Source organism: Neorhizobium galegae, from assembly GCF_021391675.1.
Classification (GTDB): Bacteria; Pseudomonadota; Alphaproteobacteria; order Rhizobiales; family Rhizobiaceae; genus Neorhizobium; species Neorhizobium galegae_B.
This window is the reverse complement of sequence record NZ_CP090095.1, coordinates 3,314,340-3,371,721: the sequence shown is the minus strand read 5'-3', so window position 1 is coordinate 3,371,721 and position 57,382 is coordinate 3,314,340. Positions and strand designations below refer to the sequence as shown.

Sequence of the window (57,382 nt, the reverse complement as noted above, 5' to 3'; positions counted from 1 at the left end):
CCCGAGAGCGTCAAGCGGCTCACCGGACTTGGCTTGTCCGTCCTGGTTGAGAGCGGAGCAGGCCTTTCCTCCGGTGTTCCCGATGCGGATTTCGAAGCCACGGGCGCCCGCATTGCCGATGCCGGGGAGGTCGGCTCGGCCGATATCATTCTAAGGGTCAACCGTCCGACGGCGGCGGAGATGGCGTCCTACAAGGCGGGCGCCGTGGTGTTCGCGGTCATGGACCCCTACGGCAACGAGGCCGCACTTGCCGGGATGGCGAAAGCCGGGCTCACCACGTTTGCCATGGAACTGATGCCGCGCATCACCCGCGCCCAGTCGATGGACGTGCTGTCCTCCCAGGCGAACCTTGCCGGATATCGCGCCGTCATCGACGCATCGCATGAATACGGCCGCGCCATGCCGATGATGATGACTGCCGCCGGCACCGTTCCCGCCGCAAAGGTCTTCGTCATGGGCGCCGGTGTTGCCGGCCTGCAGGCGATCGCTACGGCCCGGCGTCTCGGCGCCGTGGTATCGGCGACCGACGTGCGCCCTGCCGCCAAGGAACAGGTCGCCTCGCTCGGTGCGAAATTCATCGCGGTCGAGGACGAGGAATTCAAGGCCGCCGAAACCGCTGCTGGTTACGCCAAGCCGATGTCGGAAGCCTATCAGGCGAAACAGGCGGCGCTGGTCGCGGAGCATATCGCCAAGCAGGACATCGTCATCACCACAGCTCTCATTCCCGGCCGACCGGCCCCGAAGCTGGTGACGCGCGCGATGCTGGCGTCGATGAAGCCCGGTTCGGTGGCGGTCGATCTCGCCGTCGAACGCGGCGGCAATATCGAAGGTTCGGAAAAGGGCAAGGTCGCTGATGTCGAGGGTGTCACCGTGATCGGCTACGCCAATGTCGCGGGCCGCATCGCCGCCTCCGCTTCGGCGCTTTATGCCCGCAACCTGTTCGCCTTCATCGAGACCATGGTCGACAAAGGCACCAAGGAATTTGCAGTCAATCTTGAGGACGAGCTCGTCAAGGCGACCATGCTGACCCATGGCGGCCAGGTCGTGCATCCGAATTTTGCGGGTGCCGCGGCTGCGCTTGCCGGCGGCGAGACGCCGGTTGCTGCCCCAGTCGCGACGTCCGCTCCAGCCGTAACCACCATAGAGGAGCCGGCGGCTGCAAAACCGGTGCGCGCCCGCAAAAAGCCGGTAGCAGATGAAGCCGCGAGCAAGGGAGATCTGTGATGGCCGGTGAAGCAATGGACAAGGCGCTGGAGCAGCTCGACCAGGCCGTCAGCGCCGTGATGACCGCCGCCGCGCAGGCACCGGAAGCGGCGAGCGCCGCAACCGGTGGGGCGATCGACCCCTTCGTGTTCCGGCTGGCGATCTTCGTGCTGTCGATTTTCGTCGGCTATTACGTCGTCTGGTCGGTGACGCCGGCGCTGCATACGCCGTTGATGGCGGTTACCAACGCGATCTCCTCGGTCATCGTCGTCGGCGCGCTGCTTGCGGTCGGCGTATCGGCGAGCGGGTTTGCGACCGGCTTCGGTTTCGTCGCGCTGGTGCTCGTCTCGGTGAACATTTTTGGCGGCTTCCTGGTGACCAGCCGGATGCTCGCCATGTACAAGAAAAAAGATCGCTGAGGGTTCGGATACCATGTCGCAGAGCCTCGCAGCCTTCCTTTACCTCGTCTCCGGCGTGCTGTTCATCATGGCGCTCCGGGGTCTTTCCCACCCGACGACCAGCCGCAAGGGCAATGTCTACGGCATGGTCGGCATGGGTATCGCCATCGTCACCACCCTGCTGCTCGCCACCCCCACCTTCGGCGGCTTCATCCTGATCGTTCTGGCGCTCAGCCTCGGCGGCGGGGCAGGCGCCTATATCGCCCGCACCATTCCGATGACGGCGATGCCGCAGCTCGTCGCCGGCTTTCATTCGCTGGTCGGCTTTGCCGCGGTGATGGTGGCGGCGGCCGCACTTTATGCGCCCGATTCCTTCGGCATCGGCGCGGTCGGCCACATCCACGGCCAGGCGCTTATCGAACTGGCGCTCGGCGCGGCGATCGGCGCGATCACCTTTACCGGCTCGGTCATCGCCTTCCTGAAGCTCGACGGGCGGATGTCCGGCAAGCCGATCATGCTGCCCTACCGGCACTTCATCAATATCGGCCTGCTGGTGCTGGTCGTCGTCTTCATTTTCGGCCTGGTGCAGACCGAAAGCCATTTCGACTTCTGGCTGGTCGTGGTGCTGGCGCTGGCCCTCGGCGTGCTCCTGATCGTGCCGATCGGTGGCGCCGACATGCCGGTCGTGGTGTCGATGCTGAACTCCTATTCCGGCTGGGCGGCCGCCGGCATCGGGTTTACGCTCGGTAATCTGGCGCTGATCATCACCGGCGCGCTGGTCGGCTCTTCGGGCGCGATCCTCTCCTACATCATGTGCAAGGGGATGAACCGGTCCTTCATCTCGGTCATATTGGGCGGCTTCGGCGGCGAGACGGCGTCTGCCGCCGGCGACGACGGCGTGCAGCGGACGGTGAAGCAGGGCTCGGCGGACGACGCGGCCTTCCTGATGCAGAACGCCGAGAAGGTGATCATCGTGCCGGGTTACGGCATGGCCGTCGCCCAGGCTCAGCATGCGCTGCGAGAGCTCGCCGATACGCTGAAAAGCCACGGCGTCGAGGTGAAATACGCGATTCATCCGGTTGCCGGCCGCATGCCGGGCCATATGAACGTGCTGCTCGCCGAAGCCAACGTGCCCTATGACGAGGTCTTCGAGCTGGAAGACATCAATGCGGAGTTCGCGCAAGCCGACGTCGCCTATGTCATCGGCGCCAACGACGTCACCAACCCGGCGGCCCGCGACGACAAGACCTCGCCGATCTACGGCATGCCGATCCTCGACGTCGACAAGGCCAAGACCTGCCTGTTCGTCAAGCGCTCGCTCGGTTCTGGCTATGCCGGCATCGACAACACTCTGTTCTACAAGGACGGCACGATGATGCTGCTCGGCGACGCCAAGAAGATGACCGAGGACATCGTCAAGGCGATGAAGCACTGAGCGCGAACGGAATATTGTGATTGGAAAGCCCGGCAGTGCCGGGCTTTTTTGTGGCGGCGGTTCGTGCGAGATTAAGCGCGAAACAGGAGGCCACGATGGCAAATATAACTGTATCCCTTCCAGACTCGACAAAGGAATGGATTGAAGTGCAGGTTCGCGACGGCGGTTATGCCAGCGTCGGGGATTACGTGAACGACCTCGTGATGCGTGAGCGCATTCGGCAAGGTGAAGAACTGTCGTTGGAAGAGTTGCGCCAACTTGTGGCAACGTCACGCGAAAGTGGGATCAGTCCGCGTAAGGTGGACGAGATTTTTGCGGAGGCCGAGAAGATCGTAGCGCTTCGGAAGGCCAAGCGTGTCTGAATTCCGGCTGACACGTCAAGCGGACAAGGACATGCTCGACATATTCGTCTTTGGCCTCGATGTATTCGGTCAGTTTCAAGCCCGGAAATATGCCGGCGACCTCCAGCATTGCTTTGGGCTTCTGGCAGACAATCCGCGAATGGGGCGGGTTGCTGCCGCGCTTGGCCCGGAAGTTCGTCGACACGAACATCAAAGTCATGTCATTCTTTACGAGATAGCAGAGTTTGGTGTTCTCATACTGGGGATCGTTCACAAGCGAAACGCGCGTCGATTGACGCCACACTGATGAAACCGACTCCGCGAAACATCTGATGACCATCCCCACCAAGCACCCTTACGATTTCGATCCCACCTATGGCATGGGGCTGAGGCAGCTTCAGGCCGTGGTGCCGCCGCAGGCGCCGGACGGATTCGATGGGTTCTGGAAGGACCGCTACCGGCGGGCGATGACCGTCGATCCGGAGCCGGGCCTGCGCAAGAGCGGGCTCGACCATCCGAAATGGCATGTCTTCGACATCGCCTATATGTCGACCGGCCGGTTTCCGATAGGCGGCTGGCTTCTTTTGCCGCGGCAGGGAAACATCAGGCGCGGGCTCGTCGTCGGCCATGGATATGGCGGACGCGACGCGCCGGATCTCGACATCCCGGTCGAGGAGACCGCTGTCCTTTTTCCCTGCTTCCGCGGCATGTCGCGCAGCACCCGCCCGCCGATTTCGCCGGACTCCCACTGGCATGTTCTGCACGATATCGACAAGCCGGACCGCTACATCATTGGAGGCTGCGTCGATGACCTGTGGGTCGCGGTGAGCATGCTGATCGCCCTCTATCCCTGGCTATCCGGCCATATCGGCTATAGCGGCATCAGCTTCGGCGGCGGCATCGGCGGGCTGGCCATCCCCTTCGACAACCGGATCGACCGTGGGCATCTGTCGCTGCCGACCTTCGGGCACCAGGAGTTGCGGCTGAAGCTGAAAAGCATCGGCAGCGCTGCCTCCGTCCAGGCCTATCAGGCGAAATACGGCAATGCGTTGAAGACGCTGCGCCTGCATGATTCGGCGGTGGCAGCGAGTCGCATCACGGTGCCGATGTTGACGAGCGTCGCGCTGTTCGATCCGGCGGTTGCGCCGCCCTGCCAGTTCGCCGTCGCCAACGCAATTCCGAAATCAAAATTTAATGAAATCTTCATCCTGGACGCCGGACATTTCGATTATCCTGGTAGCATGTTGCAAGAGGCGGCCCTTCGCGAGAGGGTTGGACAGTTTTTCAAGGTGTCATGAACCGCGAATATCTGCGCTGGTACAGCCAGCGGCTCCATCGAGACATGGAACTCCTGGTGTTCGGTCATGCCGGCGCCAAGGTGCTGATGTTCCCGACCCGCGAGGGGCGTTTCTGGGAATATGAAGAGCTTGGCATCGTCGGAAGCCTCGCCGACAAGGTCCGCGCCGGACAACTGCAGCTCTATTGCGTCGACGGACTGGCGGCCGAGACGTTTTACGACGCACACCAGCATCCCTCGGTGCGGATCCGCAGGCATGCGGCATTCGAGGACTATATCCTCAACGAGGTCCTGCCGCTGATGGCTACCCGGAACGGGCATGACTGCACGATCGTGCAGGGCTGCAGCCTCGGTGCCTTCCAGGCGGCCAGCATCGCCTTTCGTCATCCGCATCTGTTCCGCAAGCTTGTCGCATTTTCGGGCCGGTACGACCTGACGCTGAAGGTCGAAGCGTTCGGCGACCTGCTGGACGGCTATTACGACGATACCGTCTATTTCCACACCCCGTCGCATTTCCTGCCCGGCATCAGCAGCGGGTGGCAGCTCGAAAGGCTGCGGCAGGTGGAGATCGTGCTGACGATCGGCGATGCCGACCCGTTCCTCGACAACAACCAGCATCTCAGCCAGGTTCTGTCCGAAAAGGGTGTCGGGCATCGCATGCATGTCTGGGACGGCCGCGCTCACCGGGCCGGTGCCTGGCGCAAGATGGCGGCGCTTTATATCTGAGGGCAGGGCGGAAATCAGCTTAGCCGACAGCGGGGATATCAGGTGCTGGCGCGGGTGCGGGTCGCGCCGTCCTGGGCCGGCTTGTAGTTCGGGTCGAGGCGCATGGCGTGCGAATAGGACTTGTAGGCACGCGCCTTGTCGCCGCGGCGCTCATAGACGAGTGCCTGGTTCGCCCAGGATTCGGCGAGCTTGTCGTTGAGCTCGATCGCGCGGTTGAAGTCCGCAAACGCGTTGTCGTCGTCGTTCAAGGCGACATAGGAAATGCCGCGGCCGTTATAGGGCTCTGGCGAATTCGCCGACAGCGAGATGGCTTTGGAGAAATCGTCGATCGCCTGGGCGTGCTGGCCGCGCCCCTGGTAGATCAGGCCGCGATTATGCCAGGCGCGGCCGTCGGTGGTTTCCAGCTGGATCGCCTTGTTGAAGTCGTTGAAGGCTTCGTTGGTACGGCCAGCCTGGCGATAGATATTGCCGCGGCCGATATAGGCGACGTCGTAGTTCGGGTTGATCTGCAGCGAGCGGTTGTAGTCGTTGGCCGCTTCGACGGGCTTGCCCATGTTGCGGTAGACCAGGGCGCGGTTGGCATAGGCCTGGTAGAACTGCGGATTGAGCTGGATGGCGCGGTTGAAATCCTCCAGCGCCTTCGAAAACTCCCCGGCGCGCCCATAGGCCGTACCACGGACGTTATAGGCTTCCGGATCCTGCGGGCTGGAACTGATGACGGAGGAGAGCGAGGCGATGTTCTCCTGGGACCCCTGGGCGCGATCGACGGTGATCATGTCGGTCGAGGTCGTGGTCGAGCAGCCGGCGAGCGCCAGAAGGGCGATCAGCGCGGCAGGCAAAGCTGTTTTGCGACGGACGGGAGAAACATGGTTCAAGAGGCCGGAAATTTCGGTTCCACGAAAGAGAACGGGATTTTTGGCGGCCATCAGGCGCATTTCCTCATGTCGGGGCAAAGGCATTGGAAGTCTCGGACCAAATCAAAAGAGCGGCGGCGCCCATGTCGCCACCGCCCTGAAAGCACATGAAAACGTCCAAAAAACGGCCGATCAACGAGCCGGGCGTGCTGGAACCGTACGAGCCGGAGCTGCAATCAGGCCTTCGCGCTGCATGCGCTTGCGGGCCAGCTTGCGAACGCGACGAACAGCCTCTGCCTTTTCACGGGCGCGCTTTTCAGACGGCTTCTCGTAATAATCGCGCATCTTCATTTCACGGAAAATGCCTTCGCGCTGCATTTTCTTCTTGAGAGCGCGGAGCGCCTGGTCGACGTTGTTGTCGCGGACTAGTACCTGCACGTGAATCCCGTTCCTTTGGTTTGTTGCTCGCCTGGATCGGTACGATTCGAGGCGAAAGAATAACGTCCGCTCGGCCTGGAGCCGTGCGATTGATGACGGCAGATAGCAGAAGAGATGTGCGAAGTCCAGACGCATTAAGGTCGATTGCGCCAATTCGGCGGCCTTTTGCGGGGTGGCATGAATGGGAAGAGCCTGTCGCGGCACATGATCCGAATGCGGCCCTGGCCGGAAGCGATCGATCCGATGGTTATCTGGGCCGGTTTCGCAAGATTTCGGCCGGGCGCTGCAGCGCCTAGCACCTCGGTCGGATGTCGTCCGATCGGCGGACGATCTTGCTCGTGTCGATGGAGAAGGCGAATGCGTCGCAATAGAGCCATTGCGACGCATATTGATTTGCGATGGGTATGGCACTACCCAAATGCCAGCCCTGCGATGAGGGCTGACGATCCGAGGAGTTCGAGGCGAGATGCGCAGATATTCGGTTTTCGCCGTGGCCCGCGAGGCGATGCGTGCCCACAAGGGCTGGGAAGCGCAGTGGACCTCGCCGGAGCCGCGCAGCGCATACGACGTGATTATCGTCGGCGCCGGGGGGCATGGCCTGGGCGCTGCCTACTACCTGGCCAAGGAACACGGCATCACCAATGTCGCGGTGATCGAAAAGGGCTGGCTCGGCGGCGGCAATACCGGCCGCAACACGACGATCATCCGCTCCAACTATCTCTATGAAGAGAGCATGGACATCTACGAGCATTCGCTGAAGCTCTGGGAGGGGCTGAGCCAGGATCTCAACTACAATGTCATGTATTCGCCGCGCGGCGTGATGATGCTCTCGCACAACACCCACGACATGCAGAGCTTCAAGCGGCATATCAACGCCAACCGGCTCTACGGCATCGACAACGAATGGCTGACGCCGGAACAGGCCAAGGCCTTCGTGCCGCCGCTCGATATTGCCAAGACGGCCCGTTACCCGATCAACGGCGCTGCCCTGCAGCGGCGCGGCGGCACGGCCCGCCACGATGCGGTCGCCTGGGGTTATGCGCGCGCCGCCTCCGACCGGGGCGTCCACATCATCCAGAATTGCGAAGTGACCGGCATCCGTCGCGGCCCGAACGGCGAGGTCCTGGGCGTCGAGACGAGCAAGGGCTTCATCGGGGCGAAGAAGATCGGCGTCTCGGCCGCCGGGCATTCCTCCGTCGTGATGGAGATGGCGGGCGTCCGAGTCCCTCTCCACAGCACCCCTCTGCAGGCGCTCGTGTCCGAGCCGCTGAAGCCGATCTTCCCCTGCGTCGTCATGTCGAACACGGTGCATGCCTATATCTCGCAGTCGGACAAGGGTGAGCTCGTCATCGGCGCCGGCACCGACCAGTACAATTCCTATTCCCAGACCGGCGGGCTGCAGATCATCACCCACACGCTCGACGCCATCTGCGAGCTCTTTCCGATGTTCCGCCGCGTCAAGATGATGCGCCAGTGGGGCGGCATTACCGACAATACGCCGGACCGTTCGCCGATCCAGGGCGTCACGCCGGTGCCGGGCCTGTTCGTCAATTGCGGCTGGGGAACCGGCGGCTTCAAGGCGACGCCGGGTTCGGCCAATCTGTTCGCACACCTGATCGCCAAGGGCGAGCCGCACCGGCTGGCGGCAGGGCTGACGCTCGACCGGTTCCGGACGGGACGGCTGATTGATGAAGCGGCTGCGGCTGCGGTGGCGCATTGATGTTGGCGGCTTTCGACATTTTTGCGGGCGCAGGATGGGGTCCTTCTTCTCCCCAGCGGGGAGAAGGTGGCGGCAGCCGGATGAGGGGGGCGTCAAGGCAAGCTCGTCCTTCGCTTGTCGCTCGGACGCTCGCTCCTTTCGTCGCTCGCCCCCTCATCCGCCCTTCGGGCACCTTCTCCCCGCTGGGGAGAAGAGGGAGCGCGAGGCTGGCTTTTACACCGACCCTATGTGCCGGGAGATTTTCATGCTGCTGATCCATTGCCCCTATTGCGAAGAAGATCGCTCCGAGCTGGAATTCCGCTGGGCCGGCGAGGCGCATATTGCGCGGCCGGAGAATATCGCGGCGATTTCGGACGAGGAATTCGCGGAGTTCTTCTTCCTGCGCAACAACGAAAAAGGCCTCACCTATGAACGCTGGCGGCATATCCACGGCTGCGGCCGGTTCTTCAACGCGGCGCGCGACACGGTGAGCGACAGGTTCCTGATGACCTACAAGGCGGGAATGCCGAAGCAGCCGCTCCCGGAAACCGGGGCTTCCGAAAAGACCGTCGAGACCTATGAAGCGACTGAAGGAGACGCACGATGAGCGCTTCCTCCAATTCAGGCACCTTCCGCATCAAGGGTGTGGGCCGGTTGACGCCCGCCCGCACGGCGCGCTTCACCTTCGACGGCAAAAGTTATACGGCGCTGGAAGGCGATACGGTCGCCTCGGCGCTGCTGGCGCATGGCGTGCATCTGCTTGGCCGCTCGTTCAAATATCACCGGCCGCGCGGCATCTTGTCTGCCGGTCCGGAAGAGCCGAACGCGCTGATCGACGTGTCGCGCGATGCGGCGCGGCGTCAGCCGAACGTGCGGGCGACGGTGCAGGAAGTGTTCGACGGGGCGAAGATCGCCTCGCAGAACCGCTGGCCGTCGCTGAAATTCGATGTCGGAGCGGTCAACAATCTGTTCTCGCCGTTCTTTGCGGCCGGCTTCTACTACAAGACCTTCATGTGGCCGCGCGAGGCCTGGGTGAAGATCTACGAACCCTTCATCCGCCGGGCGGCCGGCCTCGGCGTCGCGCCGACGGAAGAGGATCCGGATCACTATGCCAACCGCTACGCCCATTGCGACGTGCTGATCGCCGGCGCCGGCGTGGCTGGCCTGACGGCGGCGCTTTCGGCGGCCGCGACGGGGCAAAGTGTTTTCCTCGTCGACGAACAGCCGGAAGTCGGCGGCGCGCTGCATTACGACGCGGCGACCACGATCGACGGGCAGAACGGTTATGACTGGGCGCAGGCGACGGCTTTGAGGCTGAAGGCGATGCCGAACGTGACGGTGCTGACCCGCACGACGGTGTTCGGTTATTACAACCACGGTTTCCTCGGCCTCGTGGAGCGCGTGACCGACCATGTCGCCAAGCCCGGCAAAAGCCTTCCTCGCGAACGGTTGTGGCAGGTGCGGGCGAAAAAGGTGGTGCTGGCGACCGGTTCGATCGAGCGGCACATGGTATTCGCCAATAACGACCGGCCGGGCATCATGCTGGCGTCTGCGGCACGCACCTTCCTCAACCATCACGGCGTCGCGGTCGGCAGACAGGTCGGCGTCTATACGGCGCATGATTCGGCCTACGAAGCCGCCTTCGACCTGAAACGGGCGGGCGTCTCGATCGCGGCGATCGTCGATTGCCGTGCCGATCCCGGCGAGGCGCTGCTGGCGGAAGCCCGCGGGCTCGGCATCTCCGTACTGAGCGGCCATTCGGTGACCGATACCGGCGGCCGGCTGAGAATTTCCTCGATGACCGTGGCGCGCAACGGTGGCGGCGATGCCCGCAAGATTGCCGTCGACGCGCTGATCGTCTCGGCCGGCTGGACGCCTTCGGTGCATCTGTTTTCGCAGTCGCGCGGAAAACTGCGGTTCGATGACGTCAACCAGCGTTTCCTGCCGGATATCTATGCGCAGGATTGTGTCTCCATCGGCGGCTGCAACGGCACGGACGATCTGGCCGAGCTGATCGACGAAGCGATTGCGGCGGGCGGCGGTTCGGTGGCGCTTGCGGGCGAAAACCGGTTCGAATGGACCGGCGGCATGATCGGGGCTGCGGAAGGGGCGGGGCCGGATACGACGGTAAAAGCCTTCGTCGATTTCCAGCATGACGTCACCGCCAAGGACATCCGCCTTGCGGTGCGCGAGGGCATGCACTCGATCGAGCATATCAAGCGCTTCACCACCAACGGCATGGCGTCGGACCAGGGCAAGCTTTCCAACATGCACGGCCTCGCCATCGCCGCCGAAATGCTCGACCGGCCGATCCCGCAGGTGGGGCTGACGACGTTCCGAGCGCCCTATACGCCGGTCACCTACGGCACGCTGGTCGGCCATTCGCGCGGAGAACTGTTCGATCCGGCGCGCAAGACGCCGATGCACGCGCTCGAAACGGCCGAAGGCGCCGAGTTCGAGGATGTCGGCAACTGGAAGCGCGCCTGGTATTACCCGAAGCGCGGCGAGGACATGCTGGCTGCCGTCAACCGCGAATGCCGGACGGTGCGCGAAGTGGCGGGCGTGTTCAACGGTTCGACGCTCGGCAAGGTCGAGGTGGTAGGTCCCGATGCGGCGCAGTTCCTCAACCTCATCTATACGAATGCCTGGGACAGCCTGAAGCCCGGCAAGAGCCGCTACGGGATCATGACCCGCGAGGACGGTTTCGTGTATGACGACGGCGTCGTCGGCCGGCTTGCCGAGGACCGCTTCCATGTGACGACCACGACCGGCGGGGCGCCGCGCGTGCTGCACCACATGGAAGACTATCTGCAGACGGAGTTCCCGCATCTCAAGGTCTGGCTCACCTCGACCACCGAGCAATGGGCGGTCATCGCCGTGCAGGGGCCGAAGGCGCGCGAGATTATCCAGCCGTTCGTCGAAGGCGTCGATATTTCCAACGAGGCCTTTCCGCATATGAGCGTGGCGGAATGCAGCGTGATGGGCGTGCCGGCGCGGCTGTTCCGCGTCTCATTTACCGGCGAACTCGGTTACGAAATCAACGTGCCGGCCGACTACGGTCCGGCCGTCTGGAAGGCGATCTGGGAGCGGGCTGAGCCGATGGGCGCCTGCCTCTACGGCACCGAGACCATGCACGTGCTGCGCGCCGAAAAGGGCTATATCATCGTCGGCCAGGATACGGACGGCACGGTGACGCCGCACGATGCGGGGCTCGGCTGGGCGGTCTCCTCCAAGAAGCCGGATTTCGTCGGCATTCGCGGGCTGAAGCGCCCGGACCTGGTGCGCGAAAACCGCAAGCAGCTTGTCGGGCTGTTGACCAAGGACCCGGCACTGGTGTTGGAGGAGGGCGGGCAGATCGTCGCCGATCCCAACCAGGCCAAGCCGATGACCATGCTCGGCCATGTGACCTCCGCCTACTGGTCGGAGAATTGCGGCCGCTCGATCGCGCTGGCGCTGGTCGCCGGCGGAAGGTCGCGGATCGGTGAGACGCTCTATGTGCCGCTGAAGGACAGGACGATCGAAGTGGAAGTGACCGACATGGTGTTCTTCGACAAGGATGGAGGCCGCATCCATGGCTGATTCTGGGGCTGATCTGGCAAACCGCACTTCGCCTCTTTCCGGTTTCCACGGCGGTTCGTCGACCGTCCGTCTCGAAGCCGCACCGCCCGCCGAGCGCATTTCGCTGCGCGCCAGGGCCGAGGATGTCGCGGCGCTTTCCTCAGCGTTCGGCGTCGATCTGCCGGTCAGACCGAAAACCTCGGCTTCCGCCCATGGCCGCTCGGCGCTGTGGCTCGGGCCGGACGAATGGCTGGTGATCGCGGACGGGAACGGCGGGCTGATGCAGGCCGCGAAGAATTCCGGCGCGCTGCATTCGGCGACGGATGTTTCCCACCGCAGTACGGCGATCCTGGTGTCTGGCCCCGGCGCTGCGGCGGCCATCAATGCCGGCTGCCCGCAGGATCTGTCGCTGAAGGTCTTCCCGGTCGGCGCCTGCTCGCGGACCGTTTTCGGCAAGGTGGAAATCGTGCTTCTGCGAACCGGCGACGATGCCTTCCGGATGGAGGTCTGGCGGTCGTTTTCAGACTACGCCTTCGGCCTGCTGGCGGAAGGCGCTCAGGGCGCGGCCGTCTAAGACAATCGCCTGGCTTGACTTCATCTTACAGAACCTCACTCTCCTCATGAGAATGGGGAGGATGTCATGGGACAATTCACACTGATGGCAATTGCCGTCGTTGCGGCGGTGATCGGCGGGGCGATTGCCGCAAAGCTTGCCGGAATCGAGATCTGGAAGGGTGCGCTGATCGGCGCCTGCGCGTCGGTCGCCGGGGCGATCGCCTTCTTCGCGCCGGGAATCGACCGGAGCCTCTCGATCCCGATAGCCGGATTGATCGGGGCCGGCATTTCCGGCGCGGCCGTCGGCCTGACGCCGACCCGCACCGCCCACCTCGCGATCGGCGCGGCGCTGCTGCCGCTCATCGGTTTCGTGCTGATGGAAATGGGGGCTTAGGTAGCGCGGATCACTCGCCGGGCTGGCGGGGTTTGTGCTTGCGGTCGAGATCCCACTCGTGCAGGCGATACGCCGTATAGGCGACGATCCCGATAATGGCAGGCATTCCGAATGAGACGAAAAGCCATTCTGCCGTCATGCCAGTCTCCTCAGGGTTAGCCTCGCCAGGTAATGTAGGAATACCGCGATCATAAGCCAACCCACAAAGTATCCTACCACGGCGAAACCGAACTGGGTACCTACATTGCCAATGCCATAGAGCATCGCCGCCACCGGCGTAACGACGCCGACCGTGATGCACGCCGTGGACGCTCGATCGAAGGCATTCGCCAGAAGTTTCGTCTGCTCGATCTCGGCAGGATTCAGGTCGCTCAAGCTTGCCAACCCTTCCACCTTACCCAGCGACCATGGGGATCGATGCGGCCGAGTTCCCGGGTCTCGCCGGTCGGCCAGATCTGCAGGCTGAGCGCTGCGCCGGCCGGATCGTCGTCCATTTCCATCTGCAGGCGGGCAAGCGGCGCGTCTTCGGTGGCGCGGCTGCCGGCCTCGGCGATGATTGCCTCGCCCGCAGCGCGGGCTTCCGGCGGCAGGTATTGCCAGGCGATCGAATGGTAGACGACATGGACGGTGCCGGGCACGAGCATCTTCAGCCGCGTGTCGCGCAGCCAGGCAAGCGCATCGCCCTTTTCGACCAGAGCCGGGTGCTCCCTGGCGATCTGCAGCGCCGCTCGCGTGCGTTCCATTCGGTCCATCTGGTCGGCCCAGATATAGGATAGTAGCCGCAGGCTGTCTTGCGGCGAGTTCGGGTCGAGCGGGTTGAGGTCGCAGCCGGCGCGGTCCGTAACGGTGATCTCGACATCAGGCGGGGGCGGACCCTGCCAATCGGGCTTCAGCCGAACCAGCGAGGACGGATCGCCCCAGAGGAAACCGCCGAGATCGTAATGGTAGCGGTCCCAATTGAGATTGAGGCCCATGCTGGCGCCGAATTCCGACAGGATCAGCGGCCTGCGGAACAGATCGGCGACGGTGAGGAAGCCCGCGAGCAGGCCGCTCGACCGGCGCACCTCGTTGGTCTGCGGGGCGAAATTCAGGCGCTCGAGAATGAAGGCTTCATGTGTTTCGAAGGCTGTGGCGATCGCCGTCCAAAGCACGTCGTCGTTCACATCGTTCGGCGGATAGGCTGCCTTCAGGCGATCGTCCTTGCCATCGATGACCAGCGCATGCAGGGCGCCGGCGAGGCGCGTCGGCACCAGGTCGCCGCGTGTGGCAGGATCTCGTTCCCAGCTCAAAATTCGCCTGCCCACTTCGGTCGAACGGTCGAGATGTTCGAGCATCAACTTGCCGAGGCGTGCGGTAAAGGGTGACCCCAGGATTTGGCCGCCGACGATCTGTTCACGGAACGCCTGCCTGATCTCCTCTTCGGACGCCATGGCGGTTACACTCCTTCGGGCCGGTCCTTCGGATCGAACTGGATGATGGTGATCCAGATGGCCGTCAGCGCCGGTTTCCTCTCGTTCTCGATCTCGATCGAGATATCGTAGGTGGTCATCAGCATGCCCGCGCCGCGGAAGCGGGTTTCGGCCAGCGTGAAATGTCCGCGGATGCGGCTCCCGCTTTTGACTGGCGACATGAAGCGGATGCGGTCGAAACCGTAGTTGATGCCCATCATCTGTTCGCGGATCCTCGGCACACAGTCGAAGTTCATGGCGGACAGCAGCGACAGCGTCAGGAAGCCGTGGGCGATGGTGCCGCCGAAGGGGCTTTCGGCAGCTGCGCGCTCCGGATCGACATGGATGAACTGGTGGTCGTGGGTGGCCTTGGCGAAGAGGTCGATCATCGGCTGATCCACCGTGAGCCAATCCGATACGCCGACTTCCGTGCCAACCAGACCCGCGACCTCGGTTAGCGAAATTTCACGCATGCGACCTCACTGATTTCTTCCAGAAAGCTGGCGCAATTCCCGACGGAATACCGCTTGATACTTTCCCGGAACTGCTTTGATGGCTGGCGGACTTTACAGGGTTTGCCTTGGTTGGCGAGCGATTTTTGCGGCGCGTCAATCCTCGATGCAGAAACGTACCGAACGGGCGGGAAGCACCTGATTCCACAGTTCGCGGGAGGCGAAATGTTTCCATCCCCAGCCGGGAAGCGCGAAGCTTACCTGCTCGTGGCCGCGGTTGAAGAGGATGGCGATGCGGGCGTCTTTGTCGGTCTGCCGGTCGAGCGTCTTCAGCACCATGCCGAGCACCGGGTTGCCGGGATTTTCCCAGTCGCCGACCTCCATGGGCTTGCCGGAGGCGGACAGCCATTCGATATCGCCGTTGCCGGTGAAGAAGGAGGTTTCCGAAAAGACCGCGAAGCGCTTTCGAAGCGCGGCGAGCATGGCGGTGTGTTCGATCAGCGTCTTGTCGATCTTGCTCCAGTCGAACCAGGTGATCGCATTGTCCTGGCAATAGGCGTTGTTGTTGCCGCGCTGGCTGCGTCCGGCTTCGTCGCCCATGGTCAGCATGACCGTGCCGCGGCTGGCAAACAGGGTGGAGATGAGGGCCGCGGCATCGCGGCGGCGGTTCTCGAGGATAGTCACATCGTCGGTTTCACCTTCGACGCCGTTGTTCCAGGAGAAATTCTCGCCATGGCCGTCGCGGTTCTGTTCGCCGTTCGCCTCGTTGTGCTTATGCTCGTTGGAGACGAGGTCCATCAGGGTGAAGCCGTCATGGGCGGCGAGGAAGTTGACGGTGCGGCTGCGGCCGGACTTTTCGAAGATATCCGATGAGCCGGAGAGCCTTGTCGCAAGCGCGCCGGTCGTCCACTGGTCGCCGCGCCAGTAGCGGCGCATGTCGTCGCGGGCGCGGTCGTTCCATTCGAGGAAGGGTTCTGGGAAATTGCCGAGCTGGTAACCGCCGGGGCCGATATCCCAGGGCTCGGCGATCAGGATACGGTCCTTCAGCGCCTCGTCGGAGATCATCGCCTTCAGCGTCTCGCCCTTGGCCTCGAAACCGCTTTCCGTGCGGCCGATGATCGGGGCGAGGTCGAAGCGGAAACCGTCTATGCCGGCATGGACGACGAAATGGCGGAGCGTGTCGATGATCAGCCGGCGGACGTAAGGGTGGTCGCAGGCGACCGTGTTGCCGGTGCCGGTATCGTTGACCAGATGGCCGGGTTCGCCGTGGACATGGCGGTAATAGGAGCGGTTGTCGAGGCCGCGCATGGAGAGCGTCGCGCCAAAGCGGTCGCTCTCGCCGGTATGGTTGAAAACGAGATCGAGGATTGTGCCGATGCCGGCCTGGTGCAGCGTTGCGACCGTCTCGCGCAGTTCCCGGATGCCGCCGGGGCAGAGGCGCGGATCGAGCGCCATGAAGGCGACCGGATTGTAGCCCCAGCCGTTGGTGAGACCGAGCGGGGGCAGATGCCGTTCATCGATCCAGGCGGTGATCGGCATCAGTTCGATGGCATCGACGCCGATCTTCTTGAGGTGCGCGATGATCGAAGGATGGGCAAGGGCTGCGACCGTGCCGCGCTGTTTTTCCGGGATCGCCGGATGAAGCATGGTGAAGGGTTTTACCGCGACCTCGTAGACGAAGCCGCCCGGCGGCAGGATCGGCCGGCCGATCTTGGCGAGCGGATCGCGGGTGACGACCGCCTTCGGCACCAGATCGGCGGTATCGACGCCGAACATCGTGAGCCGGGCATCGTGCCGGAAGGGACGATCGAGTTCGCGGGCATAGGGGTCGACCAGCAGTTTCGACGAATCGAACCAGGAGCCGTTGTCGGGATCGTAGGCGCCCCAGGCGCGGTAGCCGTAACGGGCGCCGGCACCGAGCGCCGGCACCGAGATGCGGTGGATATCGTCGCGGCCACGCACCAGCCGGTGGCGGGCGGTTTCCTTCTTTCCCTCGGCGTCGAAGAGGCAGAGTTCGATGCGCTCGGCATGGTGCGACCAGACGGCGAAATCCGCGCCGTCTGCCGTCAAAGTCACGCCGCCCTGGATCGCCGTTTTTGCCATAGGCTCAGGTAATCACGGTCGGCTTGTCGCGGCCTGTCCTCTTGCGCAGATCGGAAATCTGGTCGGCAACAGTGATGAGGTCGGCGAGCGCCTCCTGGGTGTCGATCGCGTGGCGCGACGGTTCGGGCTCGTAGCGCTCGACATAGACGCGGATCGTCGCGCCCGAAGTGCCGGTGCCGGAGAGGCGGAAGACAACGCGGGAGCCGCCTTCGAAGAGGATGCGGATGCCCTGGTTCTTGGAGACGGAACCGTCGATCGGGTCGTGATAGGCGAAGTCGTCGGCGGTAGCGACCTTCAGCGCGCCGAAAGACTGGCCGGGCAGCGACGCCAGCTTGTCGCGCAGGGCGGTGATCAGCAGGTTGGCGGCTTCAGAATCGACTTCTTCGTAGTCGTGGCGGGAATAGTAGTTGCGGCCGTATTCGGCCCAGTGCGACTTGACGATCTCGGCGACGCTTTCATTGCGCGCGGCCATGATGTTCAGCCAGAAGAGCACGGCCCAGAGGCCGTCCTTTTCGCGCACGTGGTCGGAGCCGGTGCCAAAACTTTCCTCGCCGCAGACGGTCGCCTTGCCGGCGTCGAGCAGGTTGCCGAAGAATTTCCAGCCGGTCGGGGTCTCGTACATGCCGATGCCGAGCTTTTCGGCGACGCGGTCGGCGGCGGCGCTGGTCGGCATGGAGCGGGCGATGCCGGCGATGCCGCGGGCGTAACCGGGGGCGACGGTGGCATTGGCGGCGATGATCGCGAGACTGTCTGAGGGGGTGACGAACATGCCCTTGCCGACGATCATGTTGCGGTCGCCGTCGCCGTCGGAAGCGGCGCCGAAATGCGGGCCGTCTGGGCTCATCACGTCGTCATAAAGTTCCTTGGCATGGACGAGGTTCGGGTCCGGGTGGTGGCCGCCGAAATCCGGCAGCGGCACGGCGTTGCGCACCGAGCCTTCCGGGGCGCCGAGGCGTTTTTCGAGAATTTCGGTGGCGTAAGGGCCGGTGACGGCGCCCATCGAATCGATGACGACATTGACGCCGCTGGCGATCAGCGCGCGGATCGATGGGAAATCGAAGAGCTGTTCCATAAGTTCGGCATAGTCGGCGACCGGATCGATCACCTCGACCGTCATGCCGGCGACGTCGAAAGTACCGATCGCATCGAGATCGAGATCGGCGACCTCTGCGATCTTATAGGTATCGATGACCTTGGAGCGGGCGAAGATCGCGTCGGTGATCTTTTCCGGGGCCGGGCCGCCATTGCCGATATTGTACTTGATGCCGAAATCCTCGGTCGGCCCGCCGGGATTGTGGCTGGCCGAGAGGATGATGCCGCCGAAGGCCTTGTATTTGCGGATGATGTTTGAGGCGGCGGGGGTGGAGAGGATGCCGCCCTGGCCGACCATGACCTTGCCGAAGCCGCTGGCGGCGGCCATCTTGATCGCCTTCTGGATGACTTCGCGGTTGTAATAGCGGCCGTCGCCGCCGATCACCAGCGTCTGGCCCTCGAAGCCTTCGAGGCTGTCGAAGATCGACTGGATGAAGTTCTCGGCGTAGTTCACTTGCGCAAAGACGGGAACCTTCTTGCGCAGGCCGGACGTGCCCGGCTTCTGATCCTGAAAGGGTGTCGTCGAAACGGTCTTGATCATGGTCATGATCCTTTTTTGGCAATGAGGGTCTTGTAGAGCTCGGCGTAAAGCCCGGCGCTCTTTTCCCAGGAGACGTCGGATTTCATGCCCTGCTTCTGCATCCCCGTCCAGACCTTCGGCTGATGGTAGAGGCCAACGGTGCGGCGAAGCGCCCGGCGCAGGTTGTCGGTGGTGACGGGGCCGAAGGAGACGCCCGTCGCAGCCTTGGCGGCGACCGCCGCGTGGCTGGCGTCGATGACGGTGTCGTTCAAGCCGCCGGTGCGGGCGACGACCGGAATGCAGCCGTAGCGCAGGCCGTAGAGCTGGGTGAGACCGCAGGGCTCGAAGCGGGAGGGTATGACGATCGCATCGCAGCCCGCCTGCATCAGGTGGGAGAGCGGCTCGTCATAGATGGAGAGCACCGCGACCTTGCCGGGATGGTGCTTGGCGGCGGCATGGAAGGCGTTTTCGAGCGCCCGGTCGCCGGAGCCGAGCACGGCGAGCCGTCCGCCCATCGCAACGAGATCGTCGAGCGTTTCGGCGAGCAGGTCCATGCCCTTCTGCCAGGTGAGGCGCGAGATGACGCAGAAGAGCGGTCCGGCCTCCCGGTCGAGGCCGAAGCGTTCGGTGACCGCCCGCTTGTTCCCGGCGCGGGTCTTCAGCGTCGTCGCATTGTAATGGGTTTTTACGGCGGGGTCGGTCGCCGGGTCCCAGATATCGGCGTCGATGCCGTTGACGATGCCGTGGAGATCGCCCTGGCGGATGGTCAGCAGGCCTTCCAGCCCCATGCCGAATTCCGGAGTGAGGATTTCCTCGGCATAGGATGGGCTGACGGTCGAAATCGCCCAGCTCGTCTGCAGGCCGGCCTTCAGGAAACCGACGCCGCCGAAATATTCGACGCCTTCGATGCCGAAGGCATGCGCCGGCAGCTCGAGATAGGGGAAGATGTCGGCGCCGTATTGGCCCTGGAAGGCGATGTTGTGGATGGTGATGAGCGTCGGCACTTCCGGCTCATCGGAATAGCGCATGTAGGCCGGCACCATGGCAGCCTGCCAGTCGTGCACATGGACGATGTCAGGCCGCCAGCCCTCAATGCCGTCCGCCATGGCCCCTTGCGCGATCATCGCGCCGGCCTTGGATAGCGCAGCGAAACGACGCCAGTTGTCGAAATGGTCTTTGCCGGTGGCATCCACGTAGGGTCCACCGGGGCGATCGAAGAAGACGGGAGAATCGAGGATCAGGAGATCGAGCCCCTGATGCTCGACTTCCAGGACATCAGCTCTGGCGCCGAGCAGGTTTTCGAAGCTGATAACGACTTTCGCGTCCTTGACGGCCCGCATCACCGCCGGGTAACCGGGCATCAGCGTCTTGACCGAAACGCCGTGGCCCTTCAGCGCCAGCGGCAGCGCCCCGGCCACATCGGCAAGTCCACCGGTCTTGACCAGCGGATAGACTTCTGACGCAACCGAAAGCACTTCCATAACGCGTTACAGGTCCAGTTTGTCGATCATCGTCTGGGTGATCAGGCAGATGCCGTTTTCGGTGCGGCGGAAACGCTTCGCATCGATTTCGGGATCCTCGCCAACCACCAGGCCTTCCGGAATGGTTACACCGTGATCGATGACGACATTGCGAAGCTGCGCGCGTCTTCCGATCCGGACGTTCGGCAGCACGACCGCGCCCTCCAGGCGGGAATAGGAATTGGCACGCACCCCGGTGAAGAGCAGGCTGCGATTGAGCGAGGAACCGGAGATGATGCAGTCGCCCGATACGACCGAGGAGGTCGCCGAGCCGCGGCGGTTTTCGTCGTCATGGACGAATTTCGCCGGCGGGTTGATTTCCGCATAGGTCCAGATCGGCCAGGACTTGTCGTAGATATCAAGCCCCGGAACGATTTCCGTCAGGTCGATATTGGCCTGCCAGTAGGCGTCGACCGTGCCGGCGTCGCGCCAGTAGGGTTCGCGTTCGAAATCGGACCGGACGCAGCTATCGGCGAAACGGTGGGCGACGGCTTTGCCGTGCTCGACGATATAGGGGATGATGTCCTTGCCGAAGTCGCGGCTGGAGCCGGGCGTTTCGGCGTCGCGCTTCAGCACGTCCATCAGGAACTTGGTGTGGAAGACGTAGATGCCCATCGAGGCGAGCGCAAAACCGGGATTGCCGGGAATGCCGGGCGGATCGGCGGGCTTCTCGACGAAGGCGATGATCTCGTCCTTCTCGTTGACATGCATGACGCCGAAGCCGGTGGCTTCCATGCGCGGCACCTCGAGGCAGCCGACTGTTACGTCGGCGCCGGAATCCACATGCTGCTGGAGCATGTATTCGTAGTCCATCTTGTAGACGTGGTCGCCGGCGAGGATGACCATGTATTCGGGGGCGTAGGCCTCGATGATATCGATGTTCTGGAAGACGGCGTCGGCGGTGCCTTCATACCATTGCGTCTCGGAGACGCGCTGGGAGGCGGGCAGGATGTCGAAGCTCTCGTTGCGCTCGGGCCGGAAGAAGTTCCAGCCGCGCTGCATGTGGCGGATCAGCGAATGGGCCTTGTACTGCGTCGCCACCCCGATGCGCCGGATGCCGGAATTCAGCGCGTTCGACAGTGCGAAATCGATGATGCGCGCCTTGCCGCCGAAATAGACGGCCGGCTTGGCGCGGCGGTCGGTGAGTTCCTTCAGGCGACTGCCTCGGCCGCCGGCAAGCACATAGGCCATTGCATCGCGCGACAGGGGCTGAATTCTCTTTTCGTTCATCGTTTCCCTCCCAAGGTCCCTTATGCTTGTTCCAGTTCGAGCATGATCGTCGCCAGCGGCGGCAGCGTGACTTCGGCCTGAACGGTTCCTCCCGCGTTCACAGCCTGAACGCGACCGCCATTGCCTTTGCCGCTGCCGCCGTAGATCTCGGCGTCGGTATTCAAGATTTCCCGCCATCTGCCTTCGATTGGCAAGGGAATACGGAAATTCTCACGATAGACGGGGGTGAAATTGCTGATCACCGCCACCGGCTTTTCTCCCGGCGACATGCGCAGCCAGGCATAGACGGAATTTTCCGCATCGTCGGCGATCAGCCATTGAAAACCTTCGCCCTCGCAGTCGCGGGCATGCAGCGCGGGTTTGGAGCGGTAACAGAAATTGAGATCGCGGACCAAACGGCGCATGCCCTCGTGCGGATGGTACTGGAGCAGGTTCCAGTCGAGCGAGCGGGCTTCGCTCCATTCGCTCCACTGGGCGAATTCCTGACCCATGAACAGCAGCTTCTTGCCGGGATAACCCCACATGAAACCGTAATAGGCCCGCAGGTTCGCGAATTTCTGCCAGTCGTCGCCGGCCATCTTGGCGATCAGCGAGCCTTTGCCGTGCACCACTTCGTCGTGGGACAGCGGCAGGACGAAGTTTTCGGAATAGGCGTAGATGAGGCCGAAAGTGAGTTCGTTGTGGTGGTGTTTGCGGTGGATCGGCTCGCGCTGCAGGTAGCTCAGCGTGTCGTGCATCCAGCCCATGTTCCACTTGAAGCCGAAGCCGAGGCCCCCCTCGTGTACGGGATGCGAGACTTTTGGCCAGGAGGTCGATTCCTCGGCGATCGTCATCACGCCCGGATGGGCGTTATAGGAAAGCGAGTTCATCTTCTGCAGGAAGCGCACCGCTTCGAGGTTCTCGCGCCCGCCATATTCGTTCGGCACCCATTCGCCCTCTTTGCGCGAATAGTCGAGATAGAGCATGGAGGCGACGGCATCGACGCGCAGCCCGTCGAGATGGAATTTCTCCGACCAGTAGAGCGCGTTGTTGACGAGGTAGGAAAGCACTTCGAGCCGGCCGAAATTGTAGATCGCGGTGTTCCAGTCCGGGTGGAAACCCTGGCGCGGATCGGCATGCTCGTAAAGAGCGGTGCCATCGAAGAAACGCAGGCCGTGGGCGTCGGTCGGGAAATGCGCCGGCACCCAGTCGAGAATGACGCCGATGCCGACCTTGTGGCAGCCGTTGACGAAGCGGGCGAATCCTTCCGGCTCGCCGAAGCGGGCCGTCGGGGCGAAAAGCCCGGTCGTCTGGTACCCCCAGGACGGATCGAAGGGATGTTCGGTGATCGGCAGAAACTCGATATGGGTGAAGCCCATGTCGGTGCAATAGGGGATCAGTTCCGAGGCGAGATCGTCCCAGGAGAGGAAGGAGCCGTCCGGTTTTTTGCGCCAGGAGCCGGCATGCACCTCGTAGATCGAGATCGGCTGGCGGCGGTGGTCTGCCTTTTCCCAGAATTCCCGGTGGGCGGCATCGTCCCATGCCTGGGAGAGTTCCGGTGCGGTGACCGAGGCGGTGTCGGGGCGCATCTCGGCACGGCGGGCGTAAGGGTCGGCTTTCAGCGGCAGGACGGTGCCGTTCTTGCCGACGATTTCGAACTTGTAGGCGGCGCCCGGCCTGATGTCGGGGGCGAAGATTTCCCAGATGCCGGTATCCACTCGCAGCCGCATGACGTGCCGTCGGCCGTCCCAGCCGTTGAAGTCGCCGACGACGGAAACGCGCTTGGCATTCGGCGCCCAGACGGCGAAGTGGAAACCTTCGACGCCCTCGTGTTTCAGGGCATGGGCGCCCATCTTGTCGAACAGGCGCAGATGCGAGCCTTCGCGGACGAAATAGTCGTCCATCGGGCCGAGCACCGGGCCGAACGTATAGGGGTCCGTCACCGCCCATTCGTCATCGCCGCGGCGGGCGCGGTAACGGATCGGCTGGAGGTGGGTGGCGTTGACGACGCCTTCGAAATATCCGGCATCGTGGCGGCGCGTCATTTCGCCCAGTTCGGCACCGCCGAGCGACAGTGCGGTGACGGCCTCGGCACCCGGAACGAAGCAACGGACCCTGAAACCGTCCCCGAGCTTGTGAAGCCCGAGGACGGCGAAGGGATTGGTATGCCTGCCTTCCAAAATCGCCTCGATCTCGGATAACGGAATCTCCCCAGGGGCTCTCCCGTCATCGATGCGCGGCGATTTTTTCATCAGGCTCTCCAGATTTCAGACGCATACTGACGAATAGTTCTGTCCGAGGAGAACCATCCCATCCGGGCGGTATTGCGAATTGTCTTCGAATACCAGGATTTAGGGTCGGACCAGATTTGGTCAACGTTACGCTGGGCGTCGGCATAGGCGTCGAAATCGGCGGCGACCATGAACCAGTCGTGATTGTAGATGCCGTCGGTGAGGGTCGTGAAGCGGGAACGGTCGTCCGGCGAGAAAACGCCCGTGGCGATGGCGTTGAGCGCCTGTGCAAGTTCCCGTGACTTCTCGATGATGGCGCGAGGCTGGTAGGTCTCGGAACGGACCTTGGCGACCTCGTCGGCAGTCATGCCGAAGATGACGATATTCTCCTCGCCGACATGATCGCGCATCTCGACGTTGGCACCGTCGAGCGTGCCGATGGTCAGCGCGCCGTTCAGCGCGAACTTCATGTTGCCGGTGCCGGATGCTTCCATGCCGGCGGTCGAGATCTGCTCGGAAAGATCGGCGGCCGGAACGATGATCTCGGCGAGCGAGACGTTATAGTTCGGCACGAAGACGACCTTGAGCAGGCCGCGGACGGCCGGGTCGTTGTTGATGACGCGCGCCACGTCATTGGCGAGCTTGATGATCAGCTTGGCGTTGTGATAGCTCGGCGCCGCCTTGCCCGCGAACAGTTTTACGCGCGGGACCCAGTCCATCTCGGGATGCGAGCGGATCTGGTCGTAGAGGGCGACGGCCTCGATGATGTTGAGCAGCTGGCGCTTGTATTCGTGGATGCGCTTGATCTGGATGTCGAACATCGCCGACGGATCGATGCGGATGCCCATGCGGCTGCCGACGAGGTTGGCGAGCTGCACCTTGTTGGCCCGCTTCACGGCGGCGAACTTCTCCTGGAAGGCCGGGTCGTCGGCATGGGCGTTGAGCCCCTGCAAGGCGTCCGTATTGTCGAGGAACTCGTCGCCGATCGCTTCCTGGATCAGCGAGGTGAGGCCCTGGTTGCATTGCATCAGCCAGCGGCGTGGGGTGATGCCGTTGGTTTTGTTGTTGATGCGGGCCGGATACATCGTGTGCAGGTCGGCGAAGACCGTGACCTTCATCAGGTCCGTATGCAGGGCCGAGACGCCGTTGACCGAATGGGAGCCGACAAAGGCAAGGTTGCCCATGCGGACGCGACGGTCGCCACTTTCGTCGATCAGCGAGATCGCGCGGATCTGGGTGTCGGAGAAGCTCTTCTGCTTGCGCGCCTCGATCAGGATCAAGGCGTTGATCGCATAGACGATCTGCATGTGGCGCGGCAGAAGGCGCTCGAACAGCGGCACCGGCCAGGTTTCCAGTGCTTCGGGCAGCAGCGTGTGGTTGGTGTAGGAGAAGGTCTGGCGGGTGACAGACCAGGCCTGCTCGAAATCCATGCCGTGGATGTCGGTCAGCAGGCGCATCAGCTCGGCGATCGACACGGCCGGGTGGGTGTCGTTGAGCTGGATCGCGACCTTCTCATGCAGGTTGGTGAAGTCCGGATATTGCTGCAGGTGACGGCGCAGGATGTCCTGAAGCGAGGCCGAGGAGAAGAAGAACTCCTGGCGCAGGCGCAGCTCCTGGCCGGCCGGGTTGGCGTCGGCCGGATAGAGGACGCGGGTCAGGCTTTCGGCCTTGTTGCTTTCGCGCAGCGCGCCGATGTGGTCGCCGGCGTTGAAGGCATCCAATAGAATCGGGTCGATCGGCTGTGCCGACCAGAGGCGCAGCGTGTTGACGCGTTTGCCGCGCCAGCCGACGGCCGGCGTGTCATAGGCCATGGCGATGACGCGTTCGGCCGGCTTCCAGACGTAGCGCGGCGTCTCGTCGTAACCGCCGACCGTCTCGACCGTGCCGCCGTAACCGATCTCGTAGGAGCTCTCGCGGCGTTCGAATTCCCAGGGGTTGCCGTGGGCGAGCCAGCTTTCCGGAAGCTCGACCTGCCAGCCGTCGGCCATCTGCTGGCGGAACAGGCCGTGGACGTAGCGGATGCCGTAGCCGTAGGCCGGAATGTCGACGGTCGCCATGCTCTCCATGAAACAGGCAGCGAGGCGGCCGAGACCGCCGTTGCCGAGTGCGGCATCGGGTTCGAGAACCGCAATCACGTCAATGTCGACACCGAGGGAAGACAGCGCGTCGCGGATTTCCTGCATCAGGCCCATATTGCTGACGGCATCGCGCATCAGGCGGCCGATCAAGAATTCGAGCGAGAGGTAATAGACGCGCTTGCCGCCGGTCCGATAGACCTTGCGGGTCGATTCCATCCAGGTGTCGATGATGCGGTCGCGCACCACCAGGATGGTGGCGGTCAGCCAGTCGTGGGGCTTGGCCACCTTTGCGTCCTTACCGATACGGTAGGTCAGGCGCTCGATGATCTCTTCCGCCATGATCTCGGGACGGGAGCTGCGGGGGGCCGGCTGAGGAATTTCGACCGGAGAAGACGTAGTATTCATATGTCGCCAACTTTCTGGGGGAGCGGGAGGAAGGGCGTCCGATTCAGTCCATCTGGCAAGATGTATAAGGACAGTTTATGCACCGTTATGACACTGCGCAATGACCGATTTATCTTTGCGTGTATCGCTCGGACAAGACCAACGAAAAACGCCCCGCCGGTGAGGGCGGGGCGTCTTTGCAGCCTTTCTGGGAGGCAGGTTCAGTTGGTCAGGCGGGTGCCGGTCTTGGCGGCCTTGCGAGCGATTTCGGCGAAGGTTTTCACCAGCGTCGTCATATTTTCCGGCTCGTAATAATATCCGGGGCCGCTGGCGCAGTAGTTCAGCAGCTTCTTGCCCTTGTCCGGTGCCATGAAGGCGATCGTGTAGATCTTGATCCCCTTTGCCATTTCCTCTTCCGTGAGCTGCTGCCCGTTCCTCAGCTTCTCCTTTGCGGCATCCGTCAGGCCGTCGCTTTTCGCGTTCAAGCAGATGTCGCGCACTTTGGCGTCGATCGTCGAGTTCCAGGTCCCGCTGTTGCCGGTCATCTCGCCGTCGGTCATGAAGACGATGTAGCGCTCGAAATTGGTGTTGCCCTTGCCGTCATGAGCGGTCTTTTCGGTGGCGTTGGCATTCTTCAGCGCATTCAGCGCATTGGTCAGCGCGCCGCTGGCATCGGTGCCGCCCGACGGTGGTTCCGGCAGCTTCTTGACATAGCTGTCCACCAGGGATGTACCCCACTGGATGCTCTGCTGGGTCTTCGTCTGGTCGTCGTAGGAATCGGCGCCGACACGGATCAGTTCATGGTTCGAATCGGCTTTTTCGAGTTCGGCGAACATGACACCAGCGGCGGCCTTAAGCGACGCCATCTTCGTCATGTAGTTCGGTACTTCTCCCATATGATAGCCATAGCAGGTCTTGGATTTCTTGGTGGTGCCACATTCGTAGGGTCCGTCGATCCAACCGGGCTTCGTCGGGGCGGTTGCGTTTACGGTGGTCGTGTCCTCGGCCATCGAGCCGGATTCGTCGAGCGCCAGGTACATGGAGAGGGCGTTGCCTTCGCGGCCGCTCGCTGCGACGCTTTCGACGCTGACGCGCACGGTCTGGAAGCCGAGGAGCGAGGTCAGGCCGCTGAGCGGCACATCGTAGCTCGACTTCATGCGGACCTCGTAGCTGGCAGCCGTGGTGGAACTGCCCGAGGAGGTTACCAATGTCTGGGTGTTCGCTCTCAGCTTGGCCTCTTCCGCGGCCTGCTGCTCAGCGGAAATACCGGAATTCTTAAGCGCCTCTATCTTCTGGGCGACATACATATCGGTGCCAAGCTTCTGGGCTTCCGCCGTCGTCATGGTGCCCTTGGCGGCCATGGCGGACGCCGCAGCGAGCGTGGCGCCGTCCGCCAGCGCCTGGAGCTGATTCTTTTGATCCATCGCCTGCGTCAGATCGACCGCGACGCCGCCGACCGCCAGCAGGACGGGAAGCATTGCAGCCGTCATGATACCGAAATTACCGGCGCGGTCCTTCGCCAGCCGCGCAAAAATTGTGTGCTTCATCATTAGCCCCCAGAGTTCAATTCATTTGAACAGCCCCGGTGTATTCCTGGCGGGTATAGGAAGGCCTAAATCATTCGCTGCAATTTTACGGAATGTTAAGAATCAGCGCCAAAACGGAGCGGGATTTCAGGATTTCAGCGGAATGACGTCCACCGCCTGCACGGCGTTCTGATTTCCGTAACCCTTGAGCATGCCGATAACCGGGGCGACGTCGGAATAGTCGCGGCCGTAACCGACGACGATATGGTCGCTGCCGGCCGGAATGTTGTTGGTCGGGTCGAGTTCGACATAACCCATGGTCTCGCCGCACCAGACCCGCACCCAGGCATGCATGGCGTCGGCGCCTTCGAGGCGCTCCTTGCCTGGCGGCGGAATGGTGCGCAGAAAACCGCTGACATAACCGGCCGGAATGCCGAGGCTGCGGAGCGCCACGATCATGATATGGGTGAAATCCTGGCAGACGCCGCGCTTCAGCCTAAAAGCCTCCTTCGGCGTCGTATCGACCTCGGTCGCCTTGGCGTCGTAGGTAAAGTCCTTGTGGATGCGGGCGCAGATGCCAAGCGCGATCTCCAGCACGGTCTGGCCGGGCTTGACGATTTCGCGGGCATAGGCGGCGATCAGCGGTTCCTCGGCAAGGCGCGGGCTTGCGCCCGTCAGGTGATGCGGGGAGGCGGCATCGACCGACCAGAAATCCGCCAGTTCGCCGCCGAGCGTTGCCAGTTCCGGCGACAGGTCCGCCGTCATCGAGGTGGTTTCCACCAGGACGCGGGCCTGCATGCGGATGTCGAGCGTCTCGTGCGGCGCACGCAGCAGCACGGACGTCGCCTGCTGGCCGAAAAAATCGATAAAGGTGGTCCGCTCATCGGCCTGCGGCCCCACGGTGATCGAGCCGGCGATCAGCCGCTGCCGGTCGGGCAGGGACAGCGGCAGGAGGCGGATCACGTGGCGGGCGCCCGAGGCCGGCACGTCGTAGGTATAACCCATGTGGAGGGAGAGATCGTAAAGCATCAGCTGAAATAAGTCTGGCCGAGGATATCGGACAGCTTCTCCATCTCCAGTTCGATCTTCTCATAGGTATCGTCGTTCATGGCCTCCGGGGTCATCACCGCAAGGCCGGAATGCAGCCGCATCGCCTCGCGGTAGAAGGGCGACATCTGGCCGTTGACGAAGGCGTTCGGCAATTGCTCCACCTCGGTGCGGATTTCGTTCAGCTGGAACAGGATCGAGCGTGGGTTCAGGGGGTCGAGCGCCAGGAGGTCGGCGACCGTCAGCCTTGCCGTGGCGACGTTGTAACGGCGGCGGTGGGTCATGACGCTGTCGCCGATCTCGAGCAGCATGTCGAGCGAGCCATCCGGCGCGTCGGGGCCTGACATGTGGCCGAGCAGCCGGGTCATGTGCATGCCGCGCTCCAGGTGGCGGCCGATCGAAAGGAAACGCCAGCCGGTGAAACGGTACATGTTTTCATGCACCAGACCGGCAAAGCCCGCGAGCTTGCGCAGGAGCACGGTCATCGCATGCGAGGCGTCGTCGCCCGCATGGACGGTTTCGTGGAAGCGGCGGGCGGTCTTGGCAAGGTCGGTCAGCGCCAGCCAGCCGTCGGGCGAGAAACGGTCGCGAATGTTGCTCGCCGAATAGATGGCGCTGTCGATGTTGCGCAGAAGCGATGCCGGCACTGCCTTGGTCATCTCGACATCGATGCCCTTCAGGTAGCGGGTGACATCGGCCAGAAGCGGTGCTTTCGGATCGGCAGATTCCGCATACCGCAGGTGCCAGGCGCGCAGGATGCGCAGGGCGCCTTCGGCCCGCTCGATATACCGGCCGAGCCAGTAGAGATTGTCGGCCGCGCGACTCGGCAGGCTGCCGGGCATGTTGCGGGTAAAGCTTTCCTCGGGCGGCAGGAGCGTCGCCCTTGCGACCGGCTTGTCGCTGACGATCCAGACGTCGGCGGCGGCCCCGCCCGACTGCATGGCGATCGCCGCCACGTCGTCGCCGGCGCCGATGCGGGCAAAGCCGCCCGGCATGATCTGCCAGCCGTGTTCCGTGCGGGCGGCAAAGACGCGCAGCGACATCGGCCGCGGAGTGAGCTTGCCGTTGACGTAGGCGGGCGTGGTCGAAAGCGTCACGACCTCCTGGCCGACCAGCTTGGCGCCTTCGGTCGCAAGCCAGTCGCCGACCGTCTCCCTTGCCGTCTTGCGCAGCGACGAGCCGAGTACCGATTGGCCGTTGTCGTCGAAGAAGGGCAGCCGGGAATAGGCCGGCCCGATGACCATGCGCTCGATATTCTTGGCGACATGCTCGCGTTCCTTTTTCTGCCCGCACCACCAGGTGGCGATCGAGGGCATGATCAGGTCCTCGCCGATCAGCCGCCGACAGACGGTCGGTGCGAACGCCAGCAGCGCGCGGGTCTCGAGAATGCCGGAGCCGAGCGCGTTGACGAAGGTGAGCGCGCCGGCACGCAGCGCCTGCACCATGCCGGGGGTGCCGATATGGGAGTGCTGGTTGAGCTCGAGCGGATCGGCGTAAGCCGCGTCGAGGCGGCGCCAGAGTACGCCCACGGGCTTGAGGCCGGCCACGGTGCGGACCATGACGCGGTCGTTGACGACGGTAAGGTCTTCGCCTTCGAGAAGCATGAAGCCGAGATAGCGGGCGATATAGGCGTGCTCGAAATAGGTCTCGTTGGCAGGACCCGGCGACAGGACCGCGATGCGGTCCTCCGGGTTCTGCTTGTGGGATTGCAGCGCATCGCGGAAGGCGCCGAAGAAGGAGGCGAGGCGGTGGACATGCGATTCGGCATAGATGTCCGAAAAGGCGCGGGTGGTGGCGACGCGGTTTTCGAGCGCGAAACCGGCGCCGGACGGCGCCTGGGTGCGGTCGGCAAGCACCCACCAGTTACCGTCCGGTCCGCGGCCGATCTCGAACGAGCAGAAATGCAGGTAGTGGCCGCCGACCGGCTTGACGCCCACCAGCGGGCGGAGGAATTCGGCGTTTCCGGCAATCAGCGCCGGCGGCAGGAAACCCTCCTGCACCAGCTTGTTGTCGCCGTAGATATCGGCGATCAGCGCTTCCAGGAGATCGGCGCGCTGGGTCAGGCCCTTGCAGACGGTCTCCCATTCCTTGCCGTCGATGAGGACCGGCACGTGGCTGATCGGCCAGTTGCGCTCGCCGCTGCCCTGGGCGCCGTAAGTGCGGTAAAAGACGCCCGCATCGCGCAGATAACGGTCGGCACGGGCGAAACGCTCGCGGCGCTCGTGCTCGGTCATGCGGCCGAGATGGGAGATCAGGTTGCGCCAGACCGGCCGGATCTGGCCGTTCGCATCGAGCATCTCGTCGGCAACGCCGGGCAATGCGGCATAACCGAGAAGGGGATCGCCAGCGATCCCCCTTTTGCCTTGCGTTCGGTTGCCGGTGCCTTGGACATCGGGCGTTTCAGACTCCTTGCGGCCGGCGCAGATCGAGCGTCAGCGGAAATTCGGGCGAGGGCGTTTCGGCCAGAAGCGTATAACTTCCAGCGGTATGACCCCATGGTTCAAACCGGGCGAGTCGGCGTGCTTCCGCCTCGTTGCCGTTGACCGGGAAGGTGTCATAACTACGCCCGCCCGGATGGGCAACGTGATAGATGCAGCCGCCGATCGAACGGCCGGACCATGTATCATATATGTCGAATGTCAGCGGCGTATTAACCGGCAGGACCGGGTGCAGGCCGGCCGACGGCTGCCAGGCCTTGAAGCGGACGCCGGCAACCGAAACGCCGGACGTGCCGGTGCCTTTCAGCGGCACGGCGCGGCCGTTGCAGGCGACGGTGTAGCGGGACGGATTGGCGGTTTCGAGCCGGACCTGGAGGCGTTCCACCGACGAATCGACGTAGCGCACGGTGCCGCCGATCGCACCCTGTTCGCCCATCACGTGCCAGGGTTCCAGCGCCTGGCGAAGTTCCAGCTTTGAGCCTTCGTATTCGACCTCGCCGAAGAAGGGGAAGCGGAATTCGAGTTGCGCCTCGAACCATTCGGGACGCAGGTCGAAGCCGTTTTCTCGCAGGTCCTGGAGGACGTCCATGAAGTCGGCCCAGACATATTGCGGCAGCATGAAGCGGTCGGCGAGCGCCGTTCCCCAACGCACGAACCGGCCCTGCAGCGGGTTCTTCCAGAAGCGGGCGATCAGCGCCCGGACCAGCAATTGCTGGGCGAGCGACATGCGCGCATTCGGCGGCATTTCGAAGCCGCGGAACTCGACGAGGCCGAGGCGGCCGGTCGGGCCGTCCGGCGAGAACAGCTTGTCGATGCAGATTTCCGAACGATGGGTATTGCCGGTGACGTCGGTCAACAGGTTGCGGAACAGGCGGTCGACCAGCCAAGGCAGCGGGGGAGCGCCCTGGCCAGGCGCCGGTACCTGGGCAAGCGCGATTTCCAGCTCGTACATCGAGTCGTGGCGGGCCTCGTCGATGCGGGGCGCCTGGGAGGTCGGGCCGATGAACAGACCGGAGAACAGGTAGGAGAGCGAGGGGTGGCGCTGCCAGTGGAGCACCAGGCTCTTCAACAGGTCGGGCCGGCGCAGGAACGGGCTGTCGTTCGGATTGGCGCCGCCGACCACGACATGGTTGCCGCCGCCGGTGCCGGTGTGGCGGCCGTCGATCATGAACTTGTCGGCGCCGAGGCGGCTCTGGCGGGCCTCCTCGTAGATCGCGGCGGTGGTCGCCACCGTCTCCTTCCAGCTTGCGGCCGGATGGATGTTGACCTCGATGACGCCCGGATCGGGCGCGACGCGGATGACGTTGATGCGCTCGTCATGCGGCGGGGCGTAACCCTCGATATGCACGGCGAGGCCGAGTGCGGTCGCGGCGTTTTCGGCAGCGGCGATCAGTTCGAGATAGTCCTCGATCTTTTCCACCGGCGGCATGAAGACGCAGAGCCGGCCGTCGCGGGCTTCGACCGAAACCGCCGTGCGGACGGCGCCGCCGATCTCGCCGAGGGTTTGTTCGACGCGGCCGGGATTGACCGCATCACCTGCCTTGAAGGAGGATTCCGGCATGGCGCGGCCGGCCGGTATGATCGCTTCCGGCAGCGGCCGGCGGGGGATCGAAGGGTCGGCCTCGTGGATATAGGGGAATTGCGACGGCGGGACGTAAGGCAGGGTGCCGAGCGGCAGGCGGTAACCGACCGGGCTGTCGCCGGGCACCAGGAAGATGCGGCCGCGCCGGGTGCGCCATTTCTCGCTGATCCAGCGCTTGCCGGCCGCTTGCGCGTTCCAGGCCTGAACGGGCAGGACGTAACCGCTCGGGCTGGTCAGGCCGCGCTCGAAGACACGGGCGATGCGGTTGCGCTCTTCCGGATCCTTGAGCTTGGAGTTCGACGGATCGACATTGTCCGGCAGCGAGCCTTCCTTGATGATCCATTCTGCCGGGTCCTCGTACGCCGGCACGACCATGTCCGGGGCGATGCCGAGTTCGGTGGCGATACCGGTCAGGAGCTTGGCGGAATCCTGCTCGCCGACGTCGTAGTCGCGGCCTTCCTCGGCGACGAGGTCCGGATTGCTCCAGATCGGCCGCCCGTCCTTGCGCCAGTAGAGCGAGAAGGTCCAGCGCGGCAGGCTTTCGCCCGGATACCACTTGCCCTGGCCATAATGCAGGAAGCCGCCGGGCGCAAAACGCTCGCGCAGCTTGCGGATCAGGATATCGGCCTTTTCGCGCTTGGTCGGGCCGACGGCATCGGTGTTCCATTCGCCGGATTCGAAATCGTCGATCGACACGAAGGTCGGCTCGCCGCCCATCGTCAGGCGCACGTCCTGCGCCTTCAGCACGCGATCGACCTGTTCGCCGAGCGCGTCGAGTGCATCCCAGGATTCGTCCGAGAAGGGTTTGGTGATGCGCGGATGTTCGGCGACGCGGTTGACCTTCATGTCGAAGGCGAAGGAGGTTTCGGCCTCGCCGAAATAACCGCCTGATATCGGCGCAGCGTTGCGGAAATGCGGCGTGGCGGCAAGCGGGATATGGCTTTCGCCGGTCAGAAGCCCGGAGGTCGGATCGAGGCCGACCCATCCGGCGCCGGGAAGATAGACTTCGCACCAGGCGTGCAGGTCGGTGAAATCGACTTCAGTGCCGGAGGGACCGTCGAGCGCCTTGAGGTCCGGTGTGAGCTGGATGAGGTAGCCCGAGACGAAGCGGGCGGCGAGGCCGAGATGGCGCAGGATCTGGACGAGCAGCCAGCTGGAGTCGCGGCAGGAGCCCATGGCGGAGGTCAGCGTCTGTTCCGGCGTCTGCACGCCGGGCTCCATGCGGATGACATAACCGATCGCCTGCTGCAGGCGGGCGTTGATGCCGACGATCATGTCGACCGTCGGCTGGTCTGGGGACATGTCGAAGGTTTTCAGGTAATCGACCAGCGCCGGTTCCGGCGGCTCCGGCACCATGTAGATCGACAGGTCCTCGACCAGTTCCGGCGGATAGCTGAACGGCCATTTCATGGCATCCTCTTCGACGAAGAAGTCGAAGGGATTGTAGACTGTCATGTCGGCGACCAGGTCGACCTCGATCTTGAACTCGGTGACCGGGTCCGGAAAGACGAAGCGGGCGAGGTAGTTGCCGTAGGGGTCCTGCTGCAGGTTCACGAAGTGGTTGGACGGCGTCACCTTCAGCGAATGGCTGAGCACCTTGGTGCGCGAATGGGCAGCCGGTTTGAGGCGGATGATCTGCGGTCCGAGACGGACGGGCTTGTCGTACATATAGTGGGTAAGGTGGTAGACACTCGCCTTGATCGACATACTTCCCCTTGCCGGCCGCTTTACCGGGCCGATCGATGATCGTTGCAAGGATTTTGTGCAATGCACGAGAATAAAGCAAGGCGGAATCCAAGCTTATACCGCAGACGCGAGATAACCGGCCTTATTCCTCAATCCAGCGTGCGGCGGAAACGGCGGACCGCGATCAGCATGGCGACGGCCATCAGGCCGGCGAGCGCCAGCGTGTCATAGGCCAATGTCTCGATGCTGGCGCCCTTCAGCATCACCGCCCGGACGATGCGGATATAGTGGGTGAGCGGCAGCGCTTCGCCGATCCACTGCGCCCAATCGGGCATGCCGGCGAAGGGGAACATGAAGCCGGAGAGGAGAATGTTCGGCAGGAAGAACATCATCGCCATCTGCATGGCCTGCAGCTGGTTCGCCGCGATCGTCGAGAACGTGTAGCCGATCGACAGGTTGGTGAGGACGAAGAGGGCCGTCGCGGCCGCCAGCGACAGCGGATCGCCAAGGACCGGCACGCGGAAGACCAGAATGCCGACGCCGATGATGACGAGCGCCTGGATGAGGCCGATCAGCACGTAGGGCGCGATCTTGCCGAGCATGATCTCCAGGGGCTTGATCGGCATGGAGAGCAGGTTCTCCATCGTGCCGCGCTCGACCTCGCGGGTGACGGAAAGGGCGGTGAAGATCAGCAGCGTCATCGTCAGGATCGTGCCGAGCAGGCCGGGGACGATGTTCAAGGTCGAGGAGCCGGCGGGATTGTAGCGGCGGTGCTGGACGATCTGGAAGGCGGGTTTCACGGGCTCGGCGAAGGCGACCTGGCGGTCGTTTTCGAGCGCCGTCGAGATGATGCCGGAGAGCGCGCCGAGCGCGGAACTTGCGGCGACCGGGTCGGTGGCGTCGGCGGCGACCAGCAGCGAGGGGGAATCGCCGCGGCGCAGCGACCGTTCGAAACCTTCCGGGATCTCGACGACGAACAGCACCTTTCCCGATTGCAGCAGCGCGTCCATGTCCTCGGCGCGAGTGACGACGGTCTTCACCTCGAAGAAATCTGTGTTCTTGAGGGCTGCGAGGATGGAGCGGCCGACATCGCTGTTTTCGCGCATCAGCACGGCGGTCGGCAGGTTGTGCGGCGTGGTGTTGATCGCAAAGCCGAACAGGAAGAGCTGCATGATCGGCAGCATGACCATGGTCGCGAGCGTGATGCGGTCGCGGGTCATCTGGATGAATTCCTTGACTGTCATCGCCCAGAAGCGGCCGAAGGAGCCGCCCCCGGAAGAGCCATTGCCGTTCATGCTGCCTGGCGCCGGGGTCATTTGAAATTGTCCTCCGAGCGGCGCATCAGGTCGATGAAGGCATCTTCGAGCGTCGGTTCGCCCTTTTCCCATTTGAGGCCCGGCCGATCGCGATAGGGGGCGATGGCCTGTTCGAGGGCTGCGGCATCGCGGCCGGCGACGTGCAAGCTGGTGCCGAAGGGGGCGATCATGTCGATGCCCGGCCGGTTTTCGAGTTCGGACTGGAGATGGTGGACGTCGGGGCCGGAGACCGTGAAGGTGACGAGGCCGGTGCCGGCGATCACCTCGTCGACCGTGCCTTCGGCGAGCAGCTTTCCGTAAGCGATATAGGCGATCTCGTGGCAGCGCTCGGCCTCGTCCATGTAGTGGGTGGAGACCAGAACCGAGAGGCCGTCGGCGGCAAGCGCGTGAATCTCGTTCCAGAAGTCGCGGCGTGCCTTCGGATCGACGCCGGCGGTCGGTTCGTCGAGGAGGAGGAGTGCCGGTTCGGGCAGGATGCAGGCGCCGAGCGCGAGGCGCTGTTTCCAGCCGCCGGAAAGTTCACCGGCCAATTGTTTCTCGCGGCCCTTAAGGCCGAGGCGTTCAATGGCGGCGCCCGCCTTGCCGCGCGGATCGGGCAGGCCGTAGACGCGGGCGACGAATTCGAGGTTCTCGCGGATCGACAGGTCCTGGTAGAGCGAGAATTTCTGGGTCATGTAGCCGACCCGGCGGCGGATGCGGTCGCTTTCGGTCAGGATATCGAAGCCGAGACAGGTGCCGTCGCCGCTATCGGGGGTGAGCAGGCCGCAGAGCATGCGGATGGTGGTCGTCTTGCCGGAGCCGTTGGGGCCGAGAAAGCCGTGGATGCGGCCCTTCTTCACCGACATGGAGAGGTCATCGACCACCTTGCGGCCGCCAAAACTCTTGGTGAGGTGATGGACGTCGATCACCGTTTCGGGGGCGTCGACCGTCATGGTGGCGTCGGTCATGGGCGTGGTCCGGGCGCGACGTCGACCGGCTGGCCGGGGCGTAGCGCCTTCGGGTCGGCAGGGATGGCCTCGACGCGGTAGACGAGTTTTGCGCGCTCCTCGAGGCTGTAGATTTCCGGCGGGGTATATTCGGCGGTTTTGGCGATGAAGCTCACCTTCGCGTCGGTCGGCCGGCAGGCGTCGCAGGTGACGCGGATCGGCTGGCCGAGCGACAATCTGGCGATTTCGGTTTCCGGCACGAAGAAGCGGATGCGGACGTTTTCCGGCGGCAGGAGTGCGACGATCGGCCGGCCGGCGGGCACGACTTCGCCCGTGCGGTAATAGAGCGTCTCGACGCTGCCTGTGGCCGGCGCCGAAACGGAGCGGCGGGCAAGCGCTGCCTCGGCCGAGGTGAGATCGGCCTTGGCGGCTGCGACGGATTCGCGCGCCTGGCGCAGGGTCTCATCGCGGGCGGGGAGGGCGGCGAGGATGATCTGGCTGCGGACATTGTCGAGGGCGGCGCGGTTGGCGGCTTCGGTGGCGGTCGCGGTGTCGAGATTGGCGCGGGTGGACGTGCCGCGCTCGACGAGGACACGGGTGCGGTCGAGATCCTGTTCGGCGAGGTCCAGTCGGGCGGTGGCTTCCCGTTCGGAGGCGCGCAGCACGTCAATCTCCTCCGGGCGCTTCTGGGCGGCTTGCGCAAGATCGAGTGCTGCCTGCGACTGGGCAAGCGCTGCACTGGCTGCTGCGACGGCGGCCTCTTCGCTCAGGGAGTCGAGTTTGAAGAGCGGCGCGCCGGCTTCGGTGGCCTGGCCTTCGGCGACATCGAGTTTCGTCAGCCGGCCGGTGGTCTCAGTGCCGATGAACAGCGTATCGGCCTCGACCCAGCCCTGATAGGGGCGCGGAGCCCGGTCTGCGAGGAGAAAGGGTAGGGCGGCGAGGGTGGCGCCGGCGAGGAGAACGATGACGAGGATGCGTCTCATGGCGCGCTTGCCTCCGGCACGAACAGGGTATCGAGGAAGGTGTCGAACAGATTTTGCGTGTCGAGATGTTCGTAGGCCTCGAACAGCGTCGTCCAGACAATCGACAGCAGCGCCGGGGCGATGACGATCTGCGGGAGTTCGGCGATAGCCGGGTTGCGCAGGTCGCCACGGTCGGCCGCCCGCTTCAAGAGGATGCGCAGCACGCCAAGACCCTTGGAGATGATCTCGCGGTGGTAAAACTCGGTGACAGCCGGAAACATCGGGCCTTCGGCGAGGATCAGCCGCAGCAGGTGGCGGCGCTCGGTCTCCAGCACCTCGCGCTTGAAGAGCGTGTAGAACATCGACACGGCGAAGCGCGGCGGGATGGCTTCGTTGGCCGCCAGCCCGTCGATCTGGCCGAGGATCGGCGAGGCGATGCCGGAGACGAGTTCGGTGAACAGCGCCTCCTTGTCCGGGAAATGCAGGTAGACGGTGCCCTTGGCGATGCCGGCACGGGCCGCGACATCTTCCATGCGGGTTGCGGCGAAACCGCGCTCCGAGAAACAGGCGAAGGCCGCCGCCAGGATCTCGGCCCGGCGCTGCTGCGGATCGCGTTTCTCTCTCTTCTTCTCGGCCATCGGGCGCTCTCGATTATGACTGACTGGTCGGTCATTAACATTCTGTTGCAAAAATTGCAAGGGATTTTGGGATGCGTGGAGGCTGGCGGGGGGCAATCCGTAGAGTCCCTCCCTCTTGTGGGGGAGGGTTGGGGACACCACCCCCACTTTACATCCCAGATGCGATTGTCCTGCCATATCAACGGGGTAGGGAATGCCGCGCACTCCCCGGATCATTCTTGCTGCGGGTTCCGCGGAGACGAGTTGCTCAATATTGGTGGGGTAGGGTGAGGAATTGCGATTGCGTCATCATATAGGGGGAGCCGGCCCCCTTGAAGCTGCGCAAGATGCAAACGCATGCTAAGTTAGGGGTGACGAGGGTGTTTGCAGGAGTCGCAGTAGATGTCGCAGAATTCCGAAGGTGTCGTGCCGGCCTTCGAACTTTCCCTGGGTGGTCAGCTCCGCATGATGGGCAGAGCATTCTGGAATGCGCCGGTGCGCAATCGCGTTCTGGTGCTGATCGTGGCGCTGCTTCTGGTCATCTTCGCGACGACCTATGCGACATACCGGCTCAACGAGTGGAACGGGCCGTTCTACGACGCGCTGGAACGGCGCGACATGCCGGAATTCTTGAACCAGCTCGTCGTCTTTGGCGTCATCGCCTTTTCGCTGACCCTGCTCAACGTCGTCCAGCAATGGCTCAATCAGATCACTGCGATGCGGATGCGCGAAGGGCTGGCGCGCGATCTCGCCGACGTCTGGCTGAAGCCCGGCCGGGCGCTGAAGCTCGCCGGGGCCGGCGCGATCGCCAACAATCCCGACCAGCGGCTGCACGAGGACACGCGCATCCTGGCGGAAAACACCACGGCGCTGGCGATCGGGCTCGTCAACTCCACCATTCTGCTGGCGAGCTTCATCGGCGTCCTCTGGGCGATCTCGTCGGATTTCGTCTTCCATTTCGGCGGCCGCACCATTTCGATCCCCGGCTACATGGTTTGGACGACGATCCTCTATGCGCTCCTGGGCTCGGTGCTCAGCAACGTGGTCGGCAACCTTTTGCCCCGGCTCAATGCCGAGCGTTATGCGCGCGAAGCGGACCTGCGCTCAGCCCTGGTGCGCGCCAACGAGAACCTGAAGCCGATCGCGCTGGCGCGCGGCGAGGTGAACGAGCTCACCCGTGTGCATTTCGCGATCGACGGGGTGCTGGGCATGCTGCGCAAGCTTGCCTGGGCGCTCGCCAATCTCACCTGGGTGTCGGCCGGGTTCGGCTGGCTGGCGCTGGTGGCGCCGATCATCATCGCCTCGCCGATGTATTTTTCGGGCGAGCTTTCCTTCGGCGGGCTGATGATGGCGGTCGGCGCCTTCAACCAGGTCAACCAGGCGCTCCGCTGGTATGTCGTCAATTTCAGCGTCATCGCCGACTGGCGCGCGACGCTGAACCGCGTCTCCTCTTTCCGCAACGCGCTGCTGATCATGGATACTCTGGCCAAGAAGGGTGGGGTGATCGCCTATCGCGAGGCGCAACGAGGCGAGGGCATCAGCTTTTGCGGGATCACGGTCTATGGCGAGCCCGAGCTGGCCGAGGCGGGACACGGCGTGCGCGTGGTGGAAGGCGATTGCGCCATCAAGCCGGGCGAACGGGTGATGGTCAACGGCGATCCGGGCGCCGACCGGCATCTGTTCTTCCAGGCGTTGGCCGGCATCTGGCCCTGGGGGCGCGGCGAGATCGGCCTGCCGCCGGTGGACAGCATGATCATGATGCCGCAGGACGGATACCTTCCGACGGCGACGCTGCGCGAGGTGATGATCTCTCCCGCCGGACTGACCGGCGCCGATGACAAGACGCTGACGCAAGCGCTCGAAAAGGTCGGTCTCGGCCGTCTCGTGGGCAGGCTGGACCAGGTGGAGCGCTGGGACCGGCTGCTCGACAAGGACGAGGAGGCATCGCTCGCGATCGCCAACGCGGTGCTGCGCAAGCCGGCCTGGCTGATCATGGACGACGTGCTGGAAGGCCTGGAGCCGGAAACCCAGGAGCGGCTGCTGAACGTGCTCGGTCGTCTCGACGGCGTTACGCTCATCTATATCGGCCGTTCGGAAGAGTTTCGGGCAAAATTCTCGCCGCGCCTCTTCCACCTGTCGCCGCTTCACGCGCATGCGAAGAAGACGAAAGAAGAGGCATGAGATGGGCAGGCATCTGGCTTCGGCCAAGACAGGACAATGCATCGTCTGCGGCCGCAGCTTTCCACTCTCGAAAATGCACAGGACCGGATATCTGCGCCCGCATCTGGCCGAGATGATCGTCGAGGAGGTGAAGGACTGCGATGAGAACAGCCTGATCTGCGACGAGGATCTTGCCCGTTTCCGCCGCCGCTATGTGGAAAAGCTGCTCGACGAGGAGCGCGGCGAGCTTTCCGACCTCGACAGGCGCGTGCTCGACAGTTTCGAGAAGGGTGCCTCGACGGTGCAGAAGAGCGCTGCCAGCCTGCTCGAGCGCAACCCCACTTTCGGTGAGCGGGTGGCCGACAAGGTCGCCTCCTTCGGCGGCTCCTGGACCTTCATCCTGAGCTTTCTCGGCGTGCTCTGCCTGTGGATGGCGGCGAACGTCGTCGGCCTGTTCGCAGTCCCGTTCGATCCCTATCCGTTCATCCTGCTCAACCTGGTGCTCTCGTGCCTGGCGGCGCTGCAGGCGCCGGTGATCATGATGAGCCAGCGGCGGCAGGAGGAAAAGGACCGAATGCGCTCCGAGAACGACTACATGATCAACCTGCGCGCTGAATTGGAAATCCGCCAGCTGCACGAAAAGATCGACCACCAGATGGCGCATCAATGGGAGCGGCTGGCGGAGATGCAGCAGATCCAGATCGAGCTTCTGGAACGGCGTGGCGGCGGACGGGGGTCCAACTAGGCCAGCCCTGAAGGCCGACGAGGACGGCCGTAACCCCAGCGGCAATTTTGGCGGAAATCCCCGGCTTTTTGAGTGTTTGCTCCACCCATTCTTAAAGGGCTGCGTGCTAAACGGGTTTCCGCCGCTGGTTGAAGCATCTGCGGTCCCCACTTTTTTAGGATTCACAGATGAAAAAAGCTCTCCTGATTGCCATGCTCGTCATGGCCGCTCCCATGTTGGCTGAGGCGAAAACACTCAAGTTCCCGAGCGACGCTCCGATCGCCAGCATCAAGATCCCCGACAGCTGGAACCCGAAGGAAACCGACACCGGCGTCGATGCCACGTCCAGTGACGACGCCGTCTATCTTTCCGCCGATGTCGCGGAGCTGAAGTCGATGGACAAGACCGTTTCGGATGCCATCGACTTCCTGAAGGAGGTCGGCGTCACCGTCGATCCCAAGACGCTGAAGGAAACTCCGGTCGAGGAGTTCAACGGCATGCAGATGACCACGCTCGACTGGGACGGCAAGGACGAGAGCGGCCCGGTGAGCGTCGGGCTTGCACTGATCCAGACGTCGCCGACCAAGGGTCTCGTCGTCACCTATTGGGGAACCAAGGGCGACGAGGAAAAGCACCAGAAGGAACTGGTCGACATCCTGTTGTCGATCAAGCCGATCGTAAAGTGATACCGGATGCGGCGGCGGTTGTTTCCGCCGCCGCTTTCGTCTCGTCTGACTAATCGGGCGAAAAGTCAGCCGATGAAATCGTGGATGATGCGGGCGACCTGTTCCGGCATTTCGAGTTGCAGCATGTGGCCGCTCGGCACTTCCATGGATGCCCAGGACGGATCGGCGCTGACCTTGGCGTAGATGCCGGAGAAGATCTTCGACTGCTCGATATTCGCCGAGACGTAGAGCCTTTTCGCGATCTTCCGATAGTCACCCGACAGCTTGATCTTCTGGATCATCGTCGCGAACGGCTGCGGCGAGCGGCTGGTCATGTAGTGGCGCAGATGCTCCGGCACGCGCGTCGCGTGACGGGCAGGGGGCGGCACCGCGACCCCGCCGAGTTCGCCAGCCATGGCAAGGTTGGCCATCGCCACTTCCGGACCGAGCAGATGGAGCGCCGACTGGCCGTTTTCCGGCAGGAAAGCGTCGAGATAGGTCAGCGTGCGGATACCGTTCGCGAAACGATCGGCGACGCCTGTGATCACCATGCCGCCATAGGAATGGCCGACGAGATCGAATTCCTCCAGGCCTTCGGCTTCGATGAGGCCGCAGACATCGCCGATATGGGTGTCGAGATTGATGGCCCCCGAGAAGAGGTGAGAGCGTTCGCCAAGCCCGGTCAGACTCGGCACGAAGACCTGGTGACCCATGCCCCGCAGGATATCGGCGACCGGCGTCCAGCTCGCGCTCGAACCCCAGGCGCCCTGCACCAGAACGATCTTGCGGCTGGTCATTCGATCCCCTCCCGTCTGGATGATGCCGTTTGTTTCCCACCCGGTTCCGGTTGAGTCAATGCGACAGGCGAGGGGACAAGCCTATTGCGACGTGGCCGTCCGGGCGTCTGTGCCGATCAGGACGGCCAGGTCAGACCGAAGACGCGGAGCCAGTTGTCGAAGGCGAATTTTCTTAACGTCGGCTCGTCGAATCCGGCCTTGCGCATGGCATCGAAGAGATGCGGCAGGCCGCTGGCGTCCCTGATCTGGCGGGGTACGACGGTGCCGTCGAAGTCCGAGCCGAGGGCGACCCTGTCCGCTCCCATGCGGTCGATGAGATACTCGATGTGGCGGACCACAACATCGAGTGGCGTATCCGCGTCGAGATGGGCGTCGGCGCGTATGTCGTAGACGGCGAGGTTGAAACCGATGACGCCATCCGTATCGCGAATGGCGTCGAGCTGCCGGTCGGTGAGATTGCGGGTCGAGGGACATATGGAATGGGCGCAGGCATGGGTGGCGACGAGGGGAGCGGTGCTCAAGGCTGCAACGTCCCAGAATCCGCGTTCGTTCAGATGCGCGAGGTCGATCATGATGCCAAGGGCGTTGCAGGTCCTGACGAGATTCCTGCCGAGATTCGTCAGTCCGGGACCGGTGTCGGGAGACCTTGGATAGGCAAAGGGAACGCCGTAGCCGAAGATGTTCGGACGACTCCAGACCGGGCCGAGGGACCGGAGACCGGCTTCGTGCAAGTGATGGAGATAATCGAAGTCCGGGTCGATCGCTTCGGCGCCCTCCATGTGAAGGACGACGGCAAAAGCAGATTCAGCCCGGGCTGTCGTGATGCCATCGACATCGGTCGCAAGCCGCATCCGGCCGTTCGAACGCCGGATCAGTCCGCCGATCGCGGAAAGCTGCGCGTCGATCTGAAGGCGGGCGTAGTCCAAAGGCACGGCGTCGGCATACCGGACCTCGTATCCATCGCTGGTGACGATCAGGTCGTTTTCCGGTTTGCGCTCCGGGGAGGCGTGCAGGGCGAACAGCCCGCCCATCAGGCGTCCTTCGATCGCGCGAGGAAGATCGAGATGGCCTTCCTCAGACCGGGTCAGGAAATCGCGGCCGGTCGGTTTGTAGTCCACCATGAGCTGGACCGCATCGTTATGCCCGTCAAAGACTTCGATACTGTCCATGGGAATTCGGTCCTCAAGGTCCAGGTTGGCAACGGCATGTTGCAGTCGGTTTGATTGCCCGCTCATCTCACAGCCGGGTTAGAAGCTTGTGACAACAGGTGTCTCTCGGGCAGCTTACCGCCACATCCCCCGCATGCGGGCGGTGACGTCGATGCGGACCTGGTGGCGGGCCTGGCGTTCGGCTTCGGACATCGGGACGACGACCGGCCAGGCGGCAGTTTCGAAGAATTGCAGCAAGGTCGCCGGGATGAAGCGGGTGCGCGCGGCGTAGACGTGGCGGTCGCCCTGCGAGGCCTGGCCGTGCACGAAGAAGCGCTGCGGCGTCATCAGATGCAGGTGGTCCTTCGCCCGCGTCATCGCGACGTAGAGGAGTCGGCGCTCCTCCTCGATCTCGGCGGTCGAGCCGACGCCGAGGTCGGAGGGGATGCAGCCGTCGACGCAGTTCAAGAGGAAGACCGAACGCCATTCCTGGCCCTTCGATGAATGGATGGTCGAGAGGATCAGATAATCCTCGTCGAGCAAAGGCGTGCCGGATTCGGCGCTGGTCGCATCTGGCGGATCGAGGGTCAGTTCGGTGAGGAACCGTTCGCGGGAGGTATAGCCGGAGGCGATCTGCTCGAGCTGCAAAAGGTCGGCCTTGCGGGTCTCGGCATCCTCGTGAATTCGGATGAGATGCGGTTCATACCAGAGGCGGGTGAGGCCGATTTCGGACGGCCAGCCTGCGCCCCTTCTGACGGCGGCAAGCATGTCGACGAAGGCGGGCCAGTCGGCGCCGGAACGTGGCGGTGCGGGGATTTCCTGAAGCGCTGCAAGCGGCTCGGGATCGGCGGTGATGGCATCGAGGATCTTGCCGGCCGTCTGCGGGCCGATGCCGGGAATGAGCTGCATCAACCGGAAACCGGCGACCCGGTCGCGCGGGTTCTGGGCGAAACGCAAGGCGGCCAGCATGTCCTTGACATGGGCGCTGTCGAGGAACTTCAGGCCGCCGAACTTCACGAACGGGATGTTGCGGCGGGTGAGTTCGACTTCCAGCGGGCCAGAATGATGCGACGAGCGGAACAGCACGGCCTGACTCTTCAGCGTCATGCCGGTCTCGCGGTTTTCGAGGATCTTCTCTACGATGTAATTGGCCTGCTCGGTCTCGTCCTTGACGGCGACGAGGCGGGGACGCTCTTCCGACTGGCGCTCGGTCCACAGGTTCTTGGTAAAACGCTCGCGGGCGAGATCGATGACGCCGTTGGCGGCGGCGAGGATCGTATTGGTCGAGCGGTAGTTGCGGTCGAGCGTGACAATGTTGGCCGGCGGATCGAAGGTGTTCGGGAAATCGAGGATGTTGCGGATCGTCGCCGCGCGGAAGGAATAGATCGACTGGGCGTCGTCGCCGACGACGGTGAGGCCGATGCCGCCGGGCTTCATCGCCATCAGGATCGACGATTGCAGCCGGTTGGTGTCCTGGTATTCGTCGACGAGGACATGATCGAAACGGCCGCCGACATCCTGCGCAATCGCCGGCTCGCTCATCATCTGCGCCCAGTAGAGAAGGAGGTCGTCGTAATCCAGCACGTTCTGGGCCTGCTTGGCCTCGACATAGGAGGCGAACAGTTCGCGCAGCTGCGGTTCCCAGGCGGAGCACCAGGGAAAATAGAGTTTCAGCACCTCGTCCAGCGGCGTCTCCGAATTCACCGCACGGGAATAGATCTGCAGACAGGTGCCTTTGGTTGGAAACCGGTTCTCGGTCTTCGAGAAGCCGAGCTCGTGGCGCACCAGGTTCATCAGGTCGGCGGAATCTTCCCGGTCGTGGATGGTGAAGTCGTGGTCGAGGCCGATCTGTTCGGCGTAGAGGCGCAGCAGCCGGGCGCCGATGCCGTGAAAGGTGCCGGCCCAGGCAAGGGCGTCGGTCATGATGCCGGCATTTGCGCCTAACACTTGCGCGCAGATGCGCTCGACGCGGCGGCCCATTTCCGGAGCCGCGCGGCGGGAAAAGGTCATCAGCAGGATGCGGCGCGGGTCGGCGCCCGAGACGATCAGGTGCGCGACGCGGTGGGCGAGCGTGTTGGTCTTGCCGGAACCGGCGCCGGCGATGACCAGCAAAGGCCCGGCCGGGCCGCCCCTGGGCACGTCCGAGCCGTGCTCGACCGCGCGCCGCTGCGCGTCATTCAGCTTTTCCAGATAAGCAACAGCCATGTCCGTTCCCGATGTGTTCGAATTAGCCATAGCTGATTCGTGCGCCTGCGCGGAAATCCGCGGCGGCGCTTATGCGGCAAGTCACCAACTTGCCCGCGGGCCGGAAGATTGCGACGATGCCGCCGGCGGCAATTTCCGCCCAAGTACAAGTTGCATACCAAGGACCGGTGCCACGATCAGTTCGTGCCGCCTGCTGTATCCATTTGTATTTTAAACGTAAATCACGCTTTTGTTACGCCTGTCCTGGAAATAAACTTGACCACAAATCTCTGCTTTGGTTATGACGGGCGCGTCAAATTCCTGACTCTCTTGCGGAGGCGATCTTGAAGACTTCATTCACCTTGGCTGCGGGCGTTGCCCTGGCTTTTTCCGTTCTGTCCCTATCGTCGCCCGCTTCGGCGCAGGTGGCCGACAGTCTCACCATCTATAATGCCCAGCACGAAGGGCTGACCAAGGAATGGGCGAAGGCCTTCACGGAAGAGACCGGCATCGTGGTCACCATCCGCCAGGGCAGCGACCTCGAAATCGCCAACCAGATCGTCCAGGAAGGCGCCAATTCGCCGGCCGACGTGTTCCTGACCGAAAACTCGCCGGCCATGGTGCTGGTCGATGGCAAAGGTCTTTTCGCGCCGATCGACAAGGCGACCCTCGACCAGGTTCTGCCGGGTTTCCATCCGGCCAACGGCAACTGGGTCGGCATCGCTGCCCGCTCGACCGTTTTTGTCTATGACAAGACCAAGCTGACCGAAGACAAGCTGCCGAAGTCGATGCTCGACCTTGCCAAGCCGGAATGGAAGGGCCGCTGGACGGCATCTCCGTCGGGCGCCGATTTCCAGGCGATCGTCGGTGCGCTGCTGCAGCTCAAGGGCGAAGAAGCGACCGCTGCCTGGCTGAAGGGCATGAAGGAAAATGCGACCCCGATCCGCGGCAACTCGACTGCCATGAAGGCGGTCAATGCCGGCCAGTTCGAAGGCGCGCTGATCTATCACTACTACTATTTCGGCGACGTCGCGAAGACCGGCGAGAACACCAAGAACATCGGCATGCATTATTTCAAGAACCAGGATCCGGGCGCCTTCGTGTCGATCTCGGGTGGCGGCATCCTTGCCTCCTCCAAGCACAAGGAACAGGCGCAGACCTTCCTGAAGTGGGTCACCGGCAAGGGCGGCCAGAAGATCTTGCGCGACGGCACCTCCTTTGAATATGCCGTCGGCAAGGGCGAGGCTTCCAACAAGATGCTGACCCCGATCGCCGACTTGGCAGCCCCGAAGGTCGAGCCCTCGACCCTCAACAACGCCAAGGTCACCGACATGATGACCGCCGCCGGCCTGCTCTAAAAAGCGGCCGATAACAGTTGCATGGAGACATCGCAGGGCGTACCTGCGATGTCTCGTATTTTCGGACCGGCAATGACTTCCACCACAGATACCAGGATCTCCATCGCGCCGCGACACCGCCTGCCGGCGGCGTCGTCCTGGACGCTGACGATTGCGGTCGCGGTGGCCTTGCTGGCGCTCCTGCCGCTCGGCTTTGTGTTATGGGCAGCGGTCGTGACAGGTTGGGAGATGGCCTCGCAGCTGATCTTCCGCTCGCGGGTCGGCGATCTGCTGGCCAATACGGTCCTGCTCGTCGTCTTTACCATCCCCATCTGCGCCGTGCTCGGCGTCGCGCTCGCCTGGCTGACGGAACGCAGCGACCTGCCGGGCGCGCGGTTCTGGTCCTGGCTCTGCGTCACGCCGCTTGCCGTGCCCGCCTTCGTGCACTCCTATGCCTGGATCGGGATGTGGCCCGGTTTCAACGGCCTTCCCGCCGGCGTGGCGATCTCGGTCGTCGCCTATTTTCCGTTTCTCTACCTTCCGCTTTCGGCCGCCTTCCGGCTGCTCGACCCGGCGCTGGAAGATCAGGCGGCCTCGCTGGGACTGGCACCGTTTGCCGTCTTCCGGCGCGTCGTGCTGCCGCAGCTTAGGCTTGCCCTCTGCGGCGGCGCGCTGCTGATCGGCCTGCATCTGCTGGCCGAATACGGTCTGTTTGCGATGATCCGCTTCGACACGTTCACCACCGCCATCCTCGACCAGTTCCAGTCGACCTATAACGGTGTCGCCGCCTATATGCTGGCCCTGGTACTGGTGCTCTGCTGTTTCGTGCTGCTCGGCCTCGAAGCGAGCCTGCGCGGCCGCAGCCGCTATGCGCGGCTTGGATCCGGGGTCGCCCGCCGGCCGAAGATCGCCCGGCTCGGCCGATGGAAATACGTCGCTCTCCTTCTGCCGGCTGCGACCGCTGCCTTTGCGCTCGGCGTTCCGGTGCTGACGCTCGGTCGCTGGCTGATCGCCGGTGGGGCCGGTGTCTGGCGGATCGACGAGGTGGGGCTGGCGCTGTGGCAGACGCTGGTCATCTGCCTGGTCGGCGGGATCGCGACGACCGCCGCCGCCGTGCCGATCGCCTGGCTCTCCGTGCGCCGGCCGACCCGCGCCAGCCGGTTCCTCGAAGGCTGCTATTACCTCGCTAGCTCGATGCCGGGCGTCGTCGTGGCGCTGGCGCTCGTCACCATCACCGTGCGGGCCATGCTGCCGCTCTACCAGAGCGTTGCCACCATCGTGCTCGCCTATGTGGTGATGTTTCTGCCGCGGGCGCTGGTGAGCCTGCGGGCCAGCATTGCGCAGGTGCCGGTCGAGATCGAACAGGCTGCCGCGAGCCTCGGGCGGTCGCCGGGCAACGCGCTGCTCGCGACGACGATCCGGCTTGCGGCGCCGGGGGCAGCGGCCGGCGTCGCGCTCTCTTCGCTCGGCATCATGAACGAGCTCACCGCCACCCAGATGCTGGCGCCGAACGGCACCCGCACGCTCGCCATGGCCTTCTGGGCGCTGACCGGCGAGATAGACTATGCCGGTGCGGCTCCCTATGCGGTGCTGATGGTTGCCTTCTCGCTGCCGCTCACCTTTCTTCTCCACCATCAATCGAAAAAGATCGCTGGGCGATGACGTTTCTTACCCTGACCTCCCTGCGCAAACAGTATGGTTCCGTGGCAGCCCTCGACGGCATCGACCTGTCGGTGACAGCCGGCAGCCGCACGGCGATCGTCGGGCCTTCCGGCTGCGGCAAGACCACGCTTCTGCGCCTGGTTGCCGGCTTCGACGCGCCGGATGAGGGCCGCATCGTGTTCGCCGGCCGGCAGCTTGCCGACGGTCGCTCCCAGGTGCCGGCGCACAAGCGCGGCATCGGCATCGTGGCGCAGGACGGCTGCCTGTTTCCGCACCTGACGATCCGGCAGAATATCGGTTTCGGGCTGGAGGCGGAGGCCTCGGTCAAGAATGCCCGCATCGCCCAGTTGATGGACATGGTCGGGCTCGACGCGGCCATGCTCTCCCGCAAGCCGGACCAGCTCTCAGGCGGACAGCAGCAGCGCGTGGCGCTTGCGAGGGCGCTCGCCCGCAAGCCGAGGCTGATGCTGCTCGATGAGCCCTTCTCGGCGCTGGATACGGGCCTCAGGGCCGCGACCCGCAAGGCGGTGACCGACGTGCTGACCGCCGCCGGCATCACCACGCTTCTGGTGACCCACGACCAGGGCGAGGCGCTTGCCTTCGCCGACCAGGTGGCGGTGATGCGGGCGGGAAAATTCGCGCAGGTGGGTTCTCCGCGCGAGGTCTATTCCAGGCCCGTCGACGCGGCGACGGCGGCCTTCCTCGGCGAGGCGATCGTGATGCCGGCGGATATTGCCGACGGACAGGCAGAAAGCCCACTGGGCGTGCTGCCGGTCGACGATGACGCCTATCGCGGCAAGGCCCAGATCATGCTGCGGCCGGAACAGGTCACGGTTACGCAGGCCGGCGGCCACAATGGCGGCGAGGGGGCTTCCGGGACGATCGCCGAGATGAATTTCTGTGGCCCGACCTCGGATGTCCGGATCAGGCTTGGCGGCGATCCGCAAGGCTTCTCCTTCCGGCTCGACATTCCGAGCCGCGAGACGCTTGTCGTCGGCGACCGGGTGACGATCGGCGTGGCCGGAGCCGCCCACGTCCTGCGCTAATTGGGAACCCGGGAACATTTCTTCGCGTTGTCGGACCACCAACGTGAAGGAAACAATTCCATGCTGAAATGGGCTCTCATCTTTCTGGTCATCTCGCTGATTTCCGGTTTCCTCGGCTTTTCGGGTATTTCCGCCGCGACGGCAGGGATCGCGAAAATCCTGTTCTTCATCTTCCTTGTCGTTTTCCTGATTTTCGTCGTGCTCGCCTTTGCGGCCGGCAACGCGATTCTCTGATTCCCCTGACGTCCCCGGGGCGTCAAGCGCGAGGAATCGTGCCGCTGAAACAAAAAAGCCCCGCCGAAGGTCGGGCGGGGCAAATTGGGGAAAATCCGCATCAATGACGCGGTGGGTCGCATTTGGCATATTCGATGTCGTGTTACGAGGCGGGTTTGGGCCGATTCGGTACGCTCGGCGAAAAAAAGAGACCGGTCTCGAAACGGCAGTAACTGTTCTGCGCAGATGCGGAGGTCAGGCGCGCGACGGATGTTTCTGGGCGAATACGAGCATCTTCCAGATTACCGGTCCAAGGACCGTATGCTCGTGGTGGATCTGCGGGATGGCCGCGTCCTTGTGCACGACGATTTCGTCGCCGCAGGTCCTGCACCGGTAGATGCCGGCATTCGGCACCTTCTGCCCCGGCATCCAATCCTTCTCGAAGGCGGGTGCTTTCGTCTGGACGAGATGCTCCGAATTCTTGAACTGCGCCATCTACACCTCCTTGATGTCGTAACACCATAACAGGCGCAGATGACCAAATCGCCAGCAAGGCTGGTGAAGGATTTCGGGCGCAAGTGCGCCGTTTTGGAACGGACAGAATAAGGGAAGGATCAGAAACGAAGAAATCCGCCGAAGCGGATTTCTTAACGTTTTGAACTGGATGGTGGGCGTGACAGGGATTGAACCTGTGACCCCTACGATGTCAACGTAGTGCTCTCCCGCTGAGCTACACGCCCATCCGTGGCGGCGCATAGACCATAGACTGGTCGGGCCGTCAACAGGTTTTTGCCATGAAATGCGAAGGTTTTTTGAAGGCCTTGCAGATCAGGGCTTTTGGGCCCTCAGGCAGCCAGAAGCTTGTTCACTTCGTCCACCAGATCGCGCAGGTGGAAGGGCTTCGACAGGACCTTGGCGTCCTTCGGAGCCTTGGAATCGGAGTTCAGCGCCACGGCCGCAAAGCCGGTGATGAACATCACCTTCAGGTCCGGGTCGAGTTCGGTCGCCCGGCGGGCAAGCTCGATCCCGTCCATTTCCGGCATGACGATGTCGGTCAGGAGCAGCGAGAAGGGCTCTTCGCGCAGGCGGTCATAGGCGCTCGCGCCGTTGTCGAAGGACGCGACCTTGTAACCCGCCTTTTCAAGCGCCTTCACCAGGAAACGACGCATGTCGTTATCGTCTTCGGCGAGAAGGATTTTCTGAATCATCTCCAGGACCGTTATCCAATGCAAATTTTTAGAGTTGTCGGTATCTCTTACACTGCCTACGCGCGGTAAACATCCGTTTAATGAGGGTGTAAGAGGATTTGGTAGGGTATAGATAGTATGGACTTCGCCTCGGGCAACTGGCAACATGAGTTCCTGAACAAGTTCGTGACATGGTAAAGGCAGGATGGATTGCAACGCAGGTGATTTTGAACATTTCGAAGTGAGGGAGCCCGCCACGCAGACTATCCCCTTCGTCTTCAATTCGCCTCACAGCGGCAGCTTCTACCCGCCTGAATTTCTCGCCGAGAGCGGCCTCGATCTCGCTCGCCATCCGCCGCTCCGCAGACCACTATGTCGACGAGCTTTTCGCCGATGCGCCGGAACTCGGTGCGCCGCTGCTTCTGGCCCATTTCCCGCGCGCCTATCTCGACGTCAACCGCGAGCCTTACGAGCTCGATCCGCGCATGTTCGACGGGCCTTTGCCGCCTTTCGTCAATATCGGCTCGATGCGGGTCGCAGGCGGGCTGGGCACGATTCCGCGGATCGTCGCCGAAAACATGGAAATCTACCGCCGCCGGCTGCCGGTCGACGAGGCGATGTCCCGCATCGAAACGATCTACAAGCCTTACCACGCCTGCCTTCGCAAGCTGATCGCCCGCACTCATGCCCGCTTCGGGCTCGCCATCCTGATCGACTGCCATTCGATGCCGGGCAATATCCGGCTCTCCGGTTCGGACGTGCGGCCCGACTTCATCATCGGCGACCGCTACGGCACGAGCGCGTCTGCCGAGCTCTCTCGGGCGGCTATGCAGTTCCTCGAAGGCATGGGTTTTTCGGCGGTGCGCAACAAGCCCTATGCCGGCGGCTTCATCACCGAACATTACGGACGGCCGGTGCGCGGCCTGCATGCGCTGCAGATCGAGATCAACCGCGCGCTCTACGTGGACGAGATGACGCTTGCCAGACGGCCGGAATTCCCGGTGATAGCAGCCACCCTTTCGACCTTCATGCGACAGATGGCGGACTTCGTCGTCGACTTCGCAGGCGGCGACAGCGCGCTCGCAGCCGAATAGCTTCCCTTAAAGTTTTCCACAGGTTTGGTCTATCGCCCGCGGGTAGGCGGGCTCGCCGGCTCGATCGCGGACAAAAAAAACCGCGCTTGTGGGCGCGGCTAAGTCTAGGGAGGAAACACCCAAGGAGGGTATTTACAGTCAAAGACTGTGCATTGAAGCTACGAGTGCGCTGCACAAATGTCAAGCATCTTTTTCAAGTGATTAAATATGCGCCATTTTTGGGCGATTTGATGAGTTTTTCGGCGCCGGTCGATTGTTTTTTGATTTTCTGCGCATGATCACGCGAAACCGGTTTTCAGTTTCAGGCGAGTATCCTAGAAGAGATCACCTCTTCCTCAGCGGATCTCTCCATGCTTCCTGATCGCGACTTCTTCGATGCGCTTGCAGCCGCCGCCAAGGCCGAGACCCTGCCACGCTTCCGAACCGGCCTTTCGGTTGTCAACAAGGAGCAGGGCGGGTTCGACCCGGTGACCGAGGGCGACCGCGCCGCCGAGACGGCGATCCGGGCGCTGATCACCGAACGCTTTCCCGAACACGGCATTCTCGGCGAGGAGCATGGGAATGTCGGCCTCGACCGCGAGCATGTCTGGGTGATCGATCCGATCGACGGTACGCGCGCCTTCATTTCCGGCCTGCCGGTCTGGGGCACGCTGATCGGCTTCCAGTCGAACGGCCGCGCCGCCATGGGGCTGATGGACCAGCCTTTCATCGGCGAGCGTTATTTTGCCGACGGCAGCAACGCCTGGTATTCCGGCCCGGACGGCGAGAGGCAGCAGATTTCGGTGCGCGACTGCGGCAGCCTTGCCGACGCCACCCTGTTCACCACCTCGCCGCATATCTTCGGCGTCGACGATCTGGCGAAATACCGTTCGGTCGAGGAGAAGGTGCGGCTGTTCCGTTACGGCTGCGATTGCTACGCCTATGTGCTGCTCGCCTCCGGCCATATCGACCTCGTCGTCGAGAACAACCTGAAGCCCTACGACGTGGGTGCGCTGATTCCGATCATCGAGCAGGCGGGCGGCATCATCACCACCTGGGACGGCGGGCGCCCGGAAAACGGCGGCAATATTCTTGCGGCGGGCAGCAAGGCCGTGCATGCGGAAGCCATGAAGCTGCTTTCCGGCAAATAGGTCACCGAGCGGATCGAAGGATCACGCGGCGGTTTCGGAAAGCCCGAAACCGCCATCCTGGCCGGGCATGAAGGCCTCGATCGCCGCCAGCCCCTGGGCGCGGTAGATATCCCTGTCGTGAAACAGTTCGTGGCGCGCGCCGTTGATGGTGATCAGCTGACCGGCACGGAAATTGCGCGACAGTTCCTCCTGCGCCGCATAGGGGACGATGGCGTCGAGGACGGGAGCGAGGATCAGGGTCGGGATGGTTATTCGGGTCAGATGCGACTGGGAAGACACCCGCCGCGCCGCCTTGAATGTCTCGTGCAGCCAGCGCGCCGTCGGCGGGCCAATCGTCAGCTCCGGATGGGCGGCGCCGATCTCGACGTTGCGGGCAAAACGCTTCGGGTCCGAGGTCAGCGGGTTGTCTTCGAAGGGGCGGTTGCTCCGGTCGGTGCCCATCGAGATGCCGCCGAAGCCGGTCCAGCTTGCCAGCCCGGCGAGCGAACGGATCAGCCCTTCCGGCACGCCCTGACCCGAGAGCGCGATATAGGGAGCTGCAATCGCCATCCGGTTGATGCGGTTCGAAAGCCGCGGGGCAGCCGAGAGCGCGATCAGGGCGCCGGTCGAGTGGGCAACCAGGAAGAAGGGCAGGCGGGCATCCGGCAGGACGATATGTTCGAGGAAAATTTCGAGATCCCGCTCGTAATCGGAAAAGCGGCGGACATGGCCCTTGCGCGGATTTTTCGTCAGCCGCTGCGAGCCGCCCTGGCCGCGCAGGTCGAAGGTCGCGACCCATAGGCCCATGGCGTTCAGGTCCCGGATCGTCTCGAAATATTTCTCGATGCACTCATTGCGGCCCTGCATGAGCACGATGGTGCCGATCGCCGGCGACATCCCGGAGCGGAACAGGCCGTAGCGTAACCGGGTGCCTCGATGGCCGGTAAAATAGCCGGCCGTGCAATTGATCGGAGCCGGATTGCCGGGCGTCGGGTGGAGAATGTCGTCGATGGAATCTGCCGCTTCGCTCATGCCGGCAGGGTCAGCCAGCGGCGGCGGGACGTCAAGGAAAAAGCGCGACTGGCGGCAGCCGATGGCGTGCCAGACGATATCGAAGAAATCGGAGGGCTTGCACGCTGCCGGTCTAACATGTGTATTCGACCGCATTCGCAGATTTCTGGATGTCCGTCGGCCCGCGGGAGCACGGGAGTGTGCGAGGAGGTTGGTTGGCGTCAGTCGAGGTATAAGAGGGAGACAAGTCATGTATTACGCAATCCTTGCCTACCATCAGGAGGGAGTGGTGCAATCCTGGACCGAGGAGGAGGATCAGGCGCTGATGACCGAGCTGCTGGAGGTCAATGACCGTCTGGTTGCGCAGAAATCCCTGGGACCTGCCGCTCGACTCGGGCCGACGGAGCAGGCCGTGACATTGCGGGGCAAGAGCGAGGGCATGGTCATCGACGGTCCGTTTGCCGAGACCAAGGAGCAGCTGCTCGGCCTCTACGTGGTGGATTTTCCGACGATCGATGGAGCCATTGCGGCGGCACGGGATCTGCGCCGGGCCAATCCGACGGCGGTCTACGAAATCAGGCCGATCCTGCTCTATCTGCCGGGCGCGCCGCTGGAGACGCGGGCCGAGGACTAAAGGAGTTTTCAGCAGGAAAAAGAAGCCGGAATCGCGGGTCTAGGGATACCCTAAGCGATTCCGGCAATTGATGACCGAAGCGAAGGGACGAATGGAGCTTCGGTCGAGAGAGACAGTCTGCCTTCCACTGTCACTTCTATCAAAACGATCCTGAACCGGCCCGAAACGGGCTGTTCATGTCAGGTTCACGGGTGGAACCGCGCCGCGACCCGGGGCCTTGAAGCCGCGAAAACCAATCCCCATCTGAACTCTGCGGGCGCCACAAAGGGTCCGCTCAACGCGACCGACATCGCCATTACGGGATGCGGGCGCTTAACTTAACCGCAACGTCGCTTCCCAAGGAGGACTCCATGCGTCACGTCGATTTTACCCCCTTTACCGCTCCACCGTCGGCTTCGACCGCCTTTTCAACCTGCTCGACAATCGTGGTCCGACCGACCAGACCCCGAGCTATCCGCCCTACAATATCGAGCGGACCGGCGATAACACCTATCGCATCACCATGGCTGTCGCCGGTTTCGACGAAAAGGAACTGAGCCTCGAAGCCCATGCGAACGTGCTGACCGTGAAGGGTGAAAAGAGCGAGGACGAAACCGCCGCCGACCAGAGCGAATATCTCTATCGCGGCATCGCCAAGCGCGCCTTCGAGCGCCGCTTCCAGCTCGCCGATCATGTCGAAGTGCAGTCCGCTTCGCTGAAGAACGGCCTGCTCCATATCGACCTTCTCCGGAATATTCCGGAAGCCATGAAGCCCCGTCGCATCGCGATTGCCGCAGACGCAGTCGCTCCGAAGACGATCGAGGCTCAGGTAACCCCGCAGCAGGTCAACTAACCCGCTGCCGGGTTACCGGCCGATATATTCGAGCAAGCCCAATGCGGCCCTTCCTCTTGGGGGAAGGGCCGTTTTTGGTTTTTGTGGGGATTAATTTGCGGCGATCTTCCGCGGACGTCCGCCTTTGCGGCCATTTTCCCGGGCTGCTGCCGTTTTGGTCGCCGAGCGGACCTTGCCTCCGGCGGCACCCAGCTGAGCAGCCATCCAGCGTTTCGAGCCGAATATGCCCTGGAGGAGGCCGGGGACGTACACGTCGGCGTCGAGTTTCGGCCAGTGAAGGCCAAGGCCCGTAGCGCTGATCTCGATCTCGGAGAGCTCTCCCTCTGAAGCTTCGGAAAGCCCTTCGATCTTCCTTGCCGGGATTGCCACCTGGACATCGGTGTTGAGACCGATGACGATGCGGGACGAGCGTCGATCGTAACGGGCAGAGACGGCATACCCCGCCTCCCGCTGAACCTGCATGCGTTCCTCGGCTGCTCTCAGTTCCTGTTCAGAAATCGCCATGATGGGCACTCCATGCCGCACAAAGGGCGGCTATTTCTTCTGCGAGGGTTTCCTCGATACGGCGGAGTTCAGCGAGCTTGAAACCGTAGCTCTCCCGCAACTCCAGTGGTCCACCGGGGCAATTCAGGATGAAGACCGCTTCTCCGCCAGCTCCCTTGACATGGACATGCGCGGGACGATGATCGTTCGGATAGATCACCACGCGTAGGCCAGCGAAACGTAGAACGGTCGGCATGGTTTAATATAATAAAACCCAAGCGCTTTGGAAAGTGCCTGGGTTTCAATCTCTCATCGGGAAACGGTGAGTAATGCCGGGCCTCAGGCCGCAGCCGGGGCCGCGACGGCATCCTTCTTCGCCTTCAGGCGGTTTGCATATTTCTGGGCGATGACGGCGCAGGCCATCAGCTGGATCTGGTGGAAGAGCATCAGCGGCAGGACGATGGCGCCGATCGAGGAGGACTGGCCGGCGAAGATGGCGTTGGCCATCGGCACACCGCTTGCCAGCGACTTTTTCGATCCGCAGAAGGTGATGGTGATCTCGTCTTCCTTGTTGAAGCCGAGCGCGCGGCTGCCGAACATGGTGATGCAGAGCACCACTGCCAGCAGCGCCATGTCGACCAGGATGACGACGCCGATATCGAGCACCGAAAAGGTGTGCCACAGGCCTTCCATCACCGCTTCCGAAAAGGCGAGATAGACGACCATCAGGATCGAGCCACGGTCGACGGGCGCGAGCATCTTCTTCTTCGAGCGAATCCAGTTGCCGATCCAGGGCTGCAGGATCTGGCCGAGAACGAAGGGGGCGAGAAGCTGCAGCAGGATGCTTTCGAGCGCATCCCAGGAGAAACCGGCGTCACCGGTGGTCGAGAGCAGGATGCCGGCCAGCAGCGGCGTCAGGAACATGCCGAAGATGTTGGAGCCGGAAGCGGCGCAGATGGCCGCCGGCACGTTGCCGCCGGCGATCGAGGTGAAGGCGATCGACGACTGCACGGTCGAGGGCAGCACGCAGAGGAAAAGGATGCCGGCATAGAGCGGCGCGG

At 63.2% G+C, this 57,382-nt stretch carries 49 protein-coding genes, 1 tRNA gene and 3 pseudogenes (2 of these 53 only partly in view); 23 read left to right on the top strand and 30 right to left on the bottom strand.

Going from position 1 to position 57,382, the window contains the following annotated elements:
- From LZK81_RS16780 to LZK81_RS16750, 7 genes are all read left to right on the top strand, one after another.
- Positions 1-1,224, top strand: the 3' portion of a protein-coding gene (locus LZK81_RS16780; protein ID WP_233953984.1) for a Re/Si-specific NAD(P)(+) transhydrogenase subunit alpha. 60 nt of this gene lie to the left of the window's left edge; the window shows 1,224 of its 1,284 coding nt (coding positions 61-1,284); the start codon falls outside the window, past its left edge; the stop codon is at positions 1,222-1,224.
- Positions 1,224-1,622, top strand: a complete 399-nt coding sequence (locus LZK81_RS16775) for a proton-translocating transhydrogenase family protein (RefSeq protein ID WP_046604529.1) — start codon at positions 1,224-1,226, stop codon at positions 1,620-1,622. The genes LZK81_RS16780 and LZK81_RS16775 overlap by 1 nt, the downstream gene beginning before the upstream one ends.
- Before the next feature lie 13 nt (positions 1,623-1,635).
- Positions 1,636-3,036, top strand: coding sequence for an NAD(P)(+) transhydrogenase (Re/Si-specific) subunit beta (locus LZK81_RS16770; RefSeq protein ID WP_046608433.1), 1,401 nt, complete (start codon positions 1,636-1,638; stop codon positions 3,034-3,036).
- Positions 3,037-3,131: 95 nt separating this feature from the next.
- Complete coding sequence (locus tag LZK81_RS16765) at positions 3,132-3,398, top strand: ribbon-helix-helix domain-containing protein (protein WP_046604531.1); 267 nt, start codon at positions 3,132-3,134, stop codon at positions 3,396-3,398.
- Between the two features lie 31 nt (positions 3,399-3,429).
- A complete protein-coding gene (locus LZK81_RS16760; protein ID WP_233953983.1) occupies positions 3,430-3,684 on the top strand; it encodes a type II toxin-antitoxin system RelE/ParE family toxin in 255 nt (84 codons plus the stop codon).
- Positions 3,685-3,709: 25 nt separating this feature from the next.
- Positions 3,710-4,675, top strand: coding sequence for an acetylxylan esterase (locus LZK81_RS16755; protein WP_233953982.1), 966 nt, complete (start codon positions 3,710-3,712; stop codon positions 4,673-4,675).
- Positions 4,672-5,400, top strand: coding sequence for an esterase family protein (locus LZK81_RS16750; protein ID WP_046604533.1), 729 nt, complete (start codon positions 4,672-4,674; stop codon positions 5,398-5,400). Before LZK81_RS16755 ends, LZK81_RS16750 begins: the two co-directional genes overlap by 4 nt.
- Before the next feature lie 38 nt (positions 5,401-5,438).
- Here the strand turns inward: LZK81_RS16750 and LZK81_RS16745 are convergent, their stop codons facing one another.
- Together LZK81_RS16745 and rpsU are read right to left on the bottom strand one after the other, a co-directional pair.
- Positions 5,439-6,326 carry a tetratricopeptide repeat protein gene (locus tag LZK81_RS16745; RefSeq protein WP_233953981.1) on the bottom strand — a complete coding sequence of 296 codons (888 nt, stop codon included), beginning with the start codon at positions 6,324-6,326 and terminating at the stop codon, positions 5,439-5,441.
- 120 nt (positions 6,327-6,446) lie between these two features.
- Positions 6,447-6,692 (bottom strand): 30S ribosomal protein S21, encoded by a 246-nt coding sequence (gene rpsU, locus LZK81_RS16740; protein ID WP_046604534.1) that lies wholly within the window; start codon positions 6,690-6,692, stop codon positions 6,447-6,449.
- 466 nt (positions 6,693-7,158) lie between these two features.
- Between rpsU and LZK81_RS16735 the strand changes: the two genes are divergently transcribed.
- From LZK81_RS16735 to LZK81_RS16715, 5 genes are all read left to right on the top strand, one after another.
- The gene (locus LZK81_RS16735) at positions 7,159-8,412 is read left to right on the top strand and encodes a sarcosine oxidase subunit beta family protein (RefSeq protein ID WP_233953980.1); all 1,254 of its coding nucleotides are present in this window, start codon (positions 7,159-7,161) and stop codon (positions 8,410-8,412) included.
- Between the two features lie 244 nt (positions 8,413-8,656).
- A complete protein-coding gene (locus LZK81_RS16730) occupies positions 8,657-8,998 on the top strand; it encodes a sarcosine oxidase subunit delta (protein ID WP_046608518.1) in 342 nt (113 codons plus the stop codon).
- The gene (locus LZK81_RS16725) at positions 8,995-11,970 is read left to right on the top strand and encodes a sarcosine oxidase subunit alpha (RefSeq protein WP_233953979.1); all 2,976 of its coding nucleotides are present in this window, start codon (positions 8,995-8,997) and stop codon (positions 11,968-11,970) included. The genes LZK81_RS16730 and LZK81_RS16725 overlap by 4 nt, the downstream gene beginning before the upstream one ends.
- Entirely contained in the window at positions 11,963-12,523 is a 561-nt protein-coding gene (locus tag LZK81_RS16720) for a sarcosine oxidase subunit gamma (protein WP_233953978.1), read from the top strand. Before LZK81_RS16725 ends, LZK81_RS16720 begins: the two co-directional genes overlap by 8 nt.
- Positions 12,524-12,589: 66 nt before the next feature.
- On the top strand, positions 12,590-12,898 hold the full coding sequence (locus LZK81_RS16715) for a hypothetical protein (protein ID WP_046604540.1): 309 nt from the start codon (positions 12,590-12,592) through the stop codon (positions 12,896-12,898).
- Between the two features lie 10 nt (positions 12,899-12,908).
- On the opposite strand, the gene LZK81_RS29260 is transcribed toward LZK81_RS16715, so the two are convergent.
- The 18 genes and pseudogenes from LZK81_RS29260 to LZK81_RS16630 all read right to left on the bottom strand — a co-directional run bounded on the left by LZK81_RS29260 (position 12,909) and on the right by LZK81_RS16630 (position 38,056).
- Complete coding sequence (locus LZK81_RS29260) at positions 12,909-13,037, bottom strand: hypothetical protein (RefSeq protein WP_255393569.1); 129 nt, start codon at positions 13,035-13,037, stop codon at positions 12,909-12,911.
- Positions 13,034-13,273, bottom strand: coding sequence for a hypothetical protein (locus LZK81_RS16710; RefSeq protein ID WP_052758963.1), 240 nt, complete (start codon positions 13,271-13,273; stop codon positions 13,034-13,036). The genes LZK81_RS29260 and LZK81_RS16710 overlap by 4 nt, the downstream gene beginning before the upstream one ends.
- A complete protein-coding gene (locus LZK81_RS16705; RefSeq protein WP_233953977.1) occupies positions 13,270-14,328 on the bottom strand; it encodes a DUF2332 domain-containing protein in 1,059 nt (352 codons plus the stop codon). Before LZK81_RS16705 ends, LZK81_RS16710 begins: the two co-directional genes overlap by 4 nt.
- Before the next feature lie 5 nt (positions 14,329-14,333).
- Positions 14,334-14,819 carry a MaoC family dehydratase gene (locus tag LZK81_RS16700; protein ID WP_233953976.1) on the bottom strand — a complete coding sequence of 162 codons (486 nt, stop codon included), beginning with the start codon at positions 14,817-14,819 and terminating at the stop codon, positions 14,334-14,336.
- Between the two features lie 135 nt (positions 14,820-14,954).
- Positions 14,955-16,901: a glycogen debranching protein GlgX gene (gene glgX / locus LZK81_RS16695; RefSeq protein ID WP_233953975.1), complete on the bottom strand. Its 1,947-nt coding sequence runs from the start codon at positions 16,899-16,901 to the stop codon at positions 14,955-14,957.
- A 4-nt stretch (positions 16,902-16,905) separates the two neighbouring features.
- Positions 16,906-18,534, bottom strand: coding sequence for an alpha-D-glucose phosphate-specific phosphoglucomutase (locus tag LZK81_RS16690; protein ID WP_233953974.1), 1,629 nt, complete (start codon positions 18,532-18,534; stop codon positions 16,906-16,908).
- Between the two features lie 2 nt (positions 18,535-18,536).
- Entirely contained in the window at positions 18,537-19,994 is a 1,458-nt protein-coding gene (gene glgA, locus LZK81_RS16685; RefSeq protein ID WP_233953973.1) for a glycogen synthase GlgA, read from the bottom strand.
- 6 nt (positions 19,995-20,000) lie between these two features.
- Entirely contained in the window at positions 20,001-21,263 is a 1,263-nt protein-coding gene (gene glgC, locus LZK81_RS16680) for a glucose-1-phosphate adenylyltransferase (protein WP_046604547.1), read from the bottom strand.
- 20 nt (positions 21,264-21,283) lie between these two features.
- Positions 21,284-23,494 (bottom strand): 1,4-alpha-glucan branching protein GlgB, encoded by a 2,211-nt coding sequence (gene glgB / locus LZK81_RS16675; RefSeq protein WP_233953972.1) that lies wholly within the window; start codon positions 23,492-23,494, stop codon positions 21,284-21,286.
- On the bottom strand, positions 23,494-25,956 hold the full coding sequence (locus LZK81_RS16670; protein WP_046624756.1) for a glycogen/starch/alpha-glucan phosphorylase: 2,463 nt from the start codon (positions 25,954-25,956) through the stop codon (positions 23,494-23,496). The genes glgB and LZK81_RS16670 overlap by 1 nt, the downstream gene beginning before the upstream one ends.
- A gap of 200 nt (positions 25,957-26,156) precedes the next feature.
- Positions 26,157-27,482, bottom strand: coding sequence for a TadE/TadG family type IV pilus assembly protein (locus tag LZK81_RS16665; protein WP_233953971.1), 1,326 nt, complete (start codon positions 27,480-27,482; stop codon positions 26,157-26,159).
- Positions 27,483-27,608: 126 nt separating this feature from the next.
- The gene (locus LZK81_RS16660; RefSeq protein ID WP_233953970.1) at positions 27,609-28,490 is read right to left on the bottom strand and encodes a transglutaminase family protein; all 882 of its coding nucleotides are present in this window, start codon (positions 28,488-28,490) and stop codon (positions 27,609-27,611) included.
- Positions 28,490-30,900 (bottom strand): annotated as a pseudogene (locus tag LZK81_RS16655) (circularly permuted type 2 ATP-grasp protein). The gene LZK81_RS16660 and the pseudogene LZK81_RS16655 overlap by 1 nt, the downstream one beginning before the upstream one ends.
- An 8-nt stretch (positions 30,901-30,908) precedes the next feature.
- Positions 30,909-34,235, bottom strand: a complete 3,327-nt coding sequence (locus LZK81_RS16650) for a DUF2126 domain-containing protein (RefSeq protein WP_233953969.1) — start codon at positions 34,233-34,235, stop codon at positions 30,909-30,911.
- Between the two features lie 128 nt (positions 34,236-34,363).
- A complete protein-coding gene (locus tag LZK81_RS16645; protein ID WP_418936448.1) occupies positions 34,364-35,530 on the bottom strand; it encodes an ABC transporter permease in 1,167 nt (388 codons plus the stop codon).
- On the bottom strand, positions 35,527-36,477 hold the full coding sequence (locus LZK81_RS16640) for an ABC transporter ATP-binding protein (protein WP_233953968.1): 951 nt from the start codon (positions 36,475-36,477) through the stop codon (positions 35,527-35,529). Before LZK81_RS16640 ends, LZK81_RS16645 begins: the two co-directional genes overlap by 4 nt.
- Complete coding sequence (locus tag LZK81_RS16635; RefSeq protein ID WP_233953967.1) at positions 36,474-37,439, bottom strand: HlyD family secretion protein; 966 nt, start codon at positions 37,437-37,439, stop codon at positions 36,474-36,476. The genes LZK81_RS16640 and LZK81_RS16635 overlap by 4 nt, the downstream gene beginning before the upstream one ends.
- Positions 37,436-38,056, bottom strand: a complete 621-nt coding sequence (locus LZK81_RS16630) for a TetR/AcrR family transcriptional regulator (RefSeq protein ID WP_233953966.1) — start codon at positions 38,054-38,056, stop codon at positions 37,436-37,438. Before LZK81_RS16630 ends, LZK81_RS16635 begins: the two co-directional genes overlap by 4 nt.
- Before the next feature lie 381 nt (positions 38,057-38,437).
- On the opposite strand from LZK81_RS16630, the gene LZK81_RS16625 reads away from it, so the two are divergent.
- From LZK81_RS16625 to LZK81_RS16615, 3 genes are all read left to right on the top strand, one after another.
- Positions 38,438-40,216: an ABC transporter ATP-binding protein/permease gene (locus LZK81_RS16625; protein WP_233953965.1), complete on the top strand. Its 1,779-nt coding sequence runs from the start codon at positions 38,438-38,440 to the stop codon at positions 40,214-40,216.
- Position 40,217: 1 nt separating this feature from the next.
- The gene (locus tag LZK81_RS16620) at positions 40,218-40,940 is read left to right on the top strand and encodes a DUF1003 domain-containing protein (RefSeq protein WP_046604558.1); all 723 of its coding nucleotides are present in this window, start codon (positions 40,218-40,220) and stop codon (positions 40,938-40,940) included.
- Between the two features lie 167 nt (positions 40,941-41,107).
- A complete protein-coding gene (locus tag LZK81_RS16615) occupies positions 41,108-41,605 on the top strand; it encodes a histidine kinase (RefSeq protein WP_210008412.1) in 498 nt (165 codons plus the stop codon).
- 65 nt (positions 41,606-41,670) lie between these two features.
- On the opposite strand, the gene LZK81_RS16610 is transcribed toward LZK81_RS16615, so the two are convergent.
- The 3 genes from LZK81_RS16610 to LZK81_RS16600 form a co-directional block, all read right to left on the bottom strand.
- Entirely contained in the window at positions 41,671-42,381 is a 711-nt protein-coding gene (locus LZK81_RS16610) for an alpha/beta fold hydrolase (RefSeq protein ID WP_233953964.1), read from the bottom strand.
- Between the two features lie 116 nt (positions 42,382-42,497).
- Complete coding sequence (locus LZK81_RS16605; protein ID WP_233953963.1) at positions 42,498-43,550, bottom strand: dipeptidase; 1,053 nt, start codon at positions 43,548-43,550, stop codon at positions 42,498-42,500.
- Between the two features lie 114 nt (positions 43,551-43,664).
- Positions 43,665-45,734, bottom strand: a complete 2,070-nt coding sequence (locus tag LZK81_RS16600; protein WP_233953962.1) for an ATP-dependent helicase — start codon at positions 45,732-45,734, stop codon at positions 43,665-43,667.
- A gap of 323 nt (positions 45,735-46,057) precedes the next feature.
- Between LZK81_RS16600 and LZK81_RS16595 the strand changes: the two genes are divergently transcribed.
- The 4 genes from LZK81_RS16595 to LZK81_RS16580 all read left to right on the top strand — a co-directional run bounded on the left by LZK81_RS16595 (position 46,058) and on the right by LZK81_RS16580 (position 49,992).
- Positions 46,058-47,071, top strand: a complete 1,014-nt coding sequence (locus LZK81_RS16595; protein ID WP_046604563.1) for an iron ABC transporter substrate-binding protein — start codon at positions 46,058-46,060, stop codon at positions 47,069-47,071.
- A gap of 72 nt (positions 47,072-47,143) precedes the next feature.
- Positions 47,144-48,712 carry an ABC transporter permease gene (locus LZK81_RS16590; protein ID WP_233953961.1) on the top strand — a complete coding sequence of 523 codons (1,569 nt, stop codon included), beginning with the start codon at positions 47,144-47,146 and terminating at the stop codon, positions 48,710-48,712.
- The gene (locus tag LZK81_RS16585) at positions 48,709-49,758 is read left to right on the top strand and encodes an ABC transporter ATP-binding protein (protein WP_233953960.1); all 1,050 of its coding nucleotides are present in this window, start codon (positions 48,709-48,711) and stop codon (positions 49,756-49,758) included. Before LZK81_RS16590 ends, LZK81_RS16585 begins: the two co-directional genes overlap by 4 nt.
- A gap of 60 nt (positions 49,759-49,818) precedes the next feature.
- Entirely contained in the window at positions 49,819-49,992 is a 174-nt protein-coding gene (locus LZK81_RS16580; protein ID WP_038545141.1) for a DUF1328 domain-containing protein, read from the top strand.
- 234 nt (positions 49,993-50,226) lie between these two features.
- Here LZK81_RS16580 and LZK81_RS16575 read toward each other — a convergent pair whose 3' ends face one another.
- From LZK81_RS16575 to cpdR1, 3 genes are all read right to left on the bottom strand, one after another.
- Positions 50,227-50,466 carry a hypothetical protein gene (locus LZK81_RS16575; RefSeq protein WP_046604566.1) on the bottom strand — a complete coding sequence of 80 codons (240 nt, stop codon included), beginning with the start codon at positions 50,464-50,466 and terminating at the stop codon, positions 50,227-50,229.
- A gap of 170 nt (positions 50,467-50,636) precedes the next feature.
- Positions 50,637-50,711, bottom strand: a tRNA-Val gene (locus LZK81_RS16570).
- A 105-nt stretch (positions 50,712-50,816) separates the two neighbouring features.
- Positions 50,817-51,179, bottom strand: a complete 363-nt coding sequence (cpdR1, locus tag LZK81_RS16565; RefSeq protein ID WP_037077221.1) for a response regulator CpdR1 — start codon at positions 51,177-51,179, stop codon at positions 50,817-50,819.
- A gap of 184 nt (positions 51,180-51,363) precedes the next feature.
- Here cpdR1 and LZK81_RS16560 point away from each other — a divergent pair.
- Positions 51,364-52,252: pseudogene (locus LZK81_RS16560) on the top strand (N-formylglutamate amidohydrolase).
- Positions 52,253-52,602: 350 nt separating this feature from the next.
- Entirely contained in the window at positions 52,603-53,382 is a 780-nt protein-coding gene (gene hisN / locus LZK81_RS16555) for a histidinol-phosphatase (protein WP_233953959.1), read from the top strand.
- Between the two features lie 21 nt (positions 53,383-53,403).
- Here the strand turns inward: hisN and LZK81_RS16550 are convergent, their stop codons facing one another.
- On the bottom strand, positions 53,404-54,372 hold the full coding sequence (locus tag LZK81_RS16550; protein WP_233956592.1) for an alpha/beta fold hydrolase: 969 nt from the start codon (positions 54,370-54,372) through the stop codon (positions 53,404-53,406).
- A 250-nt stretch (positions 54,373-54,622) separates the two neighbouring features.
- Between LZK81_RS16550 and LZK81_RS16545 the strand changes: the two genes are divergently transcribed.
- Together LZK81_RS16545 and LZK81_RS16540 are read left to right on the top strand one after the other, a co-directional pair.
- Complete coding sequence (locus LZK81_RS16545; RefSeq protein WP_233953958.1) at positions 54,623-55,006, top strand: YciI family protein; 384 nt, start codon at positions 54,623-54,625, stop codon at positions 55,004-55,006.
- 350 nt (positions 55,007-55,356) lie between these two features.
- Positions 55,357-55,838: pseudogene (locus LZK81_RS16540) on the top strand (Hsp20 family protein).
- 90 nt (positions 55,839-55,928) lie between these two features.
- Here the strand turns inward: LZK81_RS16540 and LZK81_RS16535 are convergent.
- The 3 genes from LZK81_RS16535 to LZK81_RS16525 form a co-directional block, all read right to left on the bottom strand.
- A complete protein-coding gene (locus LZK81_RS16535; protein ID WP_233953957.1) occupies positions 55,929-56,342 on the bottom strand; it encodes a DUF2442 domain-containing protein in 414 nt (137 codons plus the stop codon).
- On the bottom strand, positions 56,329-56,577 hold the full coding sequence (locus LZK81_RS16530) for a DUF4160 domain-containing protein (protein ID WP_233953956.1): 249 nt from the start codon (positions 56,575-56,577) through the stop codon (positions 56,329-56,331). Before LZK81_RS16530 ends, LZK81_RS16535 begins: the two co-directional genes overlap by 14 nt.
- Before the next feature lie 83 nt (positions 56,578-56,660).
- Positions 56,661-57,382, bottom strand: the 3' portion of a protein-coding gene (locus LZK81_RS16525; RefSeq protein ID WP_233953955.1) for a bile acid:sodium symporter family protein. 280 nt of this gene lie beyond the right edge of the window; only the last 722 of its 1,002 coding nucleotides appear in the window; its start codon lies off the right edge, out of view; its stop codon occupies positions 56,661-56,663.

Bases quoted from the DNA above. Each gene is read 5' to 3' on its own strand.
- LZK81_RS16775 (WP_046604529.1), top strand. From the start codon at position 1,224: ATGGCCGGTGAAGCAATGGACAAGGCGCTGGAGCAGCTCGACCAGGCC.
- LZK81_RS16770 (WP_046608433.1), top strand. From the start codon at position 1,636: ATGTCGCAGAGCCTCGCAGCCTTCCTTTACCTCGTCTCCGGCGTGCTG.
- LZK81_RS16765 (WP_046604531.1), top strand. From the start codon at position 3,132: ATGGCAAATATAACTGTATCCCTTCCAGACTCGACAAAGGAATGGATT.
- LZK81_RS16760 (WP_233953983.1), top strand. From the start codon at position 3,430: ATGCTCGACATATTCGTCTTTGGCCTCGATGTATTCGGTCAGTTTCAA.
- LZK81_RS16755 (WP_233953982.1), top strand. From the start codon at position 3,710: ATGACCATCCCCACCAAGCACCCTTACGATTTCGATCCCACCTATGGC.
- LZK81_RS16750 (WP_046604533.1), top strand. From the start codon at position 4,672: ATGAACCGCGAATATCTGCGCTGGTACAGCCAGCGGCTCCATCGAGAC.
- LZK81_RS16745 (WP_233953981.1), bottom strand. From the start codon at position 6,326: ATGGCCGCCAAAAATCCCGTTCTCTTTCGTGGAACCGAAATTTCCGGC.
- LZK81_RS16735 (WP_233953980.1), top strand. From the start codon at position 7,159: ATGCGCAGATATTCGGTTTTCGCCGTGGCCCGCGAGGCGATGCGTGCC.
- LZK81_RS16730 (WP_046608518.1), top strand. From the start codon at position 8,657: ATGCTGCTGATCCATTGCCCCTATTGCGAAGAAGATCGCTCCGAGCTG.
- LZK81_RS16725 (WP_233953979.1), top strand. From the start codon at position 8,995: ATGAGCGCTTCCTCCAATTCAGGCACCTTCCGCATCAAGGGTGTGGGC.
- LZK81_RS16720 (WP_233953978.1), top strand. From the start codon at position 11,963: ATGGCTGATTCTGGGGCTGATCTGGCAAACCGCACTTCGCCTCTTTCC.
- LZK81_RS16715 (WP_046604540.1), top strand. From the start codon at position 12,590: ATGGGACAATTCACACTGATGGCAATTGCCGTCGTTGCGGCGGTGATC.
- LZK81_RS29260 (WP_255393569.1), bottom strand. From the start codon at position 13,037: ATGACGGCAGAATGGCTTTTCGTCTCATTCGGAATGCCTGCCATTATC.
- LZK81_RS16705 (WP_233953977.1), bottom strand. From the start codon at position 14,328: ATGGCGTCCGAAGAGGAGATCAGGCAGGCGTTCCGTGAACAGATCGTC.
- LZK81_RS16700 (WP_233953976.1), bottom strand. From the start codon at position 14,819: ATGCGTGAAATTTCGCTAACCGAGGTCGCGGGTCTGGTTGGCACGGAA.
- glgX (WP_233953975.1), bottom strand. From the start codon at position 16,901: ATGGCAAAAACGGCGATCCAGGGCGGCGTGACTTTGACGGCAGACGGC.
- LZK81_RS16690 (WP_233953974.1), bottom strand. From the start codon at position 18,534: ATGATCAAGACCGTTTCGACGACACCCTTTCAGGATCAGAAGCCGGGC.
- glgA (WP_233953973.1), bottom strand. From the start codon at position 19,994: ATGGAAGTGCTTTCGGTTGCGTCAGAAGTCTATCCGCTGGTCAAGACC.
- glgC (WP_046604547.1), bottom strand. From the start codon at position 21,263: ATGAACGAAAAGAGAATTCAGCCCCTGTCGCGCGATGCAATGGCCTAT.
- glgB (WP_233953972.1), bottom strand. From the start codon at position 23,494: ATGAAAAAATCGCCGCGCATCGATGACGGGAGAGCCCCTGGGGAGATT.
- LZK81_RS16670 (WP_046624756.1), bottom strand. From the start codon at position 25,956: ATGAATACTACGTCTTCTCCGGTCGAAATTCCTCAGCCGGCCCCCCGC.
- LZK81_RS16665 (WP_233953971.1), bottom strand. From the start codon at position 27,482: ATGAAGCACACAATTTTTGCGCGGCTGGCGAAGGACCGCGCCGGTAAT.
- LZK81_RS16660 (WP_233953970.1), bottom strand. From the start codon at position 28,490: ATGCTTTACGATCTCTCCCTCCACATGGGTTATACCTACGACGTGCCG.
- LZK81_RS16650 (WP_233953969.1), bottom strand. From the start codon at position 34,235: ATGTCGATCAAGGCGAGTGTCTACCACCTTACCCACTATATGTACGAC.
- LZK81_RS16645 (WP_418936448.1), bottom strand. From the start codon at position 35,530: ATGACCCCGGCGCCAGGCAGCATGAACGGCAATGGCTCTTCCGGGGGC.
- LZK81_RS16640 (WP_233953968.1), bottom strand. From the start codon at position 36,477: ATGACCGACGCCACCATGACGGTCGACGCCCCCGAAACGGTGATCGAC.
- LZK81_RS16635 (WP_233953967.1), bottom strand. From the start codon at position 37,439: ATGAGACGCATCCTCGTCATCGTTCTCCTCGCCGGCGCCACCCTCGCC.
- LZK81_RS16630 (WP_233953966.1), bottom strand. From the start codon at position 38,056: ATGGCCGAGAAGAAGAGAGAGAAACGCGATCCGCAGCAGCGCCGGGCC.
- LZK81_RS16625 (WP_233953965.1), top strand. From the start codon at position 38,438: ATGTCGCAGAATTCCGAAGGTGTCGTGCCGGCCTTCGAACTTTCCCTG.
- LZK81_RS16620 (WP_046604558.1), top strand. From the start codon at position 40,218: ATGGGCAGGCATCTGGCTTCGGCCAAGACAGGACAATGCATCGTCTGC.
- LZK81_RS16615 (WP_210008412.1), top strand. From the start codon at position 41,108: ATGAAAAAAGCTCTCCTGATTGCCATGCTCGTCATGGCCGCTCCCATG.
- LZK81_RS16610 (WP_233953964.1), bottom strand. From the start codon at position 42,381: ATGACCAGCCGCAAGATCGTTCTGGTGCAGGGCGCCTGGGGTTCGAGC.
- LZK81_RS16605 (WP_233953963.1), bottom strand. From the start codon at position 43,550: ATGGACAGTATCGAAGTCTTTGACGGGCATAACGATGCGGTCCAGCTC.
- LZK81_RS16600 (WP_233953962.1), bottom strand. From the start codon at position 45,734: ATGGCTGTTGCTTATCTGGAAAAGCTGAATGACGCGCAGCGGCGCGCG.
- LZK81_RS16590 (WP_233953961.1), top strand. From the start codon at position 47,144: ATGACTTCCACCACAGATACCAGGATCTCCATCGCGCCGCGACACCGC.
- LZK81_RS16585 (WP_233953960.1), top strand. From the start codon at position 48,709: ATGACGTTTCTTACCCTGACCTCCCTGCGCAAACAGTATGGTTCCGTG.
- LZK81_RS16580 (WP_038545141.1), top strand. From the start codon at position 49,819: ATGCTGAAATGGGCTCTCATCTTTCTGGTCATCTCGCTGATTTCCGGT.
- LZK81_RS16575 (WP_046604566.1), bottom strand. From the start codon at position 50,466: ATGGCGCAGTTCAAGAATTCGGAGCATCTCGTCCAGACGAAAGCACCC.
- cpdR1 (WP_037077221.1), bottom strand. From the start codon at position 51,179: ATGATTCAGAAAATCCTTCTCGCCGAAGACGATAACGACATGCGTCGT.
- hisN (WP_233953959.1), top strand. From the start codon at position 52,603: ATGCTTCCTGATCGCGACTTCTTCGATGCGCTTGCAGCCGCCGCCAAG.
- LZK81_RS16545 (WP_233953958.1), top strand. From the start codon at position 54,623: ATGTATTACGCAATCCTTGCCTACCATCAGGAGGGAGTGGTGCAATCC.
- LZK81_RS16535 (WP_233953957.1), bottom strand. From the start codon at position 56,342: ATGGCGATTTCTGAACAGGAACTGAGAGCAGCCGAGGAACGCATGCAG.
- LZK81_RS16530 (WP_233953956.1), bottom strand. From the start codon at position 56,577: ATGCCGACCGTTCTACGTTTCGCTGGCCTACGCGTGGTGATCTATCCG.